The sequence below is a fragment of the Enhygromyxa salina genome (assembly GCF_000737335.2).
Classification (GTDB): Bacteria; Myxococcota_A; Polyangia; order Nannocystales; family Nannocystaceae; genus Plesiocystis; species Plesiocystis salina_C.
Window position 1 is genome coordinate 1 of record NZ_JMCC02000113.1, and the last position, 55,900, is coordinate 55,900.

The following is a 55,900-nucleotide window of genomic DNA, read 5'->3' on the forward strand; positions in this document are numbered from 1 at the left end:
AGCTGAGGCCCAAGGGCGAGGAGCGGCGACGACGCTGTACCGGGCGTACTGCTAGAGCGCCGATCAGTTTGGAGTCGCGGCGTCAGGTGCGTCTGGGGCCGTTCCTGCCTAGGAGGGAGGCCGAAGCTGTATCCGGCATACTGCGAGCGCCGACCGACAACGGCAGGGGCGGTCCCAGATGTGCCTGGCGTCGTGAATTCAAACTGATTGGCGCTCTAGGAGCTGCGACACTGCCATTGGGCCTCAGTGCCGTGCATGACCCGGCACGAACTCAGGGTGTGTGGCACTAGCCTCAAACCATCAGATTCACTGCGGCACTAGCTACGCGCCGTCCTCGGCGCCGATCGTGAGCACACCCGGGCCGCCGGCCACCAATGCCTCTACTTGCGCAACCCGGTGACTGAGCACAGCACGCTGATTGATGTAGCCCTTGTCCGTGATCTCGTTGGCGTCGATCGAAGGTGGCTCGGCAAGCAGCACGACGCGCGCAAATCGGGTGCTGCTGCTTGGGTGGTCGCGGTTGTGCGCCTCGATCCCGCGCTCGATCCGTGCCCGCACCGCCGCGTGTGACACCACTTGCTCGGCGGTCGCCTCGCGGTCGAGCCCGGCGAGCTTGCGGCAGGCCGGGAGGTCTGGAAACACCAGCAGGCCAAGCTCGCGCTGGTCGTGGCCGGTGACCACGCAATCGGCCACGAGCGGCTCGCAGGCGGCGATCGCCTGCAGCCGGAGCTTGCCGACATGAACCCAGGTGCCAGAGCTGAGCTTGAAGTCCTCGGACACGCGACCATCGAACTCCAGGCCCTGCTCCGGGTGGGCGGGGTCCGCGAGCTTGCCGGCGTCGCCGATCCGATAGAAGCCGAACTCGTCGAAGGCCGCGCTGCTCAGCTGCGCGTCGCGCCAGTAGCCTGGGGTCACGTTGGGCCCGCGCACGCGCAGCTCTTGCTTCTCGCCGTCGTCGATCAACGCGATCTCGGTGCCCGGTATTGGATTGCCGATGACCCCGGCGCGCTCGATCGGCCAGTAGACCGCGGTCGAGCACGGCGCCGTCTCGGTCGAGCCCCACGCAGAGACCATGAGCAGGCGGTGGCCGCGGGCCGCGAGCGCGAGCTGCTCGAGCCGGGTCCATAGCCGCTGTGGCAGGGCGGCGGCGGCGTAGAACACCAGATCCAGGTTGGCGAAGAAGCGCTCGCGCAGCGCGGCGTCAGCCTCGAGCTCGGGGATCAGCAGCTCGAAGCCCCGCGGCACGTTGAAGTACAGCGTGGGCGAGCGCTCGCGCAGGTTGGCGAGGGTCGCCTCGAACGCGCCCGGCCCCGGCTTGCCCGCGTCGATCCACAAGCTGCCGCCGTGCATCAAGATCAGGTTGAAATTGAAGTTGGCGCCAAAGGTGTGGTTCCACGGCAGCCAGTCGCAGATCACCGGGACCCGCCCCCGCCCGGCGTCTTCGCCCAAGAACGGCCACACACGCGCGAGCGCAGCCTGGTTCGAGCACAGCATCCGCTGGGTGTTGATCACCCCCTTGGGCAGCCCGGTCGAGCCCGACGTGAACAGGACCTTGGCGATCGTGTTGGGCCCGAGCTTGGCGAAGCGGTGGGCGACGCCCTCGCTCGGCGACAGCTGCAGCAGCGACTCGTAGCGCTCGACCTTGGCCGCCCGCGGGCCAGGATCTTGGCGTGCGTCGGCGCAGATGAGCGGCAGCGCGTCGAGCCCCGCGGCCTCGAGCGCGCGGATGAAGGGCTTGCGCTGCTCGACGAACACGACGCCGGGCGTGATCTGCTGGGTGATGACTTGGAGCTTGGCGAAGTCGCGCGAGACCAGCGAGTACGCGACCGAGACGGGGACCGCGGGAATGCCCACGTGCATGGCCGCGAGGGTCAGCAGCGCGTGGGCGATCGAGTTGCCCGACAGCAACATCAGCGGTCGCTCGGGGCCGGCGCCCAGATCGAGCAACGCCTGCGCGAGGCTGTGGACGCTCGTCAGCGCTTGCGCCCATGTGACGGTTCGCCACGGGCTGGTTGGACCCGCGCTGCGCTCGCCGAGGAACACCTGATCCGGCCGAGCCTTGGCGTTGGCGACGAGCAGATCGCCCAGGCAGCGCGGGTACTCGCCCAGCGGCAAGGTGTTGGCGAGGATCGTCGCGCCGTCTGCTCGCCGGCTGATCTCGACACGCGGCGACGCGAGCTTGGGCAGCGCCCACTGGGGAGGCGTCTCCATGGGGGCTAGCCGCCCTTGGCGTTCAGGCCAGCGGTCAGCGAGAAGGTCACGCCGTCCTCCCAGGTCGCGGTGGCTTCAACCTTCCACACGCACGAGCTCGAGCTCGGCGCGAGCTTGCCGAGCGCAGCGGGGTCAACCCACACGATCCAGCTCTCGCGCGCGTCTTGATCGGTGACGCCGTGCTTGCCGGGGCGGACGATGTCGGACGCGGGCACGCTCGCCTGCTTGCCCTTGCAGTCGGTGACCGTGGCGGTGAGCTGCTCGAAGGGGGCCGCCGCGGTGAACGCCATGCCGGACTTCGGGTCGAACTTCACGGTGTTGATGTTGATCGTCCCGTCGCGGCTGCCGCTGGTGGACTTGGTCATCTCGCTGGCTTTGCACGCTCCGCTGGCGCAGTACCAAGCGCCGCGATACGAGAGCTCTTGGCCCCGCATGCTCTGGCGCAGCGATGCGCAGCCGAGCAGGGAGACCGCGAGCACGGAGGTGGCGAGGACCAAGCCTGGTAGGCGCATGCGTGGATCCTAAGAGCTTCGGCCGGCGTCGGCTATGCTCGCGCCATGCTTCGCGTTCACGTTCGAACTCTGGCAACCCGGGGGGCACTGCTCGCATCGCTCCTCGTCTGCGCGGTGGCCTGCGAGGCCCGGTCGAGCGAGCAGACCCGCGAGGTCGTCGACGAGGCGGCGCGGACAGCGGAGCGGGGGGTCGAGCAGGCCAAGCGGGGTCTGGGCGAGGCCAGGGACGAAGCTCGAGAGGGGATCGCCAACGCCCGCGACCGCTTTGGCGTCGACGAAAAAGTCGCGGATGCCCGGCGCGGCATCGCCAACGGCTGGGACGAGGCCGCGCAGGAATTCGCGGCGCTCGGTGAAGCGGGCAGGGCCCACGCAGAGGCGCTCGGTGACAAGATCGATGAGGCGGGTCGCGCCAGCTTCGAGGTGGCGCCCGATGCCGTGATCTGCACTGACGCGCCGTCGCGCGTGTGCAAGATCGATCCCGAGCTGATCGCCAAGCTCACCGCCGAGCCCAAGCTGCTGGTCAACGAGGTCTCGCTGTGGCCCAAGCGCGGCGCGACCGGCCAGGGCCTGCAGCTCGTTCGCCTGCGGGCCCAGAGCCTCACGACCATGTTGGGTCTGCGCGAAGGCGACATCTTGCTCTCGGTCAACGGCGCCGAGCTGGGCTCGTTCGACGCGATCCGTGCCCTGGATCAGGCCCTCGCGGGCAAGGACGAGGCCACCTTGGTCTACGAGCGGGACGGGCAGCGCGGCGAGCTGACGCTGATGCAGCAGTCACCGTGACGGGTCGGGCCCGGCCCCGCGACCTGGGGCGCCCTGGCGGCTCGACCGCGGCCCGCTGGCGGCGTGCAAACTCAGTTCTTGGGGTTTCGGTCGTAGGGACAGTCAGCCGCATTTGCGAACCGCTAGCCTCGATTCGTGGCACTCGCTTCGCACAATTGGCAGCTGAACGAACAAGTGTGTCTGCCCAAGGGGCTCGCTGCCGTGCGCGGAGGGGTGTTCATTCTCTATCACCCGGTGACACCCAGCCTCGAGGTCGCGCTGCGCGAAGCCAAGGCCTACCTCGAGATGCGACGGCACTTCGAGTCGATGGCCGTGCTGATCTGGCTGGGCCAACCCTTCCCGCCGCCACCCGCGGAAGTCCGCGCTGCGTTCGGGGCCGCGTTCACGGCCGGACCCAAGGTCACGGCGGTCGCGTGGGTCGTCGACAGCGAGCACAGCCTGGGCGCCTCGGTGGTCCACAGCGTGTCGATGCAGATGTTCACGGGGACCTCACAGGTCCGCCTGTTTCGTGATCCCTTCGAGGCGGCCAGCTGGATCAGCTCGATCGAGGGTACCGAGGCCGAGTTGATCCTCGACGGCCTCGACACGCTCGACCGAGCACAACCGGAGCCCTGAGCGGGCCCGATAAGCTAGCGCTTGTCCATTGGGACGTAGGCGCGCTCGCCTGCGCCCGTATAGATCTGCATGGGCCGAGCGATCTTCTGCTCGGGATCCATCAGCATCTCTTGCCACTGCGCCAGCCAGCCGGCGGCGCGGGGGATCGCAAACAGCACCGGGAAGAACTCCACTGGGAACCCGATCGATTGGTAGATCAGCCCCGAGTAGAAGTCGACGTTGGGGTACAGCTTGCGCTCGACGAAGAACTCGTCGTTGAGGGCGATCTTCTCGAGCTCGAGGGCGATCTCGAGCAGCGGGTTCTTGCCCGTCACAGCGAAGACCTCGTGGGCGAGCTTCTTGATGATCCGCGCGCGGGGATCGTAGTTCTTGTACACGCGGTGGCCAAAGCCCATCAGCCGGCGCTCGCGGTTCTTCACGCCCTCGATGAAGCCGGGGATGTTGCCGAGGTTGCCGATCTCCTCGAGCATGCGGAGCACGGCCTCGTTGGCGCCGCCATGCAGCGGGCCATAGAGCGCAGCGGCAGCGGCCGCCAGCGAACAATAGGGATCGGTCTCTGCCGAGCCAACCGCCCGCGCCGCGCTGGCCGAGCAGTTTTGCTCGTGGTCGGCGTGGAGGATGAACAGCACGTCGAGCGCCTTCTCGATCGCGGGGTCCGGCTTGTACTGCGGCTCCGCCATGCGGAACAGCATGTTCATGAAGTTGCCGGCGTAGCTCAGGCCGTTGTCTGGATAGATGTAGGGCCGGCCCTGCATGTGGCGAAAGCACCACGCCGCGATCGTCGGCATCTTGGCGATGATCTTGATGATGTGCTCGTCGCGGACAGCCGCGTTGCGGACGTTCTTGCTGTCCTCGTAGAAAGTAGAGAGCGTGCCGAGCAGCGAGACCAGCTTGCCCATGGCGTGGGCGTCCCACTTGAAGCCCTCCATGCCCTGGATCATGTACTGATGGACATAGGTGTGGTGGGTGATCTTGTCGACCCAGGTGTCGAGCTCGCTCTGGGTCGGGAGCTCGCCCTTCAGCAGCAGGTACGAGACCTCGAGAAAGGTTGACTGCTCGGCGAGCTGCTCGATCGGGTACCCGCGATAGCGAAGGATGCCTTTTTCGCCGTCAATGAAGGTGATCGCCGAGCGGCATGACGCCGTGTTCTTGTAAGCCGGGTCGTACGACATCAACCCGAAGTCTTCTTCGTCGACCTTGATCTCACGCAACGCGCTCGCGGGGATGGTCCCGTCGGAGATCGGAATCTCGTATTGCTTGCCGGTTCGGTTGTCCTTGACTGTCAGCGTGTCGGCCATTCTAGCTCCGTGATCGCAGCCCCAAGGTGTGTTCGATGTGCGCGGACCGTTGGGGCGTCGGCCGGGGAGATGATGCGCAACAAGGGTTGTTTCCGTCGAGCAAAATCGCCGAGCGGGGCTCGGTGTTTCGCTGCCCGTGGGCTCCGCGTGAACTCAGTCATCGAGGGCGGGCGTGAAGACTTGCCAACGGTCGAGGGCGGCGCCGTCTTGGTCGACGCCGCCAACGACGAAAGTAACACCGTTTTCGGTGGAAACTAAATGGCCGCCGGCGGCCCGTGGCGCGGAGGAGTTGGGCTCGCTCACGCTCTGGTCGTCACGGTCGATGCGGAACCACCGGCCCTGGCCTTGCGTATAGAGCGCACTGGCGTCGCTGAACATCAGTGGATCAGGGACCGCGACGGGGAGGAAACTCTCGCGCAGCTCGACCTGCGCGGAGGTCTGCGGGATCACGTCGATGCTCAGCGCGTCCCCCGAGGGGACGTCGTCGATGGTTCCGCCGACACACAGGACCGTGACCCCCTCGGCTGTCGGTCGCTGGATCGCGCAGCCGAGGCCGCGCCAGGTCATGCTTGGACCGACGCTGGCGCCGACGCTCGACAGCAGCGCGAGCGGACCCTCGGTGTCGCCGCCGACGAGCAGCACGTCGGCGGTTGGATTGTCTTCGGTGGCGATCCACAGGGCGGTCGCCCCGTCGCGGGGGCCGTCGAGCGCGAAGTCGGCGACCGGGGCGGCCGCGAGCAGGTCTTGGGCGTCAGCGACCAGGTCAATGGCGACGCCGTGGGTCGTGCCGCCACCGCCGAGCAGGTACACCCGGGTGTTGTCGGGATCGGTGAGCACCGCTGCGCCAACCCGAGCTCCAGCCTGGACGCCGCCGCTTGGCGTGGCGACGCTGAGCTCTGCCCAGCTGTCGGCGCCTGGATCGTAGCGCCACGCGACCGGCGCGGCCTGGTCCCAGCCCAGGCGCACCACGGTGCCGTTGGCCGCCGAGAACAACCCGCTCGCCTCGCTGGTGAAGTTGACCGTGTCGGGAAGGCGGTCGCCGCTCTCGAGCAGCAGCGTGTAGTGGTTGAGCAAGAAGGTGTCGCCGTCGGCTTGGACCAGCAGCATGCCGCGCCCGATCGCGGCGGCGCCCAGCATCAGCGGATCGGGGGTGTCGAGCTGCTCGGGCCAGGTCGAGAGCAGCCCTGGGCGACCCAGGAACAGCGCCAAGCCAACGTCGGGGGCAGCGGTCGCAAACGGGGCCGTGGTCCCCCACGCGATCAGCTCTTCGCCGTCCGCGAGATACAGCTCGAGCTGCTGGGCCTCCGTCGTTGGTTCGCCCTCGAGCTCGAGGGCGAAGTCGAGGCCGTCAACGGAGAAGCTGAACGCCTCGCCGCTGGGGCGCATGACCACGCTGGCGTTGTTGGCCCGGCTGTAGTCGCTGACGTCGGCTGGCAAGATCACGGTGATCGGCAGCTCGCGGGGGCTCTCGCACGCGCTGGCGCCAAGCAACGCGAGCAACAAGGACGCGGCGCCACGTCGGCCTGATCCGTCTGATCCGCCTGATCCGTCTGACTCGCCCGATTCGCCTGATTCGCCCGGCGCCTCGAGGCCGAGCTTCGTCGTGATGTCTTCGAGCGAGCCGGGCCCGCATGACGCCGCAGCGATCCGCACGGTCTTGCGCTTGCCGGTCTGGCCGCGGACCAGCTCGATCTGCTCGCGCGGGATCCCGAGCGTCTTGCTGAGGAGCTTGATGATCGCGGCGTTGGCCTGGCCGTCGACAGGCGCCGCCTTGACGTGGAGCTTCAGCCGCCCGCCGTGGGGCTTGCCGACTGCGTCGCGCGACGACTTGGGGACCGCGTGGACATCGATCTCGATGGCGCCGTCTGGCCGAACGCGAAGCACGGCCGCGACCCTAGCCCTCGCGCGGCGGCTTGACCAGCGCGTCGTCGCTCAACCCACACGCGTGGCCCGACGCGCCGACCGGCCCCACGCCGACGTAGCGCCCACCCCGGATCCACACGGCCTCGCGGTAGAGGTTGACGGTCGTGCACACGTGCTCGGGAACCAGCCACAGCAACCGGCCGAGCTCGGGGCTGTGCGCGTTGGTGGCCACGCGGCAGGGGAGGTGTTCTTCGCTCGCGCGCTGCGGCTCGAGCTCCGGGCGATCCAGGACGGCGCTGCTTGGCGGGCTGACATCGGGGGCGATCGCCTTGCTGCCCGCGTCGAGGGTCACGCGCTCGGGGCCGGCGCTGATCACCCGGGTCGCGACGAACGCCGCCTGCCGCAGGCCGATGTCGCGCGCGGCCTGGTGGGAGCGGCGATCGGAGAGCACGATCGTTCCGGGCGACACGCTGTGACGCCAGTCGCCCGCTCCCAGACCCGCCCCCAGACCTGGGTGGTCGAGCGCGTGCGCGTAGCTGTGGGTGCCCGAAGTCACCAGCTCGAGCGCGCCGTGCTCGGGCGCCGCCGGGCCCGCGCGCAGGGCCGCCGCGAGCTCGATCAGCGCGTCGTAGCCTTGGTGGGCCTCGTCGCGCTGGGCCCAGGTCAGGTGCCCATCGTAGCCGTGCAGGCCCGCGAGCTCGAGCGGATCTGGCATCGCCGCGAGCTCGCGCCAGCGCGCGGGGCTGGTGCCGGTCCGGTGCATGCCAAGGTCGACGTCGAGCATGACCGGCAGCGGCGCGTCGCGACCGAGCGCGCGCGACCAACCCGCGAGCGCGTCGAGGTGCGCGGGGGAGTCGGCCAGCACTTGCACCCGGCTGCCAGCGTGGGCGCGGGCCAGCGCGAGCACGGCGCTCAGCGACGCGCGCTGGGCCGGGTACGCGAACAACACGTCGACCGCCCGGGGCCCCGCCGTGCGCAGCAACAGCGCGAGCTCGTCGCAGGTTGCGACCTTGAAGCTGCGCAGCCCGGCGTCGAGCATCAGCTCGATGATCACCGCCTGCTTGCTGGTCTTGAGGTGCGGTCGCCAGCGCTGTGGGCCCCCCACCCGCCGGAGCGTCGCCGCGAGGTTGGCCTGGACCGCGTCGAGATCGATCACCAGCGCTGGCGTGATCAGCCGGTCCAGGCACGGCGCGAGCGCCTGATCCAGCCCCTCGCTGGTGGTCTTGTTGGTCATCGCCACACAGTAGCTTGGTATAGATCCGCCATGAGCGACGCCCATCAGTTCAGGTCCTTCGAGCCACCGCTGCGCATGTTGATGGGCCCGGGCCCAAGTGATGTCCACCCGCGGGTGCTGCAGGCGATGGCGCGGCCGACGATCGGCCACCTCGATCCAGCGTTCGTCGACTTGATGGACGAGGTCAAGCGCCTGCTGCAGTACGCGATGCGCACGGACAACCCGCTGACCTTCCCGATCTCGGCGCCCGGATCCGCGGGCATGGAGGCGTGCCTGGTCAACTTGATCGAGCCGGGCGACACCGTGATCGTGGGTCGCAACGGGGTGTTCGGCGGCCGCATGCACAGCATCATCGAGCGCGCGGGCGGTCGCGCGATCGCAGTTGACGACGCGTGGGGTTCGCCGGTCGATCCCGACAAGGTTGAGGCCGCGCTGAAGCAGCACCCCGAGGCCTCGCTGCTCGCGTTCGTTCACGCCGAGACCTCCACGGGGGCGCTGTCCGACGCCGCGCGCCTGGCCGAGCTCGCCCGCGCGCACGGCTGCCTGACGGTCGTCGACGCCGTGACCTCGCTCGCTGGCGTGCCCCTCGAGGTCGACGCGTGGGGCCTCGACGCCGTGTACTCGGGCTCGCAAAAGTGCATGTCGTGTGCGCCGGGGCTGTCGCCCGTCTCGTTCTCGGCGCGCGCCGTCGAGCGCATCCAAGCTCGCAAGACGCCGGTCCAGTCATGGTTCTTGGATCTGAGCTTGGTGATGGGCTACTGGGACGGCGGCGCCAAGCGGGCCTACCACCACACGGCCCCGGTCAACGCGATCTACGGGCTCCACGAGGCGCTGCTGATGGTCCACGAAGAGGGGCTCGAGCAGGCTTGGGCGCGCCACCAACTCCACCACCGGGCGCTCGCCGCTGGGTTGTCGGCGATGGGCATGCGGCTTCGGGTTGCTCCCGAGCACCGGCTCCCGCAGCTCAACGTGGTCGAGCTCCCAGCCGGGCTCGACGACGGCGCCACCCGAGCGCGACTGCTGCGGGACTACGGCCTCGAGGTGGGGGGCGGGCTTGGGGATCTGGCGGGCAAGGTCTGGCGGATCGGGCTGATGGGCACGGCGTGCACGCGGCGCAACGTGCTGGGCTGCATCGCGGCGATCGACGACGTGCTGCGCGGCGCGGCGCCGGACGCAGGCAAGGGGCTCGGTGTCGCGGCGGCGTTGGCTGCGTACGGAATGAGCGAGCAGCCGTGAAGCCCGTTGAAGCCCAAAGGCTCGTCGAGCTGCGCGACCTATCCCGGTTCTTGGCCGGTCGCGTCGGCGCCCGTTGGTCCGCGCTCGCGTTGGTCGCCGGCCTGCTCGGGTGTTCGGCGAGCGGCGTCGACTCGGAGGTCAAACAGCAGGCCGAGCAGGCGACTCACCAGGGGTCCAGTCCGCCGACCGCCACGCAGCTCCCTGCTAGCGTCGATCCCGAAGGTTCGCTGCCCACCTCGAACCAGTCTACGAAGGCGTCCGCAAGCGGGCGAGAAGCCCTCGCCCGAGCTGAAAACGGTGGACGAGCCATGCGCGTGTTGGTGACTGGTTTCAACGATTGGGAACAGCTCGGCGAGCCGCCGAACCTGTGGCGGTGCCGCGACAACCCCAGCTGTAGGCTGCTGCTTGGTGAGCCCCACGCCGAGGCCCCCCGTGACCATGCCGGCCCGCTCGTGCAGCGCTTGCGGGCGCGGGCGCCGGACATCGAGTGGCGCTTCGCAACCATGCCGGTGACGTGGGGGGTCGCGTCGCCGGTCCCGACCGACGTCGATGTGATCATCAACATTGGCCTGGGCGTCTATGATCGCTTCGACGCGCTGCAGCTCGAGGTCGGCGCCTACAACCAGCGCGAGGGCACTGACGCGGCTGGTGTTGCGCGCGCTGAGCCGATCGATGACGCGGCCCCGCCGATCCTCGATGCGCCGGACGGGAGCCCGATGAAGGCGCGCATCGAGGCGCTGACAGGGCGCACGATCGCGAGCTACGAGGTGCTGGCCGCGCCGGCCCGCGCCGACAACAGCTACCTGTGCAACGAGACCCACTACGGCGCGCTCGCGACTCTAGTGGGCGCGGGCGGGGAGGCGGACCGGCTCGAGGCGGTGTACTTCCTGCACATCCCCTACGCCAAATCGGGCGACTACGAGTCGCTAGCCGAAGGTGTCACGGGGGTCGTGTTGTCGCTGGTCGGAGGCGAGTAAGCTGGCGCGCGTGGCTCCGCGGCTGATCACGATTCGCCCGTCTCACTACAACGAGAAGGCCCGGTGGGCGCTCGATCGCTTCGGCGTCGAGTACGTCGAGGAGCCGTGGATGCCGGCCCTGCACTTCGCTGGCACGATCCCACCTGGGTTGCGCTACCGTCGGGGCCAGGCGGATCGCGGCTCTTCGCGCTTCTCGACTCCAATGCTGGTGACGGGCGACCCAAGCGATCCGCTGCTCACCGACTCGACCGAGATCGTTCGCTTCGCGGCGGCGCAGGGCGGGGCGGGGGACAGCTTCTGGAGCCCGGAGGCGACCGTGCTGGACCGGCACTTCAGCGGTCGCTACGGCGCCGACACGCGTCGGCTCGTCTATCACTTCTTGCTCCCCGACACGGCGATGCTCGCCGAGCTCGCCTTCCGCAGCGTGAGCCCAAGCCAAGCGCGGATGTTCGTGCGCTTGACGCCCGTCGTTCGCAAGCTGCTGATCTCGCGGCTGAAGGTCACCCCAGAGCTGGCCGAGCGCGCGCGGACCAACATCGTGGCCGAGTTCGCGCAGATCAGCGAGCGCCTGTCCGACGGCCGACGCTACCTGGTCGGCGATCACTTCTCGATCGCGGATCTGAGCTTCGCGGCCTTGTCTGCGATCGTCATCGGGGTGCAGCCCGAGGAGGGCTACGGGGCGTGGCTGCCCGCGCTGGACCAGGGCCCGCCCGGCTACGGCGAGTTTGCCAAGCAGCTTCGAGCGACAGCCGCGGGGGCGTTCGTGCTGCGCATGTTCGCGGACGAGCGCACGGCCCCGCGCACGCCCCCGCGCACCTGGTGACCACGAACGAGACCCCGAAGCCAGCGTTGCGCCGACCTCGGGGTCCCTGGACTGAATTCGGGTTTGGGTTGCGGGCCCGTGAAGATCAGAAGGTGTAGCCGGGCAGACCCGCGCTGCCACACTCGCCGGTCATCAACGCGGCCATGAGGAGCTTGCGACCCTCACTTTGGGCCGCGATGTCAGCGTTGGTGGTCATCAAGCGGTATCCGTTGATGGCTTCACCAAGAAAGATGTCGTTTGGCTGGTATTGAAACAGCAGCTGCTCGCCGAACCGCTTCTTCATCTGGCCCCAGTTCGCGACCTTGACGTCCACGTGACCCTCGAACACGTAGTCGCCCCACAAGGTGAACAGCACCTCGGTGCCGTTGGCGGCGATGACCTCGCGCAACTTGCTATTGAGGTGGGGGCTGTCGACGCTGCAGGTCTGGACACCACTGGCGTCGAAGATCGCGTTGTCTTCCACGTACATCAGCACGTTGCCGAGCGCCGCTTCGCCCTCATACACCACACCCGCTTCGACGATCTCCCAGATTACGGTGCCGTCGTCGCTGCCGCCGTCGGCCATCGTCATCTGCGTGTTGACATCGAGTGAGCCGCGAAAGTCGTCACCCAGGTCGGCATCCGAGCTGTCACAAGCAGGGGCCAGGGCGAGCAGAGAGATGGAGACAAATGCGGTAAGTGCGCGGCTCATTGGTTGGGTTCCTTTGGATCAGGAGGTGACGAAAAGATAATGTAAAGCACACCTCTTGACTAGACTTTAACGACGATAAATTTGATGAATTTCGCGCGTTAGGTGCACTTTAGCCCCCGAATTCTGCATTTTTGGTCAAAATTACACAGTGAACGGAATCGCGCATAATTGATCTAAAGATCACGATTGATCGGTCCAAAACTAATAGTTATTTACGTTGCTTATATTGACTGTTGGTCAGCCGATCCGCGCACCGCGGCGCGCGGTACAATCCAGGCAGGGCCATCAATGGACCAGCAGCCCAATTCAGCGCGACGCGGTGGGCCTGAGACCGTCGCCGACATGGATAGCGACCCGGGGGACGCCAAGCAGCTGTCCGTCGTCGGGCGCTACGTGATCTTGGAGTCGATCGGGATGGGCGGCATGGGCATGGTCTGTGCGGCCTACGACCCCAAGCTGAATCGTAAGATCGCGCTCAAGCTGCTGCGCAATACGGCGACCGACGAAGCCAGCACTGCCGGCCGCAATCGCCTGTTTCGCGAAGCGCAGGCGCTGGCCAAATTGAGCCACCCCAACGTCGTCACTGTCCACGACGTCGATGTGTTCGAGGGCCAGGTCTACATCGCCATGGAGTTCGTCGAGGGGTCGACGCTGCGCGACTGGCTGGGCGAGCAACCCCGGACGTGGCAAGAGATCCTGGCCAAGTTCGTGCTCGCGGGGCGGGGCATCGCTGCGGCCCACCAGGCCGACATCATTCATCGCGACTTCAAGCCTTCAAACGTGTTGATCAGCGTGGATGGTGATGTCCGCGTCGCCGACTTCGGCGTCGCCAAGGAGCACGAGCGTCAGATCAACGCCGAGCGCGATCGCCAAGAATTCGAGCGACGCCGACACACGGCCAGCTCGGGCAGCGGGTTCGATTCAACCACGACCGCCGAACACGCGCTGATCGACGAGATCCAGTCCAACATCAGCATGGACCTCACGGTCGCCGGTCGGATGGTCGGCACGCCCGCGTACATGGCCCCCGAGCAGCACATGGGTCTGCGGGTCGGGCCGTACACGGATCAGTATTCGTTCTGCGTGAGCTTCTATGAGGCGCTGTATGGGCGTCTGCCCTTCGAGGGCACGGATCGCCGCGACCAGCTGGCCAAGATGGCGGGGGGCAAGCCGCCGCAGCCGCCCAAAGAGGCCAACACCCGCAACGTCCCGAACTGGCTGTTCAAGGTGCTCGCGCGCGGTCTCAGTGCCCACCCGACCGAGCGCTGGCCCTCGATGGAGGCGATGCTGGCCGCGCTCGACCGCGACCCGGCCAAGCGCGTGCGTCGGTTCGCGGCGCTCGGCGTCGGCGTGGTCGGTCTCGCGACGGGGCTGCTCGGGTTGGCCTTCGGGTTTGGCAACACCGAGGACCAGGTCAGCCACTGCCCGGCGTTGGCCCAGGACATCGAGCGACACTGGAACGCAGATCGACGCGCAGACGTCGAGGACGCGTTCTCGGCCTCGAGCAAGCCCTTCGCCGATGACGCGGCTCGTCGGGCGATCTCGAGGCTAGACGGATGGAGCGCGGTCTGGGGGCAGAGCCGGGTCGAGATCTGCGAGGCGACGTGGGTCGGCGAGCAGTCCGACGAGCTGCTCGATGTTCGTATGTACTGTCTCGAGCAGCGCGCCCGCGAGCTCGACGCGATGGTCGATCTGTTCGTCGAGGCCGATGATGAGATCGTCGAGCGGGCGGTCTCGGCCGTGCACGCGCTCAGTGACCCACGCGCCTGCGCGCTGGTGCGGGAGACCGGTGAGATCGACGACCGTCAGCTCGACAACATCGCGCGCGAGCAGATTAGCCAGATGGAGCTCGACCTCAACCGGGCGTTCGCGCTGGCCTCGGCGGAGAAGTACGAAGAGAGCTTGCCGCTGCAGGAGCGGGTCGTGGCGCGGGCCCGCGAGCTGCCCCACCCACGCACGCTCTCGCGGGCGCTCTACGATCAGTCGCAGTCGCAGTTCGAGACCGGCAAGTTCGAGCTTGGCGAGGCGAGCCTGCGCGAGGGCATCGAGCTCGCCGCGCAGCTTGGCGACGTCGAGCAAGAGGCTCGCGCCTGGATTCGCTTGATCTTCTATCTTGGGTCGCAACAGCATCGCTTCGCCGAGGGCCACGCGTGGACGCTCGCGGCCGGCTCGGCGCTGGTCCGGGCGGGCGGGTCGCCCAAGCTCGAGATCCCCTTCGAGGGGGCCGTGGCGGCGCTCGAGCTGGCCGAGGGGCACTTCGAGCCAGCCGTCGAACACTTCGGGCGGGCGCTGAACCTCGCGCGGCAAGAGTACGGCGAGATCCACCCGATCACGATCCGCATAATGATGAACTACGGCTCGAGCGTCGCCCGAATTGACGCGCCCAAAGGTGAGGCCGAGGCGGTCCTGCTCGAGACCGTCAGCCGATCCAAAGACGCCTACGGCCCCAATCACCCGCACCTGGCGACGGCCTACTACAACCTTGGCAACGTGTACTGGGTCACCGATCAGACCGACAAGGCCGAGCCCGCGTTCCGCGAGACGCTCCGGATCCGCGAGCAGATTGGTGGTCCCGACGCGCCGAACTTGGCGAACCCGCTGCACGCCTTGGCTCGGATCGCCCGCAACGCCTCGCGGCTCGAGCAGGCGCTCGCGGACTTCGAGCGGGTGCTCGTGATCCACACCAAGACCAAGGGCGAGAACTCGCGCGAGGTCGCGGCCGCGCACACCGACATCGGGGTGACCCAGCAAGAGCTCGGGCGCTTCGAAGACGCGCGGGCGAGCTTCGACCAGGCCGGGGTCGTCTACGCGAAGATCTATCCCGACGGGCATCGCCACATCGGCGGGCTGGAGAAGCGTCGCTGCAACCTGTTTGTCGAGGCCCAGCTGTGGGCCGAGGCCGTGGACGCCTGCGAGCGGGCGCTGGCGATCGCGGCGCGGTTCGAGGCGGAGCCGGAGATCGAGCGCGAGGTCTACGAGCTCATCGTCGCGGCGGAGCGCGGGCGCGGGCGCATCGGCGCGGCCGAGCGGGCCCAGCAGCGGGTCGACGCGCTCACGGCCGCGATTCAGTGAACCCGTGAACCCTGGACGCGGGGTTCAGCCGATGATCATGTCTTCGCGCCGGAGCATGCGGCCGTCGCGAAACCGGCAGGGATCCCAGCGCTGCAACATGGCGTGCGACTCGCCGGTTGCCAGCCAGCGCGCGACCATGCGGCCGACCGCGGGCGCCATCATGAACCCGTGACCCGTAAACCCGCAGACTTGGATCAGCTGCGGGTGATCGGGGCTCGGGCCGACCATCGCGTCGCCGTCGGGCGACATGTCGTAGGGGCCGGACCACTGGCGCAGCGGCTCGAGGTGCTTGGCGATCGGCATCACGCGGATCAGCGCGCGCGCGACGTTGGACAAGAAGCGCAGGCTGGATCCAAGCTCGACCTGGTGGCTGGGGACGAGCCCGGGCGGATCGGGCAGCGTGATCCCAGTGACGATCTCGCCGCGGGTGCTCTGCGAGAAGTACAGGCCGGTCTCGAGGTCGACGACCAGTGGATCCAAGAACGGCTTGAGCGGCTCGCTGGACAGGATCTCGTGGCGGTGTGGGTGGTTGGGGAGCTCGATGCCGAGCCCGCGGTTGATGCCCACGCTCCACGCCCCCGTCGCGTTGATGACCCTCGCGGCGCGCAGGCGCTCGCCCGTTGACAGCCGCGCTTGGTAGCCGCCGTCAGGTTGGGGTTCGAGGGCGTCGACGCTGGTGTGGGTTCGGATCACCACGCCGCGGGCGGCCGCCTGCGCCGCGTAGCCCCACACGAAGGGCCACGGAAACACGACCCCATCCTCGGGGTTGTAGGCGGCGACCCGAACCTCGGAGACATCGAGCTGGGGAACCAGCTCGAGGGCCTCGCGGGCGGCGAGCAGGCGGGTGGGCACGCCGACCTGCTCGTGGACCGCGACGTTGCGGTGCAGGCGTCGCTCGCCCGACTCGGTCCGTGCGAGGAACAGGTACCCGCCCTGGCGAAACCACAGGTTGATGTTGAGCTCTTGCGCGAGGTGGCGGCACAGCTCGATGCTCTCGCGCATCAGCGCGACGTTGCCCGCGTCGCCCCACTGCATGCGCAGGCCGCCGCCGTTGCGGCCCGAGGCGCCCGAGACCAAATAGCTGCGCTCGACGATCGCGACGCGCTTGACCGCGCCCGGGTGGTTGCGCGCCAGGTTGTAGGCGATCGACAGGCCCATGACGCCGCCGCCGATGATCAGCAGGTCGAGCTCGTCGGGCAGCTTCGCGTCGCGGGAGCCCAGCGTCGTCGCCGTGCTCATGGCGACGGTGGCTCCTGCGGGTCGCCCAGTGGATCGGCCTGGGGTAGCGAGGGTGCTGGATCCACGAAGGGATCGGGCGCAGCCGCGAGCGCGCCAAAGCTGACCGGCTCGGCCGGAGGGCGCGCCGTGAATGGGCGCAGCTGCGTGGGGGTGCTCAGCCCACGGTTGATCAGCTCGCGGGCGAGGGCGGCCATGCACTCTTTGCCCTGGCACGGTCCGGTGCCGAAGCCGGTGTAGCGCTTGATCTCTTCGATCGTGGACAGCCCGGCCGCGAACGCGTGCTCGAGCTCGCTGGCCGTCACGTCTTCACATCGGCACACGAACACCCGCTCGCTCATGACGGCTCCTTGGCGGCTGGCTCGGCGAAGCGATCGCCGACGACCGGGCGCTCGCGCATGGTCGGTGGTTGCGGCGGCTCGGCGGGGGCAAAGTGGGTGGCGTCGGGGAGCTCGTGGGGGGCGGCCGCGAGGACCTCGAGCACGGCCTTGGCCACGCGCGCGCCGTCGCGGGCGGCGGCTGCCTGGCCCGCGGCCGGATCGACTCCGATGCACACGTCGCCAGCGGCCCACAAGCTGGTGCCGCCAAGCGCCCCGCAGCGGCCGTGATCGCCCGCTTCGTGCGCGCGATCGATCCCAAACCCCCCACCGTTAAAACCCAGCGCGACGCCGATCTGGGCGGCGAGCTCGTGGGCGGACGCAGGTGTCTGGGCGATCGCCAGCAGCGCGCAGCTGCGTCGACCCCCGTGGCAGATCAGCGCTTCGATGCGCTCGCCCCCGACCGCGCGCTCGATCTGGTTGGGTGCGATGAGCTCGAGCTTTGGCGCGTGCGGGGCCCGGAGCTGGTCGAGGGCGTTGAGCTGCGCGTGGGCCCAGGGCCCCTCGCCAACGACCAGGCACGGACCGGCGATCCGAGCGTTGGCCCGGCGCAGCGCCCGGATCAGACCGCGGGCGGACACGATGCCCGGTAGATCGTTGTTGGGGAACGGCAGCATCGGGTCGCGGCTGCCCACGCAGAACATCAGGTGGTGGGGACGAAACGCGTGGAGCCGCTCGAGGTTGGGGTGACGCTCGCTCGCGGCGACCAGCGCGAGGTCGTCCTCGCGCCCGGGGAACAGCATGTGCGGACCGGGATAGATCCCAAACACGCCAGTGTCGGCGAGCAGCTTGGCGGGCTGCGCGTGGGCGCGGCTTTCGGCGTCGTCGAGGTTGGCCGCGAGCGCAGCTCGATCCAGCCGGTCCACGATCACATGATCCACGCCCGCGGCCTCGAACACCGCGGCGGCCGCCTGACCCGCCGGCCCCGCGCCGATGATCAACACGGGCAGCTCGTGGGCGAGGTACTCGTAGCCGCTCGTGTCCACGCCCTCGGGCAGCTCGCCAAACCCAGTCAGGTTGCGCGCGACCTCCTGCATGACTTGGTTGACGATCCGCGGCCGGACCATGAGGTGGTGGTGATCGATCCCGCCGGGGAACAGGGTGTCGACGAGCTGGGTCGGATCGAGGCGCTTGGGCCGGTAGCTGTTTTGCGAGCTGACCCGCATGCCCTCGCGGACCGGGGTCATGCACGCGCGCACGTTGGGCCGGCCGTCGATCCGCACCAGGCAGGTGCCGCAGTCGCCGGTCAGGCAGTAGGGCCCGCGCGGCCTTCGGTACTTGGGCGAGCGGCTGGTCATCAACACGCCAGCGGCGATCAACGCGGTCGCCAGCGTGTCGTGAGCGGTCGCCTCGATCAACGCCTCGTCGAAGCGCAGGTGCACGGCTTGCCCGCCTGGCCCGTCGGGGGCGGCTGGCGCGGCTGGCACGAGTAGCGGTCGCTGACGGCTCACGGCTTGCTAGATACCTCCGCGCGTTGCTTGGCCCATGACCACAGGACGCGCCCGCGGCTGCAGTCGGCGAAGTCTACGGTCTGTGTGGGGGTCATGACCAGCCAGCCAGCATCTTTCAGGGACGCGCGCCGAAGATCGCGGTCCCGACTCGGACCAAGGTCGCGCCCTCTTCGATCGCAACCTCGAAGTCGGCGCTCATGCCCATCGACAGCTCGCGCAGGTCGACGCCGGGTCGCTCGGGGCCTTCACGCAGACGGTCACGAAGCTCGCGCAGCTCGCGAAAAAACCGCCGGGTTTGCTCGGGCTCGGCGGCCGGGGGGATGATCATCAGGCCCACGCAGCGGGCGTGCGCGGTGGCCCTGCACGCGTCGAGCAGCGTCGGCACCAGCGCGGGAGGGACCCCGGCCTTTTGCTGCTCGTCGGCGAGGTTGACCTCGAGCAGAAACTCCTGAACACCGCCAGCGCTGGCGGCCCGGCGCTCGATCGCGTGGATCAGCTCGACCCGATCGACGGTGTGGATCAGCGCGACCTTGCCGACGAGGTACTTGAGCTTGTTGGACTGGATCGCGCCGATGTAGTGCCAGCGAGCGTCGTTGGCTTCGGCCGGCCAGGTGCCCAACTTGTCGCGCAGCTCCTGGGCGTAGTTCTCACCAAAGTCGCGCAGGCCCGCGGCGTAGGCGGCCTCGAGCTTGGCCAGGGGCTGGCGCTTGCTGACGCCGATCAGTTGGACCGGCGACGCTGTGCTGGGGTCGGCGCCGCGGCGGGCGATCGCTGCCGCCACGCGGGCGCGGATCGACTCGAGGTTGGCGGCGATCGAGGTGGACTGGGGTTCAGACATGAAGCGCTTCGAGCTGGGTGAGGACCTGCGCGAGCGGCAGGCCGACGACGTTCGTGTAGCTGCCCTCGATCGACTCGACCAACGCCGCGGCCCGACCTTGGATCGCGTAGCCGCCAGCCTTGTCCTGCCAGCGCGCGAGCTCGAGGTAGGGGCCGATCCACGCGGCAAATTGCGGGTCCGAGAGCGCCCGCATCCGCACGAGGGTGGTCTGTGTGATCCGCGCCAGCCGCTGCGGCGCGGCGCCGGGCTGCGCGGCGGGCCGCATGAAGGCGCACGCGGTGCTGACCTGGTGCGCCCGCCCCCGGGTCAGCGCGCGCAGCATCGCGGTCGCGTGGGCGTGGTCGCGGGGCTTGGCCAGCGGCTCGCTGTTGGCTTCGAGCCACACGGTCGTGTCGGCGGTCAGGATCACTGGCGGGGGCCCGCCCTCGATCATCGACCTGCGGATCTCATCGAGCGCGCAGGCGGCCACGGCTTTTGCTGCGGCCACGCGCTCGACGTACGCGAGCGGGGTCTCGCCCGGGTGCCAGGTCTCGTCGCAGTCGACCGGGCAGACCGTGAATTGTTGGCCAGCGCTGTGCAACAGCTCGGCGCGACGCGGCGAGGCCGACGCCAGGACCAACGGCGAGAGGGGAGCCATCGCCGGTCATGCTCGCGCGGGCGCGACGGCCATGCAAACCGGTACACTGCGGCATGCCCGTTAGGCGTTCGCTGCCCGCTTCGACCCGCCCCCTCGCGACCCGCCCCCGCCGGCGTGCCGCCGCTTGCTCACCTTGCGCCGCGCTCGGCCTTGCGCTGGGCCTGACGGTGTTGGCGGTGCCGCTGCTCGACTCGGCGCCACGCGAGGCAGCCTCGACCGCCAGCGAGGCCCCCGCTCGAGCCGAGGATCCGCTGCGTGGACTGTGGACTCGCTACGAGACCCGCGGCGAGGGCGAGCCGCTGCGGTTTTGGTACTTCCACGGTGACGGCAAGGGCCTGTACCGCTACGGCAAGGTTGGCTTGGCCAACACCCACAGCTTCGACTACAGCGTCGAGCCTGCCGGGCGGCACGTGGGGGTCTCGCTGCAGTTTCGCAAGCGCGGTGACGCCCACGCGCTCACGGCCGTGCTCGAGCAGGACGCGCGCGGGCAGACCTTCATGACGCTGCGCGGTGATCCCTACGAGCCAGGCGCGCGCTACCGCAAGGTGGAGTCCGACCTCGACGGGTTCGAACCACCTGCGCGCAGCCAGCCAGACCAGGCCAGCGGGATCGGGGACCGGCTCTGGATCGACTACCGCAACCTCGCCACGGGCGGCGCCGAGTTTCACATGTACCAGCTGGCCGCGACCGCGATCGACGGCCGCGGCGTTGGCTGGTTTCATCGCGGCGACTTCGACAACTGGTCGACTGAGTCGCTGACCTACCGGATCATCGGCGACCGCATCGAGCTGTTCTTCGACGTCCGCGAGGAGCCAAACTCGACCGCGTTTCATGTCAACGATGGCGACCACGGGCGGACGCTGGTGCTCGCGCAGGACCCCCGCGACTTCTGGGCGACCCACGCCTACCGCGACGGCGGCCGCTCGTTCGGCGGGCCCGCGTTCGCGCGGGTCGTGGGCTCGCCAGCCTGGCCGGCCCCAGACGCCCAAGACGGGCGCTCGCCCGAGCTCAACCCGTGAAGGTGCAGTTCATCTGCACCGCTTGCGACTCGAACACGAGCTCATCCTCGTCATCGTTGGCGCCCGGCTTCACGAGCAGCACCAGATCGAGCGTGACACGCTGGGCGTCGGCTGCTTCTTGTTGCGGATCGCCGCACAGGCCCCAGTCATCGTGGTTGTCGGGGATGCTCCCGCGCAGCACCAGCTCATGGGTGTCCCCGTCGGCGAGCCCCTCGAATGGCGGGAAGTCGGCGGGCACCGCCAGCTCGATGTCGGCGTAGGGCTCGAGGTCGAGCCCGAGGCTCGCGGACACGACCTCGATGGTCTCGGCCGCGGGCCCCCCCATGTGCGTCAGGTTCACGCGCACGCTCACGCTGGTGCCCTGCTCGTCGTCGATGCCGACATCGGGCATGTCGGTGATCTCGGCGAACACGCCAGCGTGGGCCGCACTGCCGTCATCCGTGGACATCGGGTCGCCACAGGCGACGAGCGGCAGGGCGAGGGAACTGACCAGGGCAAGTGAAGACGTGAAGCGCATGCGTGTGAGAGTGCCAGAACCGCGCGATTCGATCACGCGACAGCGCCCGCATGTCCGCTCCGTCGAGCTCCCACGGACTGCGTCGGGCCACTCGATCAGGCCACGCCGACCTTCGCTATCCCGCGTTTCGCTGCGTCCAGCGCCGCCTCCAGGGTCGCGTGCGCGACCAGGCCGTCCAGCTCGATGTCGAGGTTGACGGCGGTCTGGGCCGCCCGCGCCGACATGCCGCAGATGAGGCAGCGCGCGCCGATCATCCTGACCGCCCGGGTCAGCCGTAGCAACAGGTTGATCGCCGTGGCGTCGAGCGCCTCCGCGCCGGTCAGATCGAGGATCGCCGCCCTCGCGTGCCGCTCGACCACCGCGGGCAGCAGCCCCTCCATCAGCGCCTCGGCGCGCTGCCTGTCGAGGCGGCCGACCACCGGCACCGCGAGCACCCCGGCCCCAACCTGCAGGATGGGCGTTGACATGGCTCGGATGTCCGCGGCCTGACGCTCGATCATCTCGAGCTTCCCGCGCAATTCCTCCTCGACGCGTTGGCGGACCTCGGCCTCCTCGCGTAGACGAGCCTCGACCTCGCGGCGCTCCGCGACCTCGCGACGCAGCCGCTCGAGCGCCGCGGCGAGGTCGGCGGCGCTCGACTCCGCGGTGAACAGCATGGCGTCGAGGCGGTCCTCGACGCTGCGGTCCGAGGGGCGCACCACGAACTCGTCGTGTGGGTCACCGCGCACGACAAACCGGGTCTGCTCGGCCCAGCAGTGGGTACCGAACGCCTTGGTGCAGTAGCCCGCGAACTTGCCAGCGATGAACGCCGAGCCCCACTCGACGCCGAGGCTCTTTTGATAGATCGGCTCGAACCCGGCGGTCACCCGAAACACGGCGGACTGGAGTTCGTGGTCGAACTCGACGACCTGCCAGCGACCGAGCCCGCCGAGCGGCGTCAGGCCCCCGAGCATCGCGATGCCGACCTCGGGCGCCGGCATCTGCGCGATGAAGGTGCGCCACTCTTCCTCGACGCTGCGGCGGCCCGCGGCCTGCATCGCCAGCTCGAAGCGCTCGCCCCCGACCATCCGCTCGACGCCCCACATCATGCCGGCGAACGTGCTCTCGACCAGCAGCGCCACCACCGGCATGCCGTTCATCAGCATCAGGTCGCGCGCGCGGTCCCAGCTGTACCGCACGCCGTCGATCTCGAACTCGTTGGGGTCGCCGCTCGCTGTGTCCATGGCAAGGTCCTCGCAGGGGTCTACTCGAAAGCTGCGGACGTCCAAAGCCCTCTGCTCGGCGTGCGAGTACGCTACCACAGGGGTCCGACTGCGGGGTGGCGACCTGCTGGCGGGCTTCCGACAGCGTCGCGCCCGTGAACAGGCCGTGACAGCGGTGCGCCTTTCACGAGCTCGGCGTTCCCACTCACGAGGAGCTCACCGACGTGCTGCGAGCTCCGGGCATCCGGCGGGCGGATCCGGCATCATTGCGGGCACCCGGGGATCAGTCTGGCCAGTCGTTCAGACCGCCGAGGTTGGTCACGCGATCAAAGCCCGCGTCCACGAGCTGATCTTTGACGATGCCCGCCCGGCGGCCGGACTTGCAGTAGACGACCACCGGTTTGTGCACATCACCACCCACGAGCTCGCGGATCTCGTCGAGCCGCGCGGGGACGTCAGCGTGGTTGATGTTGATCGCGCCCTCGACGTGCCCGCTCGCAAACTCCTCCGGCGTGCGCACGTCGAGGAGCAGGGCGCCCGCGTCGACGAGCTGCTTGGCGAGGGCGGGGTCGCGGTCCGCGTAGGGGCCCTCGGGGAGGTCCGGGGCGTCCAGCTTGGTGTCGGCCTTGGCGGCCGCTTCGGTGTCCTGCTCGTGCTTGCAGGCGGGCAGGAGCAGGGCGATCGCGAGCGCGGCGGGCAGGATGCGTGCGTTCATGCCGAAGAGCATGCCGAAGAGCATGCCGAAGAGCATGGCAGATCGGTGGGGGGGCGATGATTCGCGGCCTACTCGCGTGGTGGCTGACCCGGCGGTGGTCCGGGAGGACGGCGGGCGGCGCCCTGAACGATCTCACCCGTGAAACAGTCGAGGGTTTGGTTCTTGCCCGGGCCGGCCACGTGATAGTGGTAGCCCCTCGTGTCGTCCATGTGGCCGCGACACTCGTCGAGATCTGTTGGTTCAGCGCCGTCGTGGCCTGCACGGGCGTGAATCGGGTAGCCATCGAGGGCGTACCCGATCATCGGGGCGTGGGCGTCGTCTTGGGCGATACTCGTGAGGCAGCCGCTCGTCACTGCGTGATAGTGGTAGCCGTCATGCATGTTGATGTGGCCTCCGCAGTCGTCGAAGGGGGCGAGCGTGTGTGCGGCCAGGATGGCGTGCGTCGGCGCTGGGGCGGCGAACTCCACACCATTGAGCGCAAGTCCAATGTTGGATCGGATGGGGGAGGGTGACTTGGCCCGGGTCGGCAGCTTGGGGATCAGCGTCTCGACCACCGTGTCTCGAGCCAGGTAGGTCGGGAGGCACTCGACGCAATGGTTGTGAAGCGCCGGGTCCACGTCGGGCCGAGCCGCCGCCGCGCACGCTTCGGCGGTGTCGGTGACGTTGATCGTTCCGTCCTCGTTGTGGAGGGCCCACGCCGAATCGCCATAGAAGGTCGCGAGGTTCGCTATGAACTCGCCCGTGACGTCGTGCGCGGTGCCGGCCTCGGGCCAGATGCCACCGGCCTCGGGCCCGTCGTGGACGGACTTGGGGCACCAGGGGCCTTGGGCATGGTCCGAGGGGACCGACTTCCTCGCGATCCGCAGACAAGTCGTGGACTCGCCGCTCTCGAGTGTGCAAGGCACCTCCTGCACCGGTCCCGCGAGCCCGGCCGCCAGGAACAAGGACGGATCGACCGCCCTGGCTGTCGAGACCGAATCCTGGGGTGGACCCTCCGATGATCGGCGCGCGCAGGACGGCGCGATGAGCAAGGCGACGAGGAGGACGAGGTTGGGGGTCGAAACGATTGGAGCGGTCATGGTCTGCGTGCCCGAACGAGCCCATGCACTTCAGGTGCCATGGAGAACACGCCGCGAGAGCACCTGCGGGAGGGCGCGGACCGAGAAGTCAGGGACGTCCGCTCTCGCTGGCGGATCCTGCAGGCGGGGGCGGCGGACTCTGCCGCCTGATCGGTCCGGAGGCCGCTGCCAGCGCCAACGGCATCGGCAGCCGGACCTTCGCCGACGCAGGCCGTCACCCCCTCACCGAGGCAGACGCCCTCGACGTCGACGCAGCGTTCGACGCAGGGGCTCGTTGGGCGGCGGGCAGGTCCCTCAGCGCTCCATCAGCCGCGCGAGCGTGGGCCGCACCAGCGCGTCGAGTGACGCGCCCTTGGCCGCGTCACCGAGCTCCTGAATCACCTGCGCGAGCGCCTTGTCGACGGGCTTGGACTTCCACCCAAGCGACAACAGCACCTCGCGCGCCGCAGCGGCGAGCTCGGCAGCGTCCTCGCCCGGCAGCTCGGCTTGGGCCGGCAGCTCGCCGCCCTCGCTGCGCATGAGCTCGAGCAGGGTCACGGCCTTGTCGCCAAGCGTCAGCACGATCTGCTCGGCGGTCTTCTTGCCGATCCCTGGGATCTTGACCAGCTTCGCGCTCTCGCCCGCGGCGATGCACTCGACGAGCTCGAGCACCGGGAGCCCGCCGAGCACCGCGATCGCGTTGCGTGGGCCGACCTTTGGCACGGACGTCAGCATGCGAAACAGCTGCTTCTCGCGCTCGTCGGCGAAGCCAAACAGCTGGATGGCGTCCTCGCGCACGTTGGTGTGGATCCACAGCTCGACGACTTGGCCCTCGCTGGGGACCCCGGCGAGGGTCTGCAGCGAGACCAGCAGCTCCCAGCCGACGCCTTGGGCCTCGATGATGATCACGCCGCCCGCCGGGTTGCGGCGCACGACCTTGCCTTTGATCCAACCGATCATGTTCTCACTGGCGCCGCCGCGGGCTCGGGTCCGCTCGCGGGCGACTGAGCGTACTGGATCGTTGGCCTGGACCCCAGGTCACCGACCAACCAACCGGCCAGGTCACCGCCGCCCTTGCTTGCGCTTGCGGGCCAGCTGCCGCCGCAGCTGCGCGCGCGGCTCGGGGTCGACGTTGGGCAGGCGGCTGGCTTGCACGTGGCAGATCGCGATGGCGAGGGCATCGGCGGCGTCGGACTCTGGCATGTTGCTGAGCCGACACAACAGCCGCACGCGGGCCTGGACCTCGGCCTTGGTGGCGCGGCCGTTGCCAACGACGGCGCGCTTGATCCGCGCGGGCGCATACTCGCTGACCGGCAGCCCATGCTCGAGCGCGACGAGCTTGAGGGCGCCGCGGGCCTCGGCGAGCTTGAGGGCGCTCGCGGCGTTGAGCCCATGAAACGCGCGCTCGATCGCCAGCGCGGCCGGCCGAAACTCGGTGATGACCTCGCGCAGACCGGTGCCGAGCTCGAGCAGGCGCGCGTGCAGGTCGTCGCGGGCGCGGACCCGAAGCACGCCGCACTCGATGTACTCGAACCGCCCCGGCGCGGGCACGTCGATGATCGCGTAGCCGACCACGCGGGTGCCAGGATCGACGCCCAACAGCCGGCCCCCGATCGCCGGCATGCCTGGCACGGCAGGCGCGGGGACTGGGTGGGCGCCGAGCGTGTCCATCTCAGAGTCCGTTGGCTTCCATGACCTCGTCGGGGAGATCGGCGTTGCAGTAGACCTTCTGGATGTCGTCGTGATCGTCGAGCTTGGCCCACAGCTTGGCGACGGCGTCGGCCGCTTCACCTTCGAGCGGGAGCGCGTTCTCGGGCTTCGTCACCCACTGGATCTCGGCGCTCTCGGGCTCGAGCTCGGCGAGCGCGGCCTCGAGCGCGGCGAAGCCGGTGAACTCGCAGCTGACCACCCAGACCTCGTCTTCGTCCTGGATGTCGTCGGCGCCGGCTTCGAGGCACTTCTCCATGAGTTGGTTCTCGCCGATCGCCTGCTTGGCGACGATGATCACCCCCTTGTGATCGAACATCCACGTGGCCGAGCCATCGGAGCCCATCTCGCCGCCGTTCTTGCCAAGGATGTGGCGCAGCTCGGGCACGGTGCGGTTGCGATTGTCGGTCAGGACTTCGAGGACGAACGCCGTACCGTAGGGGCCCCGGCCCTCGTAGAGCAGCTCTTCGAAGTTGACCCCCTCGAGCTCGCCGATGCCCTTTTTGATCGCGCGCTCTTGGTTGTCCTTGGGCATGTTGGCCGCGCGCGCGGCGTTGAGAGCCGTCCGCAGCCGCGGGTTGCCATCAGGATCACCTCCGCCTTCCTTGGCGGCAACCATGATCTCGCGGGCGATCTTGGTGAAGACCTTGCCACGAGCCGCATCGGTGGCCCCCTTCTTGCGCTTGATCGTGGACCATTTGCTGTGCCCCGACATGACCGCCGGCATACCACGAACTCTGGACCCCGAGGTAATTGGGCGAACGCTGTACCGTGAGGGCGCATCGTGTGCCTGGGAGCTACTGGGGCACGCTGACCCACGGTCGTCGGGGGCCGCAACCCACGATCATCGGGCGTCGCGTGGTGGAGGGCGCCAGGGTGCTCGCAGTGTGCTCGCAGTGTGCTTTTCTCGCGAACTCAATTGTCGTAGGAGATCACATGCGCCGATTTTTGTATGTCCCAGCTTTCGTGCTCCCCAGCGTCGCCCTGCTCGCTGGCTGCCCCGTCCAGGACGCCCCGACGACTAGCCTCACTTCGTTCATGACGACCGAGACCGATTCTGGCGACGGGGACGGGGACGGCGACGGGGATGGAGATGGCGACGGGGACGGCGACGGCGACGGGGATGGGGATGGCGACGGGGACGGGGACGGCGACGGGGATGGCGACGGGGACGGCGACGGCGACGGCGATCCGGGCCCGTACTGCGGCGACGGCAAGGTCGACCCGGGCGAGGAGTGTGACGTCGGCAATGAGACCATGTTCTGCGATGGCGACTGCACCTACGCGGTCTGCGGTGACGGCTACCACAACATGCTCTCGGAGCAGTGCGACGACGGGAACAACCTGAGCACCGACGGCTGCGTGGGCCCCTGCCTGATCGCCTCGTGCGGCGACAACTTCGTGTGGGAGGGCATGGAGGAGTGCGACGACGGTGATATGGACGACAACGACGACTGCAAGAACGACTGCACCGTCGCATATTGCGGCGACGGGGTCGTGCACGCCCAAGACGAGGACTGCGACGACGGCAACATGGCCGACGACGACGCGTGCACGGCCCAGTGCACCGACTCGTTTTGTGGTGACGGCGTGCTGTGGCAGGGCATGGAGACCTGCGACGACGGCAACATGATCGACACCGACGCCTGCCCAACCACCTGCGAGCCGGCCGTGTGCGGCGACGGGTTCGTGCAGATGGGCGTTGAAGAGTGCGACGACGGCAACATGAACCCCGACGACTTTTGCGCCAACGACTGCACGTCGACGGGGATGGGCGTGTTCTATCTGGAAAGCTTCACGCAGGGGCAAAACAGCCCGGCGCAGTGCGTTGCTTGGACCGCGTTCCGCTCGCAGGTCGCGATGGGGGGCCCGTACTCGACGGTCGTGATCCGCGGCAGCAACGACCCGATCGGGGTCACCTGCAATGGCGCCGCCGCCAACACGATCTGTCAGGCGCTCGGCAACGCCCAGACCGTGAGCAACGTCGCCTGCGACGGCCGCACCTGGAACGTTGGCAACTGCGGCAACGGCCCCGAGGTCAACGCGCAAGGCAACGGCGTGTGCCAGTGCACCGACCCCGCCTACACGGTCAGGCCGTGCATCAACAACCTCAACTGGGGCGGCATCAACACCCCGACCTGCAACGGGCCCACGCAGTCCATGGAAGTGATCTGCGGCTAGAAGACCCGGCTGGACTCGAGCACGGCGAGCGTGCGCTCGGCCAGGCCGGTCCAGCGCTGCGCGGCGTCAGCCTGGCGAACCGCCCGCTGGATCGCGCGGGGGTCCCCCACGATCACGCACAGCCGCCTGGCCCGCGTGATCGCGGTGTAGAGCAGGTTGCGGCGCAGCATCACGTGGTGCTCGGTCAGCATCGGGATCAGCACGGCCGGAAACTCGCTGCCCTGGCTCTTGTGGATCGAGATCGCGTAGGCCAGGCGCAGCGCCCCGAGCTCCTTGCGCTCGTAGGTGGCGAAGTGACCGTCGTAGCTGACGGTGAGCGTGCCGGCGTTGGCGACGATCCGGGTGACCACGCCAATGTCGCCGTTGAACACGTTGCGCTCGTAGTCATTGCGGATCTGCATGACCCGATCGCCCAGGCGGAACACCCGACCACCCTCGCCGCGCGGCCCCGGGGCGTCGAGGCCCTCGCGCTCGCCGGTGTAGGCCTGCTGCAGCGCGCGGTTGAATGCCTCGGTTCCAGCGTGGCCCTTGTGCATGGGGCACAGCACCTGGATCTCGGACACCCGATCAAACCCAAACGCCGAGGGGATTCGCTCGGCTGCCATCTCGACGATCTTGTCGTGGGTTCGCTCGGCGTCGCTGGCCCGCAAGAAGAAGAACTCGCCCTCGCTGCCGCGGCTGGCCTCGTCGGGCGCGAGCGCCTGGCCATGCAAGACCCGATGGGCGTTGCCGACGATCGTCGAGCCCTCTTGTTGGCGGAAGATCGTGTCTAGGCGGACAACCGGGATCGGCGACGCCGCGTCAGCTTCGGCCGCCCGGATCAGATCCCGCAGCACGTTGCCAGGCCCGACCGAGGGCAGCTGATCCGCGTCGCCGACCAACAGCAACCGATTCTTCGCGGTCAGGGCGGTGATCAGCGCTTCGGCGAGCTCGAGGTCGAGCATCGAGCTCTCGTCGATCACGACCAGGCCGTCGGGCAGCGGGTTGTTGGCGCAGTAGGTGAACTCGCCGGTGTCGGGCCGGACCTCGAGCAAGCGATGGACGGTGCGCGCGGACTCGCCGGTGGTCTGCTCGAGTCGCTTGGCGGCGCGGCCGGTTGGCGCGGCCAGCAGCAAGGGCACGCTGGCGCGCTTGGCCACCTCGATCACGTTGGCGATCACGGTGCTCTTGCCGGTCCCGGGGCCGCCCGTCAGGATCGCTACGCCCGATGAGGCAATCGCCTCTACGGCGCGGCGTTGGCCATCCGAGAGGTGCTCGGGGAGCTCGCCGATCTCCCACGCCTCGCGCGGGGTACAGGCGAGATCGAGCAGGTTCGCGACCAGGTTGTCCTCGGCCTCGTCGAAGCGCCGCAAGAAGTACAGCTCTTCGGGCTGAGAGCCGGGTGGGCGCAGGCGGGGGATCAGCTCGCCCTCGTTGACCAGGCGATCGATGCCGGCGTCGAGCAGCGGCGCGGGCAGCCTGAGGATGCGCCGCGCGTCCTCGAGCAGCTGGGCCGGCGGCAGCGCGCAGTGGCCATCGCTCTGGGCTTTCTCCAGGGTATGGACCAAGCCCGCGTCGACCCGCTCGTCGCTCTCGAGATCCACGCCGAGCGCCCGCGCGATCTTGTCGGCGGTCTGGAACCCGATGCCATAGACCTCGCGCGCGAGCCGGTAGGGGTGATGCTCGAGCATCGCCATGGCCTGATCGCCGTAGCGCTTGTGCAGGGCATCGGCGAGGCGCGGCGAGGCCTCGAGCTCGAGCAGCCGGTTCTCGAGCTCGGCGACCGGGCCCTGCCGTTGCTCGTGATGCTCGGTGATGCTGGCCAGCGTCTTGTCGCCGAGTCCCGCGACCTCGAGCAGGCGCCGCGGCTCACGGTCGAGCACGTCGAGGGTGTCGGCGCCAAAGCGCTTGACGATCCGCTCGGCCATGACCTCCTTGATGCCCGGGTAGGTGCGCAGCCGCGCCGCGATCTGGGCCGCCGTCGTGGGCCGGCGCAGCTTGAGCGCCTCGAACGCGAATTGCCGGCCGTGGGTGGCGTGGACCGTCCAGCGACCGTGGGCGCTGAAGTCTGCGCCGTCTTCGATCCCGGCGCTGCGCCCGACGATCGTCACGAGCGCGACCTCGCCTGCAACCTTGGCGCGCAGCACCGTCCAGCGGCTGTCTGGCGCGTGGAAGACCGTGCGCTCGACGACGCCCTCGAGGACCTCGAGATCGCCGGCGGGCGGCTTGGTCTCGCGTGCGGGCATGCGCGGCACAGCATCCGCGATGCCGGTGCCGGCGGCAAACGGATCGTGGGTCTGTGGCTGGTGGGGCTCGCGCGAGGGGGAGCGCGGTTGGGTGGGCAGGCGCCAACCTTGGCCGCCGGCTTCCGTGACCGCGACGCCTTGTAGGCCGCACGGTTGCGGCCGCGACTCGCGCTGCACGGACTCGCGTGGCAGCACGCACGGTCAACAGGCAGACGACGCGGCACGAAACGATGCTTCGCACCGCCTTCAACGTTGAGTCAGCCCTTCGAGCACCGACAACACCCGCTCGTTGGCCGCGGATCCCTCGAGATCTACTCCTGCTCGCAGCAGCACTTCACCGCGGAGTTGAACTGCCAGTCAATCGGCTCGTCACACTCGCGCTCGACCTCGAAACCGCTTCGGGCGGGATCTTCACACCACTCGAAGTTCGCGTAAATCCGGTAGGTGTATCCGCCACACCCATTGGCGACACATGAAGTTCCCTGCTCCTCGCATGCCTCGGCGCAGGTCGAAATGTCACTCTGATCTGAGCACTCCGCGTAGGTCGGCGTACATACGCCCTCTTGGCATTCGCCGACGCCGGGATACTTGGGACCGGCGGGCTGACACATGCCGTCGCAGTTAGACTCCACGGGGCGGTCGCTGCACGCGGCGAGAAGGCACAATGAAAGCATGACTCGACCTCGCATTAGTAGGCTCCTCCAAAACCCACGGGATACGCGGCAGCTGGCGTGACGAGCGGTGGCTCGCAGGCAAAGTCCCGTTCGTTTGGCAAACATCGCCACAGCGGGCTCTCCATGCTCGGGTCGTCGGGTTTGTACCACAGGATGTCAGAACATCCGTCATCGTCGAAGTCGGCCACGTAGGGGCTGTAGTCTTGCCGCGTCGACAAGGTTTGGGACGTATAGGTTTCTTGCTCGGTGAAGTACCAGATCTTGGACGTCACCTGTACCGCTTCCGCGTAGGGGGCAAACCAGAGGATGTCTTCGGTCCCGTTGCCGTCAAAGTCGCCGACAAAGGGACGGTAGTCGTGAGTGACTTCTGCGCTCGCCGCCGAGAAGATGATCGAGTCCATGTCGCTCTGTGACCACCACATGATGTCCGCGCCGTCACCAGCAGAATACCAAAAAATGTCTGTCAGGGCGTCACCGTTGAAGTCGCCAAGGATCGGCATGTACTCCATGCCCTGTTCGAGGCCCAGCGCCTCGCCATCGAATGGACTGTTGGCGGCGAATTCGAAGTCTTGGTGATCCCACTGCCAGGACGACACGCCATGACTATGCGGCTCATACCAAACAATGTCATTCCGTCCGCCGCCAAACCCGCGAAAACGCCCCGCGAGCGGGTACCCGTACCCGGCAAAGTTCATCGGGTACGTCGCTACGTTGCCATCGTCGAGCACGAGCAGCGCGTCCTGCTCTGCCCCGGGCCGGTACAGCAGGATCTGATCCCCGTTCCCCGAGCCAAAGCTGCCCACCACCGGCACCGCGAACCAATCCAGATCCAGGTTCAGCGGCACGAGGCTGGTGCCATCGTTGATCGCCACCGCGTCCTCGAGCACCTGTCCCGAGCCATAGAACAGCACGTCGAGGTCGCTCGCCCCCCCGCTGAGCAGCGCGGGGATCGGACGGACTCGGCCCTCGCTGTCGTACGGCCCATCGCACGGCGGCACTCCACCGTTCGCACACAGCTCGTCAACCAGGAATTCGATCGCGTTCCCAGGTGTTCTCGCGGAGGTCCAGCGTTGGATCTGCGCGCTGCGGCTGGACTGCCACAGGATCCCCGTCTGCCCGGTACCGTCATAGGCGTAGTCGTCGACCTGGCTGACAACGCCCATCATCGACGCGCGCCGCCGGCCCCAGGTGTATTGATAATACGTGCCCAGACGATCCCATGCCGAGAGCCGCGGGAGGTTGTTGTTGACACCGACGCAAGAGTCGACCCCCATCACCGAGTCTGGGTCGTTGGGCGTCAGCCCGCGCCACTCAATGTTCCCGAGCGCGCTGCAGGCGAGATTGTTGGGTTCCTGCTCGTCGATCCAGCGAAGGTGCTCGTGCGTGAACCCGATCATGTGGCCGAGCTCGTGCAGCGCGTTGATCCGGCCTTCGGTCACGTTCGAGAAGAAGCGCTGCAGCCCAAACACGATCTCCGCGTCCCCATCGAGTTCGTCTGGGTCGACAAATTCGTACTGCGGGAGCGCCTTTGGATAGGTCTTGCCGCCGCAGGGCCCCGTGCACTCGGGCCCGGTGCGCACGCGAAAATGGATCCCGTTCTCGCCGGGTTGGCACGCGCCGGATGCCTGGGCTTCGGGGCTGTCGTACTCGCTCAGATGAATGAAGTTGACGTCGCCGGCCCGCTCCCACGCCCGCGTGGCCCACTCGACCGTCTCGACGAGGTGCGCATAGTGGGCCTCGTGGTCTTCCTCGTTGGTCGACGGTGAGGGCATGACTCGGCCGACGCACCATGTGAGCGAGAGCTTGCGACCCGAGCTCCATGCGGCGTCGAAACCTTCTTCGGCATAGGTAGCTGCAACCGGTACGGGCGTATGGGGCGCGGCCGCGCTCGCCTCGGTGCGCAGCCACTCATATAGCGAGCGAAAGTCGGCGTCGGTCATCGCCTGATCGCCCTCTACGAACCAGTGGTCGCCTGCACGTTCGCCGTGCCGCGCGGCGAAGGTCTCGAAGCTCATGTCCGCAAATACCGGATCCACGGGGATAGGTTCATACGTCCGGGGGCGCTGCGGAGGCGCGGTGAACTCGATGCGGCTCTGGTATGTGGCCAGCGAGCCGCTCAGCGCTTCAGGCCCACGCTGCTGGTTCGGCACGGGCTCGCCGTCGATCGCGTACCAGTTCGCCTCGCAGTCATCGCCGCCCGGAAGTGGCTCCTCATCCACACTTCCGGTCTCGCCCCCAAGCGGCGGGATGGGGTCATCGTTCGAGCAGGCCGGCAGCACGACGACCGCCAAGCCGAGCCCAATACCGTGCAGTCTTCCGAACGACATCGCGTTTCACCCTGACATGTGCAAAACGCGCATGTCAAGCGCAATGCACCGCAGGGGCACGAGGGCAGGCGTTGGGAGCGTTGAGCGGCGGCACCAGAGCGGCCAGCGGCGAGTGGGCCCGTGTCTACGCGGGGGTCGCCGACGCCTTCGTGGCGCTCGGGATCAAGCCCACCGCCCGCCGCCGCGCCGGCCGGCTCGAGGCCGAGGATGAAGCGTCGTTGGCCGAAGTCGCGCGGCACACCGTGGGTCTCGAGCGCTGGACCGGCAACCCCGCCGCGACCTATCCTTGGGGCCTTGTCACGCGTGGACCAACGTTCTGCCCTCGACACCCTGACCAAGTCTCGCCTCGTGGAGATCGCGAACGGCTTCGAACTTGGCATCGCCCAGAACCGAGCCAAGGACGCGTTCATCGACGGCCTCGCGCGGTCGAAGCGGGCCAGCTTCGAGAAGGTGCTCGAGCTGCTCAGCCGCGACGAACTCAAGGAGATCTGCCGTGCTCACGGGCTCGACGACGGCGGGCGGGCGAAGCAGCCGATCGCCGATCGCATCCTTGGCCGCGACGCGAGCAGCCCGGCGGCCGCGCCCAGCCGGCCGGTCCAACAGACTTCCAAAAAGAAGTCTGGCAAGAAGAAGTCCAGCAAGAAGAAGACCGGCCGCACCGCCAAGCCCCGGCGCAACGCGGTGGTCACCAACGACAGCGGCCAGGACGAGCTGCCCCGCGACCGCAAGCTGACCGTCGCCGAGCTCGAGAAGTACCTGTGGTCGGCGGCCGACATCCTGCGCGGCAGCATCGACAGCAGCGACTACAAGAGCTTCATCTTTGGCCTGATGTTCCTCAAGCGCCTGTCCGATCGCTTTGAGGAGGAGGCCGAGAAGCTGGTCGCCGAGGGCGAGGACCCGGAGGTCGCGTGGGAGGACCGCGACTACCACCAGTTCTTTGTCCCGCCCCAGGCCCGCTGGTCCAACCTGCAGCAGCAATCTACAGATGTGGGCACGGCACTCAACACTGCCTGCGCCAAGCTCGAAGAAGAGAACGATGCCCTCGAGGGCGTGCTGCTGGGCATTGACTACAACGACCCCAACCGGCTTGGCGACACCAAGAACCGCGACTCGGTGCTGGGCCGCCTGGTTCAGCACTTTAGCAAGCTGCGCCTGCGCAACTCCGAGCTCGAGCAGCCCGACATGCTTGGCCGGGCCTACGAGTATCTGATTGAGAAGTTTGCCGACGACGCGGGCAAGAAGGGCGGCGAGTTCTACACGCCGCACAAGGTGGTCGAGGCGATCGTCGCGGTGCTTGCACCCGGCGAGGGCATGCGCATCTGCGACCCCACCTGTGGGTCCGGCGGCATGCTCATTCAGTGCACCAAGTACATCCAGGCCCACGGCGGCAACCCGCAGAACGTGACGCTGCACGGGCAGGAGAAGAACCTGGGCACCTGGGGGATCTGCAAGATGAACATGCTGCTGCACGAGCGGCCGAGCACGCGGATCGAGAAGGGCGACACGATCCGCGAGCCCAAGCTGGTCGAGGGTGGGGAGCTGATCTTGTATGATCGGGTGATTGCAAATCCGCCGTTCTCGCTGGACCAGTGGGGGCAGGAGGTGGCCGAGGGCGACCGCTATGGGCGGTTTCGGTTTGGCGTGCCACCCAAGGGCAAGGGCGACCTGGCGTTCGTGCAGCACATGCTGGCAACCGTGAACGCGGAGGGGAAGATGGGCGTGGTCATGCCCCACGGCGTGCTGTTTCGGGGGGCTTCGGAGGGGCGGATCCGCGAGGCGATCCTGCGCGAGGATCTGTTCGAGGCCGTGATCGGGCTGCCGCCCAACCTGTTCTACGGGACTGGGATCCCCGCTGCGATCTTGGTGCTGGCGAGGAAGCGCGCGAAGGGGCGCGAGGGGAAGGTGTTGTTCATCGACGCTTCGCGCGAGTTCAAGGAGGGCAGCAATCAGAACTACCTGCGCGATCGGGATGTTGAGAAGATTGCGAAGACCTACCAGGCGTACGCGGACGTCGAGAAGTACGCGCGGGTGGTGGAGTTGGCGGAGATTGAGAAGAATGACTGGAACCTGAACATCTCGCGGTACGTGGACACGGCCGAGGCGGAGGTGAAGGTGGATCTGGGGAAGGCGGTGGCGCGGTTGCGGGAGTTGGAGCGCGAGCGCGGGGAGGCTGAGGGGCGGATGAATGCGTTTCTGGAGGAGTTGGGTTATGGGCTTGCCTGAGGGGTGGAAGAAGTTTCTGGTTCGGGAAGTGGCCCACTTGGGTGGTGGGTCCGCATTTCCGAAGGAACATCAAGGGGGAATGAACCTTCCTATTCCATTCATCAAGGTTAGTGACATGAACGCGCCGCAGAATACCAAGTACATCCATACTTCAGTGAATTCAGTGGACGCAGCTCTTCTTGCCCGCCTTCGGGGACGGACATTTCCGGCAGGAACGGTGGTCTTCCCGAAGGTGGGCGCCGCACTGTTGACCAACAAGCGTCGGCTACTGGTGAAGCCGACGGCTTTGGACAACAATATTATGGCGCTGACGCCGCTGCGGGTGGTGTCGGAGTTCCTCTACTATTGGTCGACCAGTTTCGATATGGCAACGCTGGTGCAGCCAGGTGCGCTGCCTTCAGTGAATCAGCAAGGCGTTGGGCAGGCTGCTTTACTCCTGCCGCCGATTGGGGAGCAGCGGAAGATCGCGGCCATCTTGTCGTCGGTGGACGAGGCCATCGAGAAGACGCAGGGGGTCATCGACCAGGTGCAGGTGGTCAAGAAGGGCCTGATGCAGGAGCTGCTCACCCGCGGTCTCCCCGGGCGCCACAAGAAGTTCAAGCAGACCGAGATCGGCGAGATCCCGGCGTCGTGGGAGGTGGTGGAGCTTCAGGATGTCGCAACCGTTCGAACTGGAATTGCGAAGAACAAGAAGAACGCAGGCGATCAGAGCTTGCCGTACCTTCGTGTAGCGAATGTTCAGGATGGATATGTTGACCTGCGCGAGTTGAAGACCATTCGTGTGAACACAGAGAGCGTATCCCGATACGAGCTTCGTGCTGGAGATGTGCTGTTCACGGAAGGCGGAGATGCAGATAAACTTGGTCGCGGGGCGGTCTGGGACGGTTCCGTGTCACCGTGCCTGCACCAAAACCATGTCTTCGCGGTGGCCACGCACGCCGATCGCCTGTGCCCCTGGTTCTTGAGCTACTACGGGTCATCAGAGCGCGGGAAGAAGTACTTTCTCGATTCAGCGAAACAAACTACCAACCTCGCTTCCATCAATTCAACTCAACTCAAAGAACTCAGGATTCCCCTCCCGTCGGTCGACGAACAGCGAGCTGTTATAGCTCGTATTTCGCTCGTGCAGGCAAGGATAGCAAACGACATTGCGGCTCTCGATCAACTCACCACCGTGAAACAAGCCCTCATGTCCGTCCTACTAACCGGCGAACTCCGAGTGAACCCCACCCCATGACCACCCCCATCTGGAACGAAGAAAAGCGCTCCGAAGCCCCCGCAGTAGCCCTCCTGCGCAAGCTCGGCTACACCGAGGCCCCCGCCGAGCTCCTCGAGTCCGAGCGCGCCACCCTCAAGGACACGATCCTCACCCCGCGTCTGTCCACCGCGCTGCAACGCCTCAACCCGTGGCTGTCCCCCACCAGCCTCGCCAAGGCCATCAAGCAGATCACCCACGTCCTCGCCGTCAACCTGACCGAGGCCAACGAGATCCTCTACAATCACCTGACCTACGGCCTCTCCGTCGAGCAAGACCTTGGCGCGGGCCGCAAGGGCCAGACCGTCCGGTTCTTCGACTTCGACACCCCCGCGAACAACGACTTCCTCGTTGTCCGCCAATACAAAGTCCACGGCAGCAAACGCCACATCTACCCCGACATCACCTGCTTCGTGAACGGCCTGCCGCTGGTCGTGATCGAGTGCAAGAGCCCAACAAAGGGCGACAAGTGGCGGCAAGAGGCGATCAAGCAGCTTCACCGCTACCAAGAGGCCGACACAGAGTGGAAGGGCGAGGGCGCGCCGAAGCTATTCGAGACCGTGCAGATCGTGATTGGCGCGTGCGAGCAGGCGGCGTGCTATGGGACCACGGGCACGCCGTCGCGCTTCTTCTTCGAGTGGAAGGAGTCCTACCCGCGCAGCCCCGCCCAGCTCGAGCAGCTGCTGGGTCGCACGCCCACGCCGCAGGACACCCTGCTGGCGAGCATGCTCGCGCCGGCCAACCTGCTCGACATCATCCGCAACTTCGTCACCTTCGAGACCGAGGGCGGGCGCAAGGTCAAGAAGCTGTGCCGCTACAAGCAGTTCATCGCGGTCAACCGGGCGATCGAGCGGATGCGCAGCGGGACCGGCAGCGAGCGCGGCGGCGTGGTCTGGCACACGCAGGGCAGCGGCAAGTCGCTGACCATGCTGTGGCTGGCGCTCAAGCTGCGCCGCGACTCCACCCTGCAAAACCCCGCGCTGGTGATCGTCACCGACCGCACCGCGCTCGACAAGCAGATCTCGGGCACCTTTGTGGCCTGCGGGTTCCCCAACCCCGAGCGGGCCAAGAGCGTCAAGCACCTGCGCGGGCTGCTGACCCACGCCACGGGCAAGACCATCACGACCACGGTTCAGAAGTTTCAGGACGCCGCGTCGAGAACGGCCACCACCAAGACCCGGCGCCAGAAACCATCCGAGCACCCCGAGCTGACCACGGACTCCAACGTTGTGGTCATGGTCGACGAGGCCCATCGCTCGCAGTATCGCGGGCTCGCGGCCAACATGCGCAAGGCCATGCCCAACGCCTGCTTTTTCGGGTTTACGGGCACGCCGATCGACAAAAAAGACAAGAGCACGCTCGAGACCTTTGGGCCCTATATTGACACCTACACGATCGAGCAGGCGGTGCGCGACGGCGCGACCGTGCCGATCTTCTACGAGGGCCGGCTGCCCGAAGTGCGGGTGCTTGGTCAAAACCTCGACAAGCTGTTCGATCGGGTGTTCGCCGATCGCAGCGAGGAGGAGCGGGCCGCGATCCGGAAGAAGTACGCCAACGAGCAGACGATCGCCGCCGCGCCCCAGCGGATCAGGACGATCTGCCTGGACATCCTCGAGCACTACCAGAAGTACATTGAGCCCAACGGGTTCAAGGCCCAGATCGTCGCCGTCAGCCGGGAGGCCGCCGCGCTCTACAAAGAGACCCTGGACGACATCAACGCGCCCGAGTCGGTGTTGATCATGTCCGCGGCCCACAACGACACCGCGCAGCTGGCCCGCTATCACCTGCGCAAGGACGAGCAAGATCGCCAGGTCGAGCGCTTCAAGGACAAGAGCGAGCCGCTGGCCCTGTTGATCGTCTGCGACATGCTGCTGACCGGCTTCGACGCGCCGGTCGAGCAGGTCCTGTACCTCGACACACCGCTGCGCGAGCACAACCTGCTGCAGGCGATCGCCCGGACCAACCGCCGGGACGAGGGCAAGGACTACGGGCTGATCGTCGACTACTGGGGGGTCTCGCAGGCGCTTCAGGACGCGCTCGCCGTGTTCTCACCCGACGATGTAGAGGGCGCGCTCGAGCCCAAGCAGGACGAACTCCCGCGCCTCGAGCAGCGTCACCAGGCGGCGATGCGCTTGTTCGACGGCGTCGGCGACAAGCACGACCTCAACGCCTGCGTGGCCGTGCTCGAGCCCGAGGACGTCCGCGCCGAGTTTGACATCGCGTTTCGCCGCTTCGCCCAGAGCCTGGACATGCTCTACCCCGACCCGAAGGCGCTGCCCTTCGCCGACGACGCTCGCTGGCTCGGCAAGATCCGCCAGGCTGCGCGGGCCCGCTACCGCGACGGCGCCCTCGACATCTCGGATTGCGGCGCCAAGGTCCGCAAGCTGATCGAAGACGCGATCATCGCCGACGGCGTCGAGATCCTGGTGAAGGAGGTCTCGCTGTTCTCCAAGGACTTCGACGACAAGCTGGCGGCCTTGAAGACCAAGAAGGCCAAGGCCAGCGAGATGGAGCACGCGATCCGCCACGAGATTCACGTGAAGCTGGAGGAGAACCCGGTGTTTTATCAGTCGCTGCGCGAGCGGCTCGAGGACATCATTCGGCAGCGCAAGGACAAGCGGATCGACGACGCCCAGCAGCTCTCGCTGCTGCAAGCGCTCTACGACTCCGCGAACACTGGCCAGTCGAGCTCGGCCGGCGCGCTGGGGCTGTCCGAGTCGGGCTATGCGATCTACGGTCTGCTCGATCAGAGCCGGCCCATGGTCGCCGAAGACCGGGAGCCGAGCGGCTACTCGCCCAACCGGGATCTGGCCGACCTCATCGACGACGCGATCGCCCCGCACACCGAGCTTGTCGACTGGGAGACCAAGGACGACATCCAGCGCGAGATGCGACTGAAGGTCAAAAAGCAGCTGCGCGCCGCGGGGTTGAGCGGGAGCAACGTGGAAGACCTTGCCCGGCAGATCGTCGCCCTCGCCAAAGCCCGCCGGCCCCGGTGAGCGGAGGCCGAGTGCGGCGCTGGGCTCGCCCGGCCAGCGCCGCTTGCACTTCGCCGAGCCGGTGGGCGAAGATCGGCCAGCATGCCGTTTCTCACCTACCTCGACCCGGCCAGCACGGACTCGGCCGATCATGTCGAGCGCGAGGTGGACGTCGCGTGGCTGCGTCAGAGCCTGCTTGGGTTTTTGCAGGCACCAGACAAGTCGCGGGGCCGCGCTGTGGCGATCCTTGGCGAGCGTGGGGCTGGCAAGAGCGCGCTCGCGCACAAGGTCGTCGACGAGCTACGCGAGCTCCACGCTGCGACCACCTTGTTCTTGATCGTTGATTGTCGAAAACATCGGAATCAGCGCAAAATTTATCACGCGATTGCAGTCGAGGCGATCAAGCAGCTGGGTTATCGCAGCGACGTCGACCAATCGATGCTCGCCACGGCACGGCTGCTCGAGACCATTGCGCTCATGGATACGGTTAAACAGGCGACCGTCTACGAGCGTATCAGCACGTTCAAGCAGGCCGCGCAGCTCAACGGCAGTCGCAGTCTGCTCAACTATCTCGGCGTCAGTTTCGAGATCAACATTGAGCGTAGCGCCAAGAACCTCGACAGCCTCGAAGGGTCAATCCACTTCGACGGTTCCCGCCTACTCGACGCGGTTGTGGCCTTTTTCGAGGACCTTCGCGCTCACCAGGGCCTCGACGCAGTCGTCGTGCTCGACAACCTCGATGAGCTCAGAGGCGAGCTGCGGCGCTGCATAGCGAGCTCGGGCGATGGCACGCTCAGCACCCTCGACGATCCTCGCGAGGTCGACGAACTGGTGCGACTGGGCCTCGCACACCGCGAGCAGGGTGACGCAATTTTGGTCCCGCTCGCCCGGAAGGCGACCGAGCAAGGTGTCGTCGAGCTACTCGATCTCGAGGGCATCACCACGCCCGACTCGCTCGTGCTCGACGACGCTGTGCCAGTCCGGTCGCGGGCGACCTCGCCGACCGAGGCGATCATCGCCTTTGACCCCCTCACGCCGATCTCGGCCTCACCTGAGGACCCCTGGTTCGTGGATCTGCGGCCGCTCGCCCCGTCACTGCAGGACTTCAGCAAGCGTTTCAGGCAGCAGCTCGCGCGTCGGGATCGACGGGTTCGCCTGGCGGTGCTGCAGCAGTCCGGTGGCGGAGCTAGCACGCTGATCCGCCAGCTCGTGCACGAGCTTCAGTCTGCGGGGGTCATCTGCGTTGGCGTGCGCGCGCCGGTCCACGCCAGGTTTGGCTTCGTCGATCTGCTGCTGCGCACGATGTCGGCGCTGTTGACCCACGCAGAGGAGCAATCGAACCTGAGCGGTCCGCCCGAAGCGCTCGAGCAGCTGCGACGCTGGCTCGGTGAGCACTGCCTCGAGGGCGAGCTGCGCGAGTATGTTCGCCTGGGCGCCGACATCATGGAACAGGCGCGGATCCCCTCGCTCCTGATGATCCTGCAGCGGGCCCATGGAGCTGGCCATGGAGCTGGCCCCGAGTCACCAGAGCGCGCCCGCGTTCGTCTGGCCCTCGAGGCCCGCGTTGACGAGATGCTCGAGCAACTCGGGAGGATCTTGACTAGCCTTCGGGCTCAGCTCAGCGCTCGTGGGTTGCAGCTATGTCTGCACTACGAGAACACGGCCGGCCTCGACGCCAAGACCATCGACGAGGTGTTCGTTGCCCACGCCGATGATCTGGCGCCGCTCGATTGTCACCTGCTATTCGGTGTTGACCCGAGCTGTGAATACCTGCCCACAAATCGGGCGGTGTCTGAGGTGTTCACCACATTGAGCTATCCATCGCTACTGGCGACGCCGGAGGTCTGGAGGGCGGTCGTGCAGGCCGTGCTCGCGGCGCGCGGGCAACTCGATGCGATCTTCGAGCGACCGGACGACGCGATCACCCGGATCGCCGCGCACGCGAACGGCAGCTTGCGGCGGGCGCTCGAGCTGGCTGTTCGCGCCTGCGAGCATGCTGCGACTGGGCTGGTAGACGACGATGCGCTACTGGCCGCCGTTGTTGCGCAGGTCCTGGCCCATGAGCCGGCCCCGGTGAACTCGTGAGCTTTGAAGAGACCTCCGAAGTCCGCTATGGCCGGACCACGATCGAGTACGCGATCCGCCGAAGCGCGCGGCGCAAGACCGTGGCGATCGCCATTGACCCGCTCGAGGGCGTGCTGCTGACGGCGCCGCCCGGCGTTCACGTGAGCCAGCTCGATCGCGTGGTCAAGGCCAAGGCCCAGTGGATCGTCGACCGGCTCCGCCACGTCGCGGGCGGCGAACCTGCGCCGCCGCCCAAGCAATTCGTGACCGGCGAGTCGTTTGCGTACCTGGGCCGGCACTACCGCCTGCGCGTGATCGTGGGCGAACAAACCGGCGCCCGGGTGAACGCCGGCTGGCTCGAGGTCGGGGTGGAGAAGCGGCTCGAGGACGGCAAGCGGGTGGCTGCGATCCAGGCCGCTGTGCGGGGCTGGTACCTGGCCCACGCCAAGCGACGCCTGGACGAGCGCGTTGAGATCTGGGCCGCCCGCGCTGGCGTTGAGGTTGCCGGCGTCTTGGTCCGCGACCAGCAAAAGCGCTGGGCCAGCTGCGACGACAAGGGCGTGCTGCGCTTCAACTGGCGGATCGTGCAAGCGCCCATGCGGCTGGTCGACTACGTGGTGGCGCACGAGATCGTGCATCTGATCCACCCGGATCATACAAAGGCGTTCTGGGCCCGGCTTGGGGCGGTGATGCCCGACTACGAGAGGCGCAAGGACGAGCTGCGCCGGCTGGGGCGGCGGCTGGAGTGGTAATGGCGTTCCAAAGTGCACACCCAGCGGCACATCCTCGCTGGGCACCACGCTCCCCGGTGGGTAGCGCAGCGTCGCACTTCGGCGTGTGGATGCATTCGCCCCGGGGCGCGTAAATGCCGCGAATCACCACACTGGTCAGAGACAGATGCGGGACGGCCAGCAATCGATCCAAATTGGTGGTTACCATGCACGAGTGACCGCCGACGCGACGAGCGAGTTCTTCGACTTCTGCCCGAGCTTGGCGTTCATCGCAGCTGCAGACGGCACGATCACCCGATCCAGCAAGGCCCTCGCCGCCCGCTTCGAAGCACGCCTGGGCAGCAGCCCCACGCTCACCTCGTTGGCCGCCCCAGACGAGCGCGAGACGGTGACCGCGTTCTTGCAGACGCTCGCCAAGACTGACGGCCCGGCGTCCTGTGTGTTCGCCGTTCCCGAGCAAGCCGGCGGCCAGACCAAGGTGCGCTGCGAGGCTCGCCAAGGCGCGAGCGGATCGATCCACGGCGTGCTCGAGCTGATCCCTACCAGCGCGCTGGGTGAGTCCGCCCAGATCCAGCTCGAGCGAATGCTGCTGCGCTCGGTCATGGACACCCTCGACATCGCGATATGGGTGGTCGACCCAACGGGCAAGTTCGTGTTTCAGGACGGCACAGGGGTCAAGACCTCTGGCATGACGCCCGGGGATCTCCTGGGCTCGAACGTGTTCGAGCTCTATCCGGCCGACACGCTCCCGCCGGTCAGGCAGGCGATCGCAGGGGCCGCGTCCCACTACAAAACCGAGGCCCACGGCGTGCATTGGGAGACTTGGAACATTCCGCTGAAGAACCAGGCTGGCGAGACAGAGTACTGCGCCGGTCTGACGCTCAACATCAGCGCAGCGGTCAAGACCGAGCGCGAGCTCAAGCACCAGCTCGACACCATTCAAGAGCAGCAGCGCGCGATCCAAGCCTTGTCGGCGCCGCTGATCGAGGTCTGGGACAAGGTCCTGACCGTGCCGCTGATCGGCGTCATGGACAACGACGAGACCAACAAGCTGATCGAGCGGCTGCTGGCCGAAGTCAGCCGCTCTGGGGCCCGCTTCACGATCTTGGATCTCACCGGCGTCGAGGCCCTCGACACCTCGATCGCAAGTCACATCCTGCGCTTGCTGGCCAGCCTGAACTTGCTGGGGGTCGAGGGTATGGTCACGGGCGTCAGCCCGATCGTCGCCCAGACCATGGTTGGGCTCGGGGTCGATCTTGGCAGCGTGGGGACCCACCGAACGCTCCGCGACGCGCTGCGCTACTGCATGCGCGAGCTGTATCGCTGAAGTGTTTTCAGCTCGGGCGAGGGCTTCTCGCCCGCTTGCGGACACCTTCGTAGACTGGTTCACCGTGGGCAGCGAACTCATTGGGGCTCGACGCCCGGGGCCGAGGGCTCGAGCTGCCACCGCCAATTGTCGATGATCACCAGCGCGTCCGCGAGCCCCGAGCCGCCCTCGCCCGCGTCGAACACGAACAGCTCGAGCGTAAACACCTCGCCCGGGACCACGTTGCCGCTCATCGTCAGCCACCCGGTCGCGCCGCCGGAGTAGGTGTGCCCGCCGCCGCAGCCCGGGTCATTCGCGCCATAGGGGGTCCCAAGCAGCTGCACGACGCTGGCGCAGGCTGGCGCAGGCTGGTTGCCGCCGCTGCCTTGACAGCCAAACGTGGATCCCGGCGCGCACTGACGAAACAGCCCGCTGTCCCGCGCCAAGTTGACGCCCAGCGGGAATTGGCCGCCCATGCCGTTGTCGTAGATTGCGATGTTGCTGTCGGCGGGGTTGTTGGGGCTCGCGCTGCCGATCAGCGCCACGAACATGTCTTGGTAATTCCCACAGACCCACTCGGGATACTCGGCATTGAAGAAGTCGATGTCGACGGTGAACGACAGCGCGTTGGTCGGCGCCCGAATCGTGAGCTCGAGCATTGAAGGATCGCGGATCGTGTTGCCGTTTTGACCGCAGCCGGGGTTCTTGGGCAAGAACCCGCCGTGGTGCATCGTCCACGCTGGCGGCGCGGTCTGGACCACGTTCCAAGCCTTGCCCCACTCGGCGCTCGCGGCCGTGTCTGACGCCCAACCCGAGGACAGCACGACCATCGCGTTGTTGGCCTTGGGTTGGTTGGGGCCGTAGTTGGTCGGGATCCCGACCTGCTCCCAGTGCGTGAGCGGGGCGCCGTTGGGCAGCTTGACCTCGGCTTCGATCACGCCCCAGACGCGATCGATCGGTGCCGGGTTGAGGCTGGTGAACTGGCACAGCTCCATGGCCATGGCGAAGTGATCGGGGTTGACGGAGTTCTCGTTCAGGCCGTCGTCACACGCGATCGGGGCCTCGTCGACCACGCCGTCGCAGTCGTCGTCGACCATGTTGCCCTGAAACTCGTAGGCGCCCGGGTTGACGAGCTCGGGGCTCGAGCAGTCGCCGCTGACGATGTCGCAACAGTCGCCCTCACACGCACCCCATCCGTCGTTGTCGTTGTCGAGGTTGTCGTCGGTGACGCCGTTGCAGTCGTCGTCGATGTTGTTGGCGCAGATCTCGGTGACGGGGGTGCTCTCGCCCTCGCAGTCGCCAAATTTCGACCCATCCGCCGCGCAGGTCTGTTGCCCACCCACGCAGTGGCTGACGTTCTCGGTTCCTTCGGCGCCCGTGTAGCAAGGCTCGACGGTGCCGGGCAGGCAGGTGATGCACACGCCGGTGTCGGTGTCGCAGAGCCCACCTTTGGGCGAGCCTTCGCAGTCGGTATCCGTGGCACAGGGGATCTCTGGATCGCCGTCGCCAGGATCACCGTCGCCGTCGCCGTCGCCGTCGCCGTCGCCGTCGCCATCGCCAGGATCACCGTCGCCGTCATCGTCGCCATCACCGTCACCGTCGCCGTCACCGTCGCCGTCGCCATCGCCGGTCGCCTCGCCGTCGCCGGGCGCGTCGTGGGTCGTCAGACCCGCGCTGAACATTGCGTCGTCACTGCCGCAAGCGAACAGGACCGACAGGCTCAGGCACATCGCCACGGCGCGAGGATGGGAAGTCATCGCGCGACAGTAGCGGCCTTGTGTCACGGCTTAGCAACGGATTTGTTTGCTACGCGCCGGACCACTCGGGACCGGCGCCAGGGGTCGGCCCGGCGTGAGCGCCCTGGCCATCGAGCCGCGATCCTGGCGACGAAACGGCCCCTCGCGGGCCCAGGGGTGTCCGGCGCCGGAGACTGTTATGGTCCCGCCGATGCGAGACCGGACGATCGCGCGGTTGGTGCCGCTCACGCTGGCCCTAGGCTGCGCGCCAATTGACACCGAAGACGGAGGTCACGAGACGGAGATCACCTCCCGCGCCAACGCGACCGGCGACGATCTGCCGCTGGGGATCGTCAGCACGATCCACGCGACGCAGGCCGGGACCGCCAACTTGCGTGTCGTGCTGCGACACCTGCCCACGCTCAACGGCACGGCGCAGAAGACCTCCGAGCTGCCAGAGTCGCTCGCCGCAGGCGAAGCGCTGCCCGGTGAGGTCGACGTCGACGTCAGCTTCGAGTTGACCATCCAGTGATCCCGTCGCTGCTACTCGCCGTCGTTGCGATGGCGCCGCCTGCCGATCCGGCTGAGACCGCGGCGCCGACCGAGCCCGCGTGCGCGCTCACGTGGGAGGCGATCGTCCTCGACACCGACACCGACGAGGGCATCCCCGACGCCCAGCTGGTGCTGCAGACGGGCGACGACGAGCGACCCAGCTTCACCCGAAGCGGGCGCGACGGTCGGGTCCGGGTCACGGGTCTGTGTCCTGGCTCGCTGCGCGTGCGGGCGTCGAAGTCCGAGCACGCGTCGCTGGCTCTCGAGGTTCAGGTCCAAGCCGACGCCGAACCAACGATCATCGAGCTCGAGCCCCACCACGATCACCACAGCGCCCACGTGATCGTGATTCATGGCGAGGGCCCAACGAATGTCTCGACCAGCGAGTCGCTGGCCGGGGCCGAGCTCGCCCGCGCCCGCGGCCAGGGCCTGGCCGACACGCTGTCGAGCATGTCGGGGGTCTCGACCTTGCGCGGGCCCGCGGGCGGGATGGGCAAGCCGATCATTCGCGGGCAGTTTGGTCGGCGCAATTCAATCGTGGTCGACGGGGTCCGCCACGAGGGTCAGGAGTGGGGCCTGGATCACGCCCCCGAGGTCGACCCCTACGCGGCCGGGCGGATCACCGTGATCAAGGGCGCGGGCACGATCCGGTTTGGCCCCGAGGCGGTCGGCGGCGTGGTCTTGCTCGAGGGTCTGCCGCTCCTGCGCAGCCCCGGCCTGAACGGTGAGGTCAGCAGCGTGGGCTTCTCGAACCCAATGGGCGGCGGCGGGGCGGCGCGGATCGACTGGGCGCCCGCGCGCGGACGCGGGTTCGCGATGCGGGTCGAGGGCAACCTCTCGCGGCACCGCGCGGCCCTGACCCCGGACTACGCGCTCGACAACACCGGGGCTTCAACTTGGAACGTGGGCACCCGCATGGGCTACGCGAGCGAGCGCGCCGACTTCGAGCTTGGCTATCACCTGATGCGCTCACGGCTTGGGATCTGCACCTGCCTACGGATCTCGAGCCCCGAGGAATTCAAGCTCTCGCTCGATCGCGGCGAGCCCGTCAACGCCGCGCTCTACACCGCCGCGTTCGCGCTGGAGCGACCCAGGCAGGAGATCTGGCACCACCTCGCGTTCGCGCGCACGCGGGTGATGTTGGCCAGCGCAGGTGAGCTCCACGCCACCTATGCGTTTCAGTTTGATGATCGGCGAGAGTTCGAGATCGTCCGCGGCGACACCCAGGGCGCGCAGCTGCAGTTTGGCCTGGCGACCCACAGCGCTGATCTGCGCTTCGAACACTCGGCCGTGCACATGCGGGGGTGGGCGCTCGTCGGCACGCTTGGGGCCAGCGTCAGCCAGCAGAGCAACGAGTTCGAGAGCGCGTCCAGCTTGATCCCCGACTACCGCCAGTGGAGCTGGGCGGTCTACGACGTCGAGCGCTTCGTCCACGACCGCGTCGAGCTCGAGGTTGGCGCGCGCTACGACGGCCTGCACCGGAACGCGCTGCTGTCGGAGCGCGACTACCTTGGTCAAGACGCGGGCGATCGGCTCGATCCAGACAGCTGCGATCCAGCGACCTCCGGCGACGGCGGTCGCTGCACCCACCAGTTTCACGCGCCCTCGGTCTCGGTGGGGGTGCTTGGTCGGCCGATCCGCGCGGCGCCGGAGTTTAGCTGGCGGACCCAGCTCGACTCGTCGGCCCGGATCCCCGCAATTGACGAGCAGTTCATGAATGGCGCGGCGCCCTCGTTTCCAATCCTGGGGTTTGGCGACGCCAAGATCGGGATCGAGCGCAGCTGGGGCGGCGAGTCGACCTTGCAGTACGACGGCGACTGGTTGTTCGTCGAGGCGGCCGGCTACGCAACCTACATCGACGACTACATTTACTTTGTGCCGCAGCCGCAACCGGGCCAGTGCGCGCCGCTGACCTGCACGACCCGCGGGCCGTTTCCGGTGTTCGCGTTCGTGCCGACCGACGCGTTGTTTGGCGGCGGCGAGGTCCGCTTTGATCTCACCGCGCCGCGACTGCCCTTTGGCCTGTCGGGCAACGCCGCGTGGGTCCGCGCGATCGACCTTGGCAGCCGCAGCTATCTCGCGTTCGTCCCGGCGGATCGCTACGCCCTCGCGGGTCGCTACTTTTGGCCTGACACCAAGGTGTCGTCGCGCGGGTACCTCGAGCTCAACGGCACGGTCGTCGCCCGTCAAACCCGGGTTGACGCCGAGCTGGACTTCGCCCCGGCCCCGTCCGCCTACGTCTTGCTAGGGGCCGGGGCCGGGGTCGAGTTCGCCGCGGGGCAGCAGCTGGTGCACATGAGCCTGGTCGGGACCAACCTCTTGAACCTGCGCTATCGCGAGTACAACAGCTTGCTGCGCTACTTTGCCGACGAGCCAGGCTGGGGGGTGCAGCTGCGGGTGTCGGTTGACTTTGACGTGCCGCTGGGCCGCAACGCCGCCGTTTGACGCCGGTGTTTTCAGCTCGGGCGAGGGCTTCTCGCCCGCTTGCGGACGCCTTCGTAGACTGGTTCACCGAGGGCAGCGAACTGTTTTCAGCTCGGGCGAGGGCTTCTCGCCCGCTTGCGGACGCCTTCGTAGACTGGTTCACCGAGGGCAGCGAACTCATTCGATCCCCGTGAACAGGCGGCTGAGCTCAGCCTCGCGTTCACGCGCTCGCGTGGTCATGGCGTGCAGTCCGATCACGCAGCTCGCTGGGATCTCGCGGGCCAGCACGACGCCGTTGGGCGCCACGAACAAGCCCACGCCCGCCGCCCGAACCCGCGCTGGGCTGATCTCGAGCATCACGTGGACGGACGCCCGCTTGCCGACCTTGCTGGACATCGCGGGGGCCAGGTGCACGTGGGTGCGCCCGACCGCGAGGATGCCTTCGCGGGCGATGCTGGCGACCGCGTCGACGCTGGTCCCATGCCAGACCGAAGCGTCGCCTGCGTACGCGTCCCACGAGGCTTCCAGGCCCTCGCGGGTGACGGCCCAGTTGTCCAGCGAGTGGCCCTGGCACGCCCGCACGCGGTCGCCCTCGAGCTGCAGCCGGCTCTTGTTGTTCTCGCGGACGACCATCTCGAGGTCGGCGCGGCTCATGTTCAACGTGCGCAGCACGTCGTCGACGGCGACCCAGCCGGCCTCGTCGATCTCGAGCTCGATGTCGCTCGCGCTGTGTCGCAGCAGCCGCGACAGCTTCTTGCTCTTCTTGACGAGTTGGCGGTCCATCGCTTTGGTGGTGTTCATTGTAACGTGCATGGCGCCAAGATGAGCGGCGCCGCGAGGATCGGCAATTCGAGGGTGCGGATATGCTATTCATGATTTGGATAGCTCATGTCCAACGCTCCAGACTTCGAACAGCTCGAGTCCTTCGCCGTGTTCGCCGAGCACCTCAACCTCACCCACGCGGCCAAGCTCCTGCACCTGTCGCAGCCGGCCCTGCACACGCGGCTGCGCCGGCTGGGGGAGGCCGTTGGTGCGCCGCTGTACCGCAGGGAAGGGCGGGCGTTGGTGCTGACCGAGGCTGGGCTGCGGACCGCTCGCTTCGCCCGAGAGATCCGCGCCCGGCTTGGCGACTTCACCGAGCAGATGCGCGACGAGCAGCTGCGGGCCCCGGTCACGCTGTGCGCGGGCGAGGGCGCGCTCTTGTATTTGCTGGGGCCGGCCCTGCGTCGCTTTGCGCGTCGGCATCCGCTGCGCGTGCTGGTCCGCGACGCGCAGGGCACCGCCGAGGCCGTCGCGGCTGGGCTCGCGCACTTGGGGGTGCTGTCGGTCGAGTCGCCGCCGCCGGGTCTGAAGCACGAGCTCGTCGCCGAGGTTGGCTTCGCGCTCGCGCTGCCCAGCAGCGATCCGCTGGCGGAGCGTGGCCGCGCGTCGTGGTCCGACCTAGCTGGCCGGCAGCTGATCGTCCCACCCGCGGGGCGGCCTCACCGGGTCGCCATCGATCAACACCTGCCCGCGGACGCCGAGATCGCCGTCGAGATCTCGGGCTGGCCGTTGACCTTGCAGCTGGTCGCGCTGGGGATCGGCGTGGCGATCGTCAATGATTTTTGCCGAGCACCCCGGGGCGTCGCGCTGATCCCCTTCGGCGGGTTGGCCCCGCGGCGCTACATGGTCGTCCGGGATCCCCGGCGTGACCTCGATCCTCGCGTTACTGATCTATGGGTCAAGCTCGCCGGCTGATCCCAAGCAAGCAATCCTGCGAAGGAAAGCCGCCAGTCCTTCGCCAACCCAAGGTAGACTCCAGCGAGTTTGGAGGAACCATGAGCATTGCAACGCTTGCATCAGCAGCACAGTCGAGCACGGGGTATTCGGTCGACACCTGGGTCGACATGGAGCTCGAGCCCATGACCAAGGTTTGGGTTGGCGAGGGCGGACCTGTCAGCGGCTTTTTCTTGAGTGAAGAAGACGCCCGATTCGTCCGCGGATCCTACGCCGGGACCAACCCCGTTCGCTTCGCCGAGACCCTGTGGCGCATGGCTCAGGTCAGCCCCAGCGCCAAGTACGGGTTTCGGACCGCGATCCTCGAGTACGTTGTCGATCTCCCTGTCGCGGCCGCGGTTGGCTTTTGTGCGGCCAACACCAACCTCGGCAGCGGTGGCGTGTACCAGTACTTCATCCCCGACTGGGAGAAGTGCATGTTCCGTACGGGACGGCGCTACGAGTTTCGCCACGCCAAGTACTGACGCGGGCCGCTACTGCGGCGAGGCGCAGAAGTCTTGCGGCTTGACCCAGCTGAGCATCTGCGCCCAGAAGCTCTGGACGTCGGCGTAGCCCTGCCAGTCGCTGTCGAAGGTCAGCCACTCGTCGCCCCACACGATCACCCGGCCGCCCATGTCGGTCTGGTGGGCGAGCCCAGCGTCGCCCTGGGGAACCGTCGCGAACACATCCGTGACGCCCTGGTTGCCGGTGTCGACGGGCTCGATCCCGCCGGCGAAGTTGACGTCCATGATCCCCATCGAGACCATGTGGTTCTGGTCGAAGGTCGGGTTCACGTTCTGGCCTGGCGCGGCGTGGATATAGCCGCCCTGATAGGCCAACCCGAACGGCGAGAGCACGGTGTTGGCGCGGTCGCGCTCGGGGCCCGGATTGTTGTTGTCGAAGTTGTAGCCGATCAGCGTGATCACGCCGAAGCCACCATTTTTGACGAAGTCCTCGATCGCGGCCGTCTCTTCGGGGCTGAGCCCGCGCTGGATTCGGTCGATCAACAGCACGTCGTAGGGGGCCAGGAACTCTGGGGTCACGATGCCGGGCTGGTTCAGGAGCAGCGTGCGGGTGACGGTGGTGCCCTGGTCTTCCAGGTAGTTCTCGAACTCGGAGGTTGGCGAGTAGCCGGGGGCCCCGAGGATGCCGATCACCAGGCAGTCACAGAAGCCGTCGTTGCCTTGATCGACGTTGTCGATCAGGCCGTCGCAGTTGTTGTCGATGTTGTCGCAGGTGACCTCGACCATCTCGGTTGGGACGCACTCGTCGCCATCGCCGTCGCCGTCGCCGTCGCCGTCACCATCGCCGTCGCCGTCGCCATCGCCATCGCCGTCGCCGTCGCCGTCGCCGTCGCCGTCGCCGTCGCCGTCGCCGTCGCCATCGCCATCGCCATCGCCGTCGCCGTCGCCTGGATCACCGTCGCCGTCGCCGTCGCCGGTCATCGTCGCGCTGCCCGACTCGTCCTCGGTCGTCATGCCGGTCGTCGCAGTGTCCCCGGTCTCGCCCGATCCGGCGGTGTCGTTGGAGCCGCTACCACCACAACCACTGATCAGAAGGGCCGCAGCACAAGTATGAAGAAGAGCAATCGATCGCGTATTCATGGCAGCCGCGAGCTTCCAACATTATCGGGTGGGCGACCAGCGGGTGGGCCCAAACCGGACCAGCAGCGCCTCGTCCTCGAGCTGTCGGGCGATCCCGCGGGCGCGCTGCTTGGCCTGTTGCACCGCCGGGCCGGCGCTGCACGCGGCCAGCAGGTTCAGCGGCGCGGGCAGGTGGCTAAAGCGGGTGTGGTACTGGCCCATCCAGCGGACCCGATCATCGACCTCGACGGGCAGCCCAAAGCAACGCAGCGCTCGCTGGCCCCACACGCCGCCGTCCTTGTTGCCGCGATCCCGCAGCCTTCGCAGGCCCCGCTCGACGCTGGCGACGTCCTCTTGAAAGTTGCGCCGCTCGGCCATGTGCTGGGCTGCCAGCGCCAGCGAGCCGCGCTCGGTGATGACCCGATCGACCAGGTCTGCCTAGTTCCGAATCAAGCGCTGCGCGCTCGACTCGGGCCTACTATGTCTTCAAGGGGGCTTTCAAAAGCCCCCTCGCTTCGGCGGCGGAGCCCCCTTCGCTCACCCCAAACGCTCGCCTGTCGGCTCGTACTAGCCCAAAATCATTCAGCTTTTCCAATTCAGCGCTTGATTTGGGCCTAGTACCCTGCCGCTTTCTTGTCCGGGCATCGTCCGCGCTTTTGGGCCACCCTGATCGGGTCATGAACGACAAGGCCCAAGCCAAAGAGTATCTGGTCATCGATCTGGAGGCGACCTGCGACAACCGCGACGCCGTGCCGAAACGCGAGATGGAGATCATCGAGATAGGCGCGGTGCTGGTCGACGGGGCCACCTTCGAGCCGATCGATGAGTTCCAGCGCTTCGTTCGGCCGGTCCGCCACCCCGTCCTCACGCCGTTTTGTCGGGAGCTGACCTCGATCACCCAGGCCCAGGTCGACGCGGCCCAGGGGTTCGTCGCCGTGCTCGACGAGCTGCGCGCGTTCATGGGGGATCGGCAGTCGCTGTTTAGCTCGTGGGGCAACTACGATCGCGGGCAGTTTGGACTCGACGCTGAGTTTCATCAGGTCGAGCTGCCCTTCGGTGGCAAGCACCTGAATATCAAGCAGGCGTTCTCGGACGCGCTTGGAACCCGCAAGCGGTTCGGGATGGCGCGGGCGCTGCAGAAGCTCGGGCTGCCGCTGGTCGGGACCCACCATCGGGGCATTGACGATGCGCGCAACATCGCTCGGATCTTGCCGTTTGCGGTGGGGGCGTGGTCGCGGGAGGAGGTCCGTGTGAACGCGGTGGGCAGCTGATATCAGCTCGGGCGAGGGCTTCTCGCCCGCTCGCGGACACCCCCGCTTGCGGACCTCTGTAGACTGGTTCACCGAGGGCAGCGAACTGTTGACGAGTAAAATGCAGTAGACTCCGCGCCATGCGATCATGGTTGGTGCTGACATGTATCCTGGGTCTCGCGTGCGTGTCCGATCCAAGCGCGGAGGACAGCGAGACGAGCGGCTCCGACAGCTCCGACAGCTCCGACAGCTCCGACACCGCCGAGCCCGAGGGGGGCCGCTGTGATCCCGCAGCGGCGGCTCCCTGCGCGGGCGCTGGCACCCAGATGTGTTGCTCGGACGACCCGGCGGCGGTCAGCCTCGAAGACCTCGCGGCTTCGGTGACGCCCGCGTATCTAGGCCGCGGCGGCGAAGGCACGCCAATCTTCTCCGGTGGCAACAACGGGTTCGGTCGCTCGGGCACGTGCGTGACCCAAGGCAGCATCCCACCGGCCGTGGCGCTGGCTGATCCCAACGCCGAGGGCTGCCCGGTCCCCTGCAATCCAACTTGGTCGGCGTCGCAGATCTCCGCAACATGCGGCCCCGCTGCTGCGTGCTGCCAGGCCCAGGCGCTCGAGACCCAGGACTGCGCGTTCGATCCCATGCTCGGCGACGCGGGCTGCTGGCGACCTGTGACGGGTGGCGACATCGTGGGCCTCGGGGGCGCCGACGCCAGCAACTGGAGCGCGGGCAATCACGCGACCCACCAAGATCCGGGCGGCGCTGGCTGTGAGGCGTTTGTGAATGTCATCCCGCAGCCGGTGTTGGATGGCAACGGGATCACTGCCCCGGACGTGCTGTTCGCCTGCTTCCGGCGCCTGAGCGTGGCCAACCAGCGGGGCTACTGCCGCTCGGGTGGCGTTGATGCTTGTGATGTGTTCGCCGATCCGTGCGCGGCGATGAACGAGGCCGAGGCCAGGACCGGGTGTGGGTGAGCCACCGGCGCGGTGTCGCCCGCGTGATCGCCCGCGATGGGGGGCGTTATTGCACCACAATAAACTATGATTAATAACTGTAGCTCGTTCCCGCCCGTAAAATGCGCGGAATGGCACAATGTTGCCCTGAGTGCCACATGCGAGACTGTCAAAGGTCATTTCTGTTCTTTTGGACAATTTATTATTGACCTCCAAAGCGTAATGCTGGACACTCTCATTGGGAGCGGAGATGACAATGACCAAGATGACCACAAAGGCGATTGTGATGCGATTTTCCTCGATGCTGGCCGTGCCAATGCTGCTAGTTCTGGCCGGCGGATGTGTCGAGCCACTCGATCGGACTGATGACGATGTCCGCGGAATGCAGGTCGAAGACGAGCCCTGCCAGCCCGAAGACTGCATCCCGATCGCGCCATTGGTCGAGCCCTGTCCGCCCGGCTTCGAGCTCGTCGCCTCGAGCGAATGTGTCGACGCCGACGGCGAGTGCGTGTGGGAATTCTATGACGAGTGCGTGCCGGTAGACGAGCCAGCCCCGGAGCCCGAGCCCGAGCCCGAGCCCGAGCCCGAGCCCGATCCCGATCCAGGCCCCGGCCCGCACGAGCCCGACCACCCCACCGAGGTTTGCCGACCGAGCTGACCGGAGCCCGATCGATCGTGCTCCCCCAATGCCCGCACCAGCGCGGCGAGGTGTTCAACAAGACAGCGACCCGCGCGAACCTCGAGTTCGTGCGGGTCGCTACATTCGCGCTGAAGGAGCGCGGGCCGAGCCCGCGCCCCGATCACGCCGCTAGTTGCAGCAACGGAAGCCGACGCTGCTGTTGCGCTGGTTGCGTGGGCGCACGCTGTCAATGCCGCAGCGGGTCGTCGCGCCAGCGCTGAAGTACGAGCCACCCCGGCGCCGACACTCTTGCTGGTCGACCGGGACCATGGGGTCGTTGTCGCAGGCGTTGGTCCACTCCCAGACGTTGCCGCTCATGTCGAACAGGCCCGCGTAGCCGCCCTCACAGCTTGCAATGCTGCCAACGGGGGTCCGCTGGCCAAAGTCTGCGTCCATCGTGTTGCATGAATCGCCGACGTAGAGCTGGCCGTAGGGGTAGACGCTGACGCCCGAGTTGGAGCAGGCCCGATACCACTCGTTGTTGGCTGGGTTCTGAACGTCGCCGAGCGACGCGGGAGCGCCCCCGATCTCGCCGCACAAGTGCTTGCCCGACCACGCGCAGTAGGCCATCGCGTCACACCAGTCGACGCCGACAACGGGCAGGTTGGCGGGGGGGTCGACCGGCCACTCGTCGGGCGTGAAGTCGTTCTTCCACGCGCACGCCTCACCCAACAAGGTGGGCAGGTAGTCTGGCGCGAACTCGACCGCCAAGAACTCGGCGTAGTACTGGTTGGGGATCTCGGTGGCGTCGATCGAGTAGGAGCCACGATCAACGGGAGCTGGGCCGAGGGGGCATGGACCGCAGCCTGGCTCGCCGCAGATGCCTTCGCACAGGCCGCCGTCGCCGTCGCCGTCGCCGTCTCCGTCTCCGTCGCCGTCTCCGTCGCCGTCGCCGTCGCCGTCGCCGTCGCCGTCGCCGTCGCCGTCGCCGTCGC

General features: G+C 67.5%; 47 protein-coding genes. 21 read left to right on the forward strand and 26 right to left on the reverse strand.

Going from position 1 to position 55,900, the window contains the following annotated elements:
• Positions 1-321: 321 nt before the first annotated feature.
• Together DB30_RS33225 and DB30_RS33230 are read right to left on the reverse strand one after the other, a co-directional pair.
• Positions 322-2,211: a feruloyl-CoA synthase gene (locus tag DB30_RS33225; RefSeq protein ID WP_052556690.1), complete on the reverse strand. Its 1,890-nt coding sequence runs from the start codon at positions 2,209-2,211 to the stop codon at positions 322-324.
• A gap of 5 nt (positions 2,212-2,216) precedes the next feature.
• Positions 2,217-2,723: a hypothetical protein gene (locus DB30_RS33230; protein WP_146661723.1), complete on the reverse strand. Its 507-nt coding sequence runs from the start codon at positions 2,721-2,723 to the stop codon at positions 2,217-2,219.
• A gap of 45 nt (positions 2,724-2,768) precedes the next feature.
• On the opposite strand from DB30_RS33230, the gene DB30_RS33235 reads away from it, so the two are divergent.
• A complete protein-coding gene (locus DB30_RS33235) occupies positions 2,769-3,503 on the forward strand; it encodes a hypothetical protein (protein ID WP_146661726.1) in 735 nt (244 codons plus the stop codon).
• Positions 3,504-3,638: 135 nt separating this feature from the next.
• The gene (locus tag DB30_RS33240; RefSeq protein ID WP_052556698.1) at positions 3,639-4,118 is read left to right on the forward strand and encodes a hypothetical protein; all 480 of its coding nucleotides are present in this window, start codon (positions 3,639-3,641) and stop codon (positions 4,116-4,118) included.
• 14 nt (positions 4,119-4,132) lie between these two features.
• On the opposite strand, the gene DB30_RS33245 is transcribed toward DB30_RS33240, so the two are convergent.
• From DB30_RS33245 to DB30_RS33255, 3 genes are all read right to left on the reverse strand, one after another.
• Positions 4,133-5,416, reverse strand: a complete 1,284-nt coding sequence (locus DB30_RS33245; protein WP_052556700.1) for a citrate synthase — start codon at positions 5,414-5,416, stop codon at positions 4,133-4,135.
• Positions 5,417-5,569: 153 nt separating this feature from the next.
• Positions 5,570-7,300 carry a DUF167 domain-containing protein gene (locus tag DB30_RS33250; protein ID WP_052556702.1) on the reverse strand — a complete coding sequence of 577 codons (1,731 nt, stop codon included), beginning with the start codon at positions 7,298-7,300 and terminating at the stop codon, positions 5,570-5,572.
• A 10-nt stretch (positions 7,301-7,310) separates the two neighbouring features.
• Complete coding sequence (locus DB30_RS33255; RefSeq protein ID WP_165704068.1) at positions 7,311-8,513, reverse strand: alanine racemase; 1,203 nt, start codon at positions 8,511-8,513, stop codon at positions 7,311-7,313.
• 30 nt (positions 8,514-8,543) lie between these two features.
• Here DB30_RS33255 and DB30_RS33260 point away from each other — a divergent pair, with 30 nt between their 5' ends.
• Genes DB30_RS33260 through DB30_RS33270 form a run of 3 tightly spaced genes read left to right on the forward strand, consistent with a single transcriptional unit; the run spans position 8,544 to position 11,549 of the window.
• A complete protein-coding gene (locus DB30_RS33260) occupies positions 8,544-9,749 on the forward strand; it encodes a pyridoxal-phosphate-dependent aminotransferase family protein (protein WP_052556706.1) in 1,206 nt (401 codons plus the stop codon).
• Positions 9,746-10,726, forward strand: coding sequence for a hypothetical protein (locus tag DB30_RS33265; RefSeq protein WP_052556708.1), 981 nt, complete (start codon positions 9,746-9,748; stop codon positions 10,724-10,726). The genes DB30_RS33260 and DB30_RS33265 overlap by 4 nt, the downstream gene beginning before the upstream one ends.
• Before the next feature lie 10 nt (positions 10,727-10,736).
• Entirely contained in the window at positions 10,737-11,549 is an 813-nt protein-coding gene (locus DB30_RS33270; RefSeq protein ID WP_052556710.1) for a glutathione S-transferase C-terminal domain-containing protein, read from the forward strand.
• Positions 11,550-11,634: 85 nt separating this feature from the next.
• Here DB30_RS33270 and DB30_RS33275 read toward each other — a convergent pair whose 3' ends face one another.
• The gene (locus DB30_RS33275) at positions 11,635-12,240 is read right to left on the reverse strand and encodes a hypothetical protein (RefSeq protein WP_146661730.1); all 606 of its coding nucleotides are present in this window, start codon (positions 12,238-12,240) and stop codon (positions 11,635-11,637) included.
• Between the two features lie 342 nt (positions 12,241-12,582).
• Between DB30_RS33275 and DB30_RS33280 the strand changes: the two genes are divergently transcribed.
• Positions 12,583-15,312: a serine/threonine-protein kinase gene (locus DB30_RS33280; RefSeq protein WP_052556713.1), complete on the forward strand. Its 2,730-nt coding sequence runs from the start codon at positions 12,583-12,585 to the stop codon at positions 15,310-15,312.
• A gap of 24 nt (positions 15,313-15,336) precedes the next feature.
• Here DB30_RS33280 and DB30_RS33285 read toward each other — a convergent pair whose 3' ends face one another.
• The 5 genes from DB30_RS33285 to DB30_RS33305 form a co-directional block, all read right to left on the reverse strand.
• Positions 15,337-16,551 carry an NAD(P)/FAD-dependent oxidoreductase gene (locus DB30_RS33285; RefSeq protein WP_052556715.1) on the reverse strand — a complete coding sequence of 405 codons (1,215 nt, stop codon included), beginning with the start codon at positions 16,549-16,551 and terminating at the stop codon, positions 15,337-15,339.
• Positions 16,548-16,889, reverse strand: coding sequence for a (2Fe-2S)-binding protein (locus DB30_RS33290; protein ID WP_146661734.1), 342 nt, complete (start codon positions 16,887-16,889; stop codon positions 16,548-16,550). The genes DB30_RS33285 and DB30_RS33290 overlap by 4 nt, the downstream gene beginning before the upstream one ends.
• Positions 16,886-18,376, reverse strand: coding sequence for a 2Fe-2S iron-sulfur cluster-binding protein (locus tag DB30_RS33295; RefSeq protein ID WP_146661737.1), 1,491 nt, complete (start codon positions 18,374-18,376; stop codon positions 16,886-16,888). The genes DB30_RS33290 and DB30_RS33295 overlap by 4 nt, the downstream gene beginning before the upstream one ends.
• Positions 18,377-18,491: 115 nt before the next feature.
• Positions 18,492-19,214 (reverse strand): YggS family pyridoxal phosphate-dependent enzyme, encoded by a 723-nt coding sequence (locus tag DB30_RS33300; RefSeq protein ID WP_052556718.1) that lies wholly within the window; start codon positions 19,212-19,214, stop codon positions 18,492-18,494.
• Positions 19,207-19,851 (reverse strand): Maf family protein, encoded by a 645-nt coding sequence (locus tag DB30_RS33305; RefSeq protein WP_052556720.1) that lies wholly within the window; start codon positions 19,849-19,851, stop codon positions 19,207-19,209. The genes DB30_RS33300 and DB30_RS33305 overlap by 8 nt, the downstream gene beginning before the upstream one ends.
• Before the next feature lie 176 nt (positions 19,852-20,027).
• On the opposite strand from DB30_RS33305, the gene DB30_RS33310 reads away from it, so the two are divergent.
• Positions 20,028-20,870 (forward strand): hypothetical protein, encoded by an 843-nt coding sequence (locus DB30_RS33310; protein WP_146661739.1) that lies wholly within the window; start codon positions 20,028-20,030, stop codon positions 20,868-20,870.
• Here the strand turns inward: DB30_RS33310 and DB30_RS33315 are convergent.
• The 7 genes from DB30_RS33315 to DB30_RS33345 form a co-directional block, all read right to left on the reverse strand.
• Positions 20,860-21,387 (reverse strand): hypothetical protein, encoded by a 528-nt coding sequence (locus tag DB30_RS33315; protein ID WP_052556725.1) that lies wholly within the window; start codon positions 21,385-21,387, stop codon positions 20,860-20,862. The two genes, DB30_RS33310 and DB30_RS33315, sit on opposite strands and share 11 nt — an antisense overlap.
• A 95-nt stretch (positions 21,388-21,482) precedes the next feature.
• A complete protein-coding gene (locus DB30_RS33320; protein ID WP_052556727.1) occupies positions 21,483-22,610 on the reverse strand; it encodes an STAS domain-containing protein in 1,128 nt (375 codons plus the stop codon).
• Positions 22,611-22,872: 262 nt separating this feature from the next.
• Positions 22,873-23,304, reverse strand: coding sequence for a rhodanese-like domain-containing protein (locus DB30_RS33325; RefSeq protein WP_146661741.1), 432 nt, complete (start codon positions 23,302-23,304; stop codon positions 22,873-22,875).
• Positions 23,305-23,372: 68 nt separating this feature from the next.
• On the reverse strand, positions 23,373-24,218 hold the full coding sequence (locus tag DB30_RS33330) for a YHYH protein (protein WP_205633126.1): 846 nt from the start codon (positions 24,216-24,218) through the stop codon (positions 23,373-23,375).
• A 459-nt stretch (positions 24,219-24,677) separates the two neighbouring features.
• The gene (gene ruvA / locus DB30_RS33335) at positions 24,678-25,322 is read right to left on the reverse strand and encodes a Holliday junction branch migration protein RuvA (protein ID WP_052556731.1); all 645 of its coding nucleotides are present in this window, start codon (positions 25,320-25,322) and stop codon (positions 24,678-24,680) included.
• A gap of 102 nt (positions 25,323-25,424) precedes the next feature.
• Positions 25,425-26,033 carry a crossover junction endodeoxyribonuclease RuvC gene (ruvC, locus tag DB30_RS33340; protein ID WP_205633127.1) on the reverse strand — a complete coding sequence of 203 codons (609 nt, stop codon included), beginning with the start codon at positions 26,031-26,033 and terminating at the stop codon, positions 25,425-25,427.
• Position 26,034: 1 nt separating this feature from the next.
• Positions 26,035-26,784, reverse strand: a complete 750-nt coding sequence (locus DB30_RS33345) for a YebC/PmpR family DNA-binding transcriptional regulator (protein ID WP_052556778.1) — start codon at positions 26,782-26,784, stop codon at positions 26,035-26,037.
• A 221-nt stretch (positions 26,785-27,005) separates the two neighbouring features.
• Here DB30_RS33345 and DB30_RS33350 point away from each other — a divergent pair, with 221 nt between their 5' ends.
• Complete coding sequence (locus tag DB30_RS33350) at positions 27,006-28,250, forward strand: DUF4215 domain-containing protein (protein WP_146661745.1); 1,245 nt, start codon at positions 27,006-27,008, stop codon at positions 28,248-28,250.
• Here the strand turns inward: DB30_RS33350 and recD2 are convergent.
• From recD2 to DB30_RS33365, 3 genes are all read right to left on the reverse strand, one after another.
• On the reverse strand, positions 28,247-30,475 hold the full coding sequence (gene recD2 / locus DB30_RS33355) for an SF1B family DNA helicase RecD2 (RefSeq protein WP_146661746.1): 2,229 nt from the start codon (positions 30,473-30,475) through the stop codon (positions 28,247-28,249). The two genes, DB30_RS33350 and recD2, sit on opposite strands and share 4 nt — an antisense overlap.
• A 311-nt stretch (positions 30,476-30,786) precedes the next feature.
• Positions 30,787-31,086, reverse strand: a complete 300-nt coding sequence (locus DB30_RS33360; RefSeq protein WP_146661748.1) for a hypothetical protein — start codon at positions 31,084-31,086, stop codon at positions 30,787-30,789.
• 77 nt (positions 31,087-31,163) lie between these two features.
• On the reverse strand, positions 31,164-33,476 hold the full coding sequence (locus DB30_RS33365) for a hypothetical protein (RefSeq protein ID WP_146661751.1): 2,313 nt from the start codon (positions 33,474-33,476) through the stop codon (positions 31,164-31,166).
• A gap of 681 nt (positions 33,477-34,157) precedes the next feature.
• Here DB30_RS33365 and DB30_RS33370 point away from each other — a divergent pair.
• The 6 genes from DB30_RS33370 (at position 34,158) to DB30_RS33395 (ending at position 44,054) form a co-directional block, all read left to right on the forward strand.
• A complete protein-coding gene (locus DB30_RS33370; protein WP_420870694.1) occupies positions 34,158-35,699 on the forward strand; it encodes a type I restriction-modification system subunit M in 1,542 nt (513 codons plus the stop codon).
• On the forward strand, positions 35,686-36,936 hold the full coding sequence (locus DB30_RS33375; protein ID WP_165704070.1) for a restriction endonuclease subunit S: 1,251 nt from the start codon (positions 35,686-35,688) through the stop codon (positions 36,934-36,936). Before DB30_RS33370 ends, DB30_RS33375 begins: the two co-directional genes overlap by 14 nt.
• Positions 36,933-39,953, forward strand: coding sequence for a type I restriction endonuclease subunit R (locus DB30_RS33380; protein ID WP_052556743.1), 3,021 nt, complete (start codon positions 36,933-36,935; stop codon positions 39,951-39,953). The genes DB30_RS33375 and DB30_RS33380 overlap by 4 nt, the downstream gene beginning before the upstream one ends.
• Before the next feature lie 81 nt (positions 39,954-40,034).
• Complete coding sequence (locus DB30_RS33385; RefSeq protein WP_052556745.1) at positions 40,035-42,017, forward strand: AAA family ATPase; 1,983 nt, start codon at positions 40,035-40,037, stop codon at positions 42,015-42,017.
• Positions 42,014-42,748, forward strand: a complete 735-nt coding sequence (locus tag DB30_RS33390) for a M48 family metallopeptidase (RefSeq protein ID WP_052556747.1) — start codon at positions 42,014-42,016, stop codon at positions 42,746-42,748. Before DB30_RS33385 ends, DB30_RS33390 begins: the two co-directional genes overlap by 4 nt.
• A 193-nt stretch (positions 42,749-42,941) precedes the next feature.
• Positions 42,942-44,054 carry an STAS domain-containing protein gene (locus tag DB30_RS33395; protein WP_052556750.1) on the forward strand — a complete coding sequence of 371 codons (1,113 nt, stop codon included), beginning with the start codon at positions 42,942-42,944 and terminating at the stop codon, positions 44,052-44,054.
• A gap of 77 nt (positions 44,055-44,131) precedes the next feature.
• Here the strand turns inward: DB30_RS33395 and DB30_RS33400 are convergent, their stop codons facing one another.
• A complete protein-coding gene (locus tag DB30_RS33400) occupies positions 44,132-45,790 on the reverse strand; it encodes a hypothetical protein (RefSeq protein WP_146661759.1) in 1,659 nt (552 codons plus the stop codon).
• A gap of 190 nt (positions 45,791-45,980) precedes the next feature.
• Between DB30_RS33400 and DB30_RS33405 the strand changes: the two genes are divergently transcribed.
• Both DB30_RS33405 and DB30_RS33410 read left to right on the forward strand, forming a co-directional pair.
• Positions 45,981-46,301, forward strand: a complete 321-nt coding sequence (locus DB30_RS33405; protein ID WP_146661761.1) for a hypothetical protein — start codon at positions 45,981-45,983, stop codon at positions 46,299-46,301.
• Positions 46,302-46,330: 29 nt separating this feature from the next.
• The gene (locus tag DB30_RS33410) at positions 46,331-48,766 is read left to right on the forward strand and encodes a TonB-dependent receptor (RefSeq protein WP_146661763.1); all 2,436 of its coding nucleotides are present in this window, start codon (positions 46,331-46,333) and stop codon (positions 48,764-48,766) included.
• A 156-nt stretch (positions 48,767-48,922) separates the two neighbouring features.
• On the opposite strand, the gene DB30_RS33415 is transcribed toward DB30_RS33410, so the two are convergent.
• Positions 48,923-49,546, reverse strand: coding sequence for an RNA 2'-phosphotransferase (locus tag DB30_RS33415; protein WP_240480391.1), 624 nt, complete (start codon positions 49,544-49,546; stop codon positions 48,923-48,925).
• A gap of 87 nt (positions 49,547-49,633) precedes the next feature.
• Here DB30_RS33415 and DB30_RS33420 point away from each other — a divergent pair, with 87 nt between their 5' ends.
• Both DB30_RS33420 and DB30_RS33425 read left to right on the forward strand, forming a co-directional pair.
• On the forward strand, positions 49,634-50,482 hold the full coding sequence (locus tag DB30_RS33420) for a LysR family transcriptional regulator (RefSeq protein ID WP_052556759.1): 849 nt from the start codon (positions 49,634-49,636) through the stop codon (positions 50,480-50,482).
• Positions 50,483-50,562: 80 nt separating this feature from the next.
• Positions 50,563-50,985, forward strand: a complete 423-nt coding sequence (locus DB30_RS33425) for a hypothetical protein (RefSeq protein ID WP_146661765.1) — start codon at positions 50,563-50,565, stop codon at positions 50,983-50,985.
• A 9-nt stretch (positions 50,986-50,994) separates the two neighbouring features.
• Here DB30_RS33425 and DB30_RS33430 read toward each other — a convergent pair whose 3' ends face one another.
• The gene (locus tag DB30_RS33430) at positions 50,995-51,978 is read right to left on the reverse strand and encodes a DUF4350 domain-containing protein (RefSeq protein ID WP_052556763.1); all 984 of its coding nucleotides are present in this window, start codon (positions 51,976-51,978) and stop codon (positions 50,995-50,997) included.
• Between the two features lie 147 nt (positions 51,979-52,125).
• A complete protein-coding gene (locus tag DB30_RS33440) occupies positions 52,126-52,461 on the reverse strand; it encodes a hypothetical protein (protein ID WP_052556765.1) in 336 nt (111 codons plus the stop codon).
• A gap of 299 nt (positions 52,462-52,760) precedes the next feature.
• Between DB30_RS33440 and DB30_RS33445 the strand changes: the two genes are divergently transcribed.
• The 3 genes from DB30_RS33445 to DB30_RS41860 all read left to right on the forward strand — a co-directional run bounded on the left by DB30_RS33445 (position 52,761) and on the right by DB30_RS41860 (position 54,944).
• Positions 52,761-53,354: a 3'-5' exonuclease gene (locus DB30_RS33445; protein ID WP_052556767.1), complete on the forward strand. Its 594-nt coding sequence runs from the start codon at positions 52,761-52,763 to the stop codon at positions 53,352-53,354.
• A gap of 119 nt (positions 53,355-53,473) precedes the next feature.
• Positions 53,474-54,307 carry a hypothetical protein gene (locus DB30_RS33450; RefSeq protein ID WP_146661767.1) on the forward strand — a complete coding sequence of 278 codons (834 nt, stop codon included), beginning with the start codon at positions 53,474-53,476 and terminating at the stop codon, positions 54,305-54,307.
• A 235-nt stretch (positions 54,308-54,542) separates the two neighbouring features.
• Positions 54,543-54,944 carry a hypothetical protein gene (locus DB30_RS41860; protein WP_052556773.1) on the forward strand — a complete coding sequence of 134 codons (402 nt, stop codon included), beginning with the start codon at positions 54,543-54,545 and terminating at the stop codon, positions 54,942-54,944.
• A gap of 150 nt (positions 54,945-55,094) precedes the next feature.
• Here the strand turns inward: DB30_RS41860 and DB30_RS41865 are convergent.
• Positions 55,095-55,900: formylglycine-generating enzyme family protein (locus DB30_RS41865; protein WP_052556775.1), on the reverse strand; the 806-nt coding region annotated here is incomplete at its 5' end.

Coding starts and splice junctions, on each gene's coding strand:
- DB30_RS33225 (WP_052556690.1), bottom strand. CDS start 2,211: ATGGAGACGCCTCCCCAGTGGGCGCTGCCCAAGCTCGCGTCGCCGCGT.
- DB30_RS33230 (WP_146661723.1), bottom strand. CDS start 2,723: ATGCGCCTACCAGGCTTGGTCCTCGCCACCTCCGTGCTCGCGGTCTCC.
- DB30_RS33235 (WP_146661726.1), top strand. CDS start 2,769: ATGCTTCGCGTTCACGTTCGAACTCTGGCAACCCGGGGGGCACTGCTC.
- DB30_RS33245 (WP_052556700.1), bottom strand. CDS start 5,416: ATGGCCGACACGCTGACAGTCAAGGACAACCGAACCGGCAAGCAATAC.
- DB30_RS33255 (WP_165704068.1), bottom strand. CDS start 8,513: ATGACCAACAAGACCACCAGCGAGGGGCTGGATCAGGCGCTCGCGCCG.
- DB30_RS33260 (WP_052556706.1), top strand. CDS start 8,544: ATGAGCGACGCCCATCAGTTCAGGTCCTTCGAGCCACCGCTGCGCATG.
- DB30_RS33275 (WP_146661730.1), bottom strand. CDS start 12,240: ATGAGCCGCGCACTTACCGCATTTGTCTCCATCTCTCTGCTCGCCCTG.
- DB30_RS33280 (WP_052556713.1), top strand. CDS start 12,583: ATGGATAGCGACCCGGGGGACGCCAAGCAGCTGTCCGTCGTCGGGCGC.
- DB30_RS33285 (WP_052556715.1), bottom strand. CDS start 16,551: ATGAGCACGGCGACGACGCTGGGCTCCCGCGACGCGAAGCTGCCCGAC.
- DB30_RS33290 (WP_146661734.1), bottom strand. CDS start 16,889: ATGAGCGAGCGGGTGTTCGTGTGCCGATGTGAAGACGTGACGGCCAGC.
- DB30_RS33300 (WP_052556718.1), bottom strand. CDS start 19,214: ATGTCTGAACCCCAGTCCACCTCGATCGCCGCCAACCTCGAGTCGATC.
- DB30_RS33305 (WP_052556720.1), bottom strand. CDS start 19,851: ATGGCTCCCCTCTCGCCGTTGGTCCTGGCGTCGGCCTCGCCGCGTCGC.
- DB30_RS33315 (WP_052556725.1), bottom strand. CDS start 21,387: ATGCGCTTCACGTCTTCACTTGCCCTGGTCAGTTCCCTCGCCCTGCCG.
- DB30_RS33320 (WP_052556727.1), bottom strand. CDS start 22,610: ATGGACACAGCGAGCGGCGACCCCAACGAGTTCGAGATCGACGGCGTG.
- DB30_RS33325 (WP_146661741.1), bottom strand. CDS start 23,304: ATGAACGCACGCATCCTGCCCGCCGCGCTCGCGATCGCCCTGCTCCTG.
- ruvA (WP_052556731.1), bottom strand. CDS start 25,322: ATGATCGGTTGGATCAAAGGCAAGGTCGTGCGCCGCAACCCGGCGGGC.
- ruvC (WP_205633127.1), bottom strand. CDS start 26,033: ATGGACACGCTCGGCGCCCACCCAGTCCCCGCGCCTGCCGTGCCAGGC.
- DB30_RS33345 (WP_052556778.1), bottom strand. CDS start 26,784: ATGTCGGGGCACAGCAAATGGTCCACGATCAAGCGCAAGAAGGGGGCC.
- DB30_RS33350 (WP_146661745.1), top strand. CDS start 27,006: ATGCGCCGATTTTTGTATGTCCCAGCTTTCGTGCTCCCCAGCGTCGCC.
- recD2 (WP_146661746.1), bottom strand. CDS start 30,475: ATGCCCGCACGCGAGACCAAGCCGCCCGCCGGCGATCTCGAGGTCCTC.
- DB30_RS33360 (WP_146661748.1), bottom strand. CDS start 31,086: ATGTGTCAGCCCGCCGGTCCCAAGTATCCCGGCGTCGGCGAATGCCAA.
- DB30_RS33365 (WP_146661751.1), bottom strand. CDS start 33,476: ATGTCGTTCGGAAGACTGCACGGTATTGGGCTCGGCTTGGCGGTCGTC.
- DB30_RS33375 (WP_165704070.1), top strand. CDS start 35,686: ATGGGCTTGCCTGAGGGGTGGAAGAAGTTTCTGGTTCGGGAAGTGGCC.
- DB30_RS33380 (WP_052556743.1), top strand. CDS start 36,933: ATGACCACCCCCATCTGGAACGAAGAAAAGCGCTCCGAAGCCCCCGCA.
- DB30_RS33385 (WP_052556745.1), top strand. CDS start 40,035: ATGCCGTTTCTCACCTACCTCGACCCGGCCAGCACGGACTCGGCCGAT.
- DB30_RS33400 (WP_146661759.1), bottom strand. CDS start 45,790: ATGACTTCCCATCCTCGCGCCGTGGCGATGTGCCTGAGCCTGTCGGTC.
- DB30_RS33405 (WP_146661761.1), top strand. CDS start 45,981: ATGCGAGACCGGACGATCGCGCGGTTGGTGCCGCTCACGCTGGCCCTA.
- DB30_RS33410 (WP_146661763.1), top strand. CDS start 46,331: ATGGCGCCGCCTGCCGATCCGGCTGAGACCGCGGCGCCGACCGAGCCC.
- DB30_RS33415 (WP_240480391.1), bottom strand. CDS start 49,546: ATGAACACCACCAAAGCGATGGACCGCCAACTCGTCAAGAAGAGCAAG.
- DB30_RS33420 (WP_052556759.1), top strand. CDS start 49,634: ATGTCCAACGCTCCAGACTTCGAACAGCTCGAGTCCTTCGCCGTGTTC.
- DB30_RS33425 (WP_146661765.1), top strand. CDS start 50,563: ATGAGCATTGCAACGCTTGCATCAGCAGCACAGTCGAGCACGGGGTAT.
- DB30_RS33430 (WP_052556763.1), bottom strand. CDS start 51,978: ATGACGACCGAGGACGAGTCGGGCAGCGCGACGATGACCGGCGACGGC.
- DB30_RS33440 (WP_052556765.1), bottom strand. CDS start 52,461: ATGGCCGAGCGGCGCAACTTTCAAGAGGACGTCGCCAGCGTCGAGCGG.
- DB30_RS33445 (WP_052556767.1), top strand. CDS start 52,761: ATGAACGACAAGGCCCAAGCCAAAGAGTATCTGGTCATCGATCTGGAG.
- DB30_RS33450 (WP_146661767.1), top strand. CDS start 53,474: ATGCGATCATGGTTGGTGCTGACATGTATCCTGGGTCTCGCGTGCGTG.
- DB30_RS41860 (WP_052556773.1), top strand. CDS start 54,543: ATGACCAAGATGACCACAAAGGCGATTGTGATGCGATTTTCCTCGATG.